This is a genomic window from Sporolactobacillus kofuensis, assembly GCF_024125425.1.
Lineage (GTDB): Bacteria > Bacillota > Bacilli > Bacillales > Sporolactobacillaceae > Sporolactobacillus > Sporolactobacillus kofuensis.
The window spans coordinates 57,672-115,342 of record NZ_JAMXWN010000009.1 but is presented as its reverse complement, the minus strand read 5'-3'; the positions used below and the strand labels follow the sequence as shown (position 1 = coordinate 115,342).

The following is a 57,671-nucleotide window of genomic DNA, read 5'->3' as shown; positions in this document are numbered from 1 at the left end:
AACTATTAGTTGCAACAGATGTCGCTGCTCGTGGTCTCGATATTAGCAATGTGACACATGTATACAACTTTGACTTGCCGCAAGACCCCGAAAGCTATGTCCACCGGATTGGTAGAACCGGACGGGCAGGAAAAACGGGTATGGCACTAACCTTTATTACGCCGAGCGAATTCCCACACCTTCGCTCCATCGAACGTTTGACGAAGCAGCCGATGAAACCAATTAGTGCACCAACCTATGAAGAAGCATTAGCTGGCCAACAAAAAGTTGCCGTTGACAATCTCATGGAATCGTTGGAATCGAGCAATTTCCATTCCTATGAAGCAAAGGCACAACAACTACTTGATAATCATGATGCAGTGAAGTTGGTTGCAGCCGCTCTTAAGGTGATCACTAAAGAGCCCGATACCACTCCTGTTCGTTTGACTCGTGAAGCTCCATTGATGGTAAAACGGTCAGGCGGCCGTCCGCAAAGAGGCGGAAGGGGTAAGAATTATAGCCATTCCCGTGAACGGGATCATCGTCAAAACAATAACTATCGTGGCAGAAGTAAACAAAAATCACAGCGTTATTAATTAAATGAATAGTTATCTCGTTGGTGTTAAGGAAAGAAGCCGTACTCGGCTTCTTTCCTTTTTTATTTTATTAATAAATGTAACTAATTAGACCAATTTTCTAGTTCTTATTTTTTTTATGTTACATAGTGCACGTGTTTCGGAGTAGTTGAGGGTATAGGCGTTCACCTCATCAAATTAAACGGAATTATTAGAAAAATGAAAAGAAAATGAATCTAAATGGTTGTAACTTTCAGAAAAGTAGTGTAGAATAATGAAAAGTGCAAAGGGGGCAATAAAGATGAACAATGATCACTCTTCTCAAGAGAATACAAAGGCGCTGGTTGTTTATAAAGAACAGCAAGCGACGGTCTCAGTTGTCGAAATGTATGCCCAAATGGTCCTTGATGAAATGGAATTCAATCAGAAAGTGAAGCAGTTGCAAACACAGATTGATGAGAGTTTGGATTCAAGGAATGAAGCACTTTTTATGAAATTGACTGAAGAATACAAGGCGCTTACCCGTTGAATAGCAAACGATTGAATCGAGTGCAAAGATACATCTTCTCGCCACATTCCGTCGATTTGCAGTTTGAACAACAAATACACAATAAAAACAGGAACCAATGATGGTTCCTGTTTTTTTATCAGTTCGTTTTTGTACGTTGATTAGAGCATCTGATTAATGAGATTCAACACTTTGGCCCCTTTTTTGTGGCCATTCAGCAAGGAGCATACCTGCGAGGATCAGAAGTGATCCGGTCAGTTCACCTGTTCCTAAATGGGCGTTTTGGAAAAGTACGGACGTCCATGCAGCAAATACAGGCTCCATAATATAAATGATCCCTACATGCGTAGCCGGTGTATCTTTTTGAAGTACAGTTTGAAGTAAAAATGCAAATGCGGTCGCAAATAAAGCCATAAATATGAGTACAAGACTCACATCCGGTTGAAGGAGCATTCGAACATCAACGAGTTTACCACCGTCGAAAAATAAACCAACAACGAACGCGAGCAAAGCAACAACGCTTAGTTGGACAATAGTTAGTGACATACTTTCGAATTTATCGGTTACTTTTGCAGTGAAAATAATATGTAATGCGAACGTTACTGCACTGACAAGCACAATCAGATCGCCCTTATTTAGAGAGAATTGACCTTTAGTCGTGAGCAGAAACAGTCCGAAAGCAGCGAAAACAACACCGATAATTGCGTTGCGATGTGGCGGTTTACGCAGGAGCAGTGCAGAAAAGATAGGAACAAGAACAACACTGAGCCCAGTGATAAACGCAGCATTCGAAGCGGATGTATAAAGCAGTCCAATCGTTTGACAAATATAACCGGCAAAAAGTAGAGTACCTAACAGAATCGCCGATCCGATGAGTTTCCAGTTGTATTTCTTTGAAGATCCATTACTTTTTCGCATAAAGAGAAACTGCCAAACAGCAAGAAATAGTGCTGCCAAACAAAAACGCCAGCCATTAAATGTTAGAGGCGTCAATTTATCGAGAATATTCTGGACGATAATAAATGTCGTGCCCCATATGAAAGTAATGCCAAGTAAAGCCAGATCAGCAATGAATATGCGCCGATTGATCATCAATGTTCCTCCTTGTTGTGCATGCGCAATTGTTTTTGTATTTCAAGTCGGGCAAGTGTATCTGCGTTTTTATTTTGCTTATCAGGAATCCACTTGCAGAAAAAGAGATCAAATTGATCAATGAGAACTAGAGCTTGATCAAGGTATTGAGCGAAGCATTCATTTTTTACATGACGCTTTTCCAGACTCTGATTGACAAGTTGCGAATCCGTTCGAAAAGAAACTGAACGATAACCCACTGATGCACAGTATTGCAAGGCAGCATTAAGCGCAGCAAATTCCGCCTCATGATTGCTGGACAGGATTCCGAGAGGAAAGGAACGTCGAACTTCCTTCCCATTTCCCTCATTAATGTAAACACCGCCACCTGCTAGCCCAGGGTTTCCATTTGCCGCACCATCAAAAAACACCTCAATCACTACCGTCACACCCTTGTACACAAACTGAGAAGATGATAAATGTAAAAGAATTTTCCTGCTACATTTTAGCAATACTCACATTATGTTATCATAATAACAGGAAACAAGCTGGATAATTTTAATAGTAAATGGGTGATTATGAGAAAATGTCAGAAGCATCAAATGTAGTAAAGTCAGATATTGAAATCGCTCAAAATGCAGAACTTGAACCTATTGGAAAGATTGCTTCAAAACTAGGTTTGGAGGACACGGATTGGGAACCTTATGGACGATATAAAGCCAAAGTATCGGTGGATACTTTGAATAAGTTGAAAAACAAACCCGACGGCAAAGTCATTTTGGTCACATCGATTAATCCAACACCAGCAGGAGAAGGAAAGTCAACCGTGACTGTCGGATTGGGCCAAGCATTAAACAAAATCGGAAAGAATGCGGTTATTGCACTTCGTGAACCATCTCTTGGCCCAACAATGGGGTTAAAAGGTGGGGCAGCGGGTGGCGGTTATGCTCAAGTTGTCCCAATGGAAGATATTAATCTCCATTTTACCGGTGACTTTCATGCCATTACAACCGCGCATAATGCACTAGCGGCTTTTCTGGATAACCATATTCAACAGGGCAATCCATTAGCGATCGATCCGCGGCGTATTGTCTGGAAACGCGTGCTTGATCTTAATGATCGAGCATTGCGGCATGTGATCATTGGCCTCGGTGGAAAAACAAATGGGGTTCCTCGTGAAGACGGATTTGATATCACAGTAGCTTCGGAAATCATGGCCATCCTTTGTTTATCAAAAGATTTGAATGATTTAAAAACAAGATTGAGCAATATGCTCATCGCTTATAATTATGAGGGCAGGCCTGTGTTTGTTCGAGATTTGAAAGTTGAAGGCGCCCTCACATTGCTATTAAAAGACGCGATCCATCCAAATCTTGTTCAAACACTAGAAAATACGCCGGCATTTGTTCATGGTGGACCTTTTGCCAATATTGCCCACGGATGCAACAGTGTTCTTGCGACAAAACTAGGCGCAAAGCTAGGAGATTATCTTGTAACTGAGGCTGGTTTCGGTGCGGATCTAGGAGCTGAAAAATTCTTAGATATTACCACGCGTGCAGGGCACTTTAAGCCAAGTGTTGTTGTTATTGTTGCGACGATTCGCGCATTAAAGATGCATGGTGGACTGACAAAGGAAGAATTAAAACATGAGGACATTGATGCACTTGCGAGAGGTATGGAAAATCTTTCCTGTCATATCGAGACGATTAAATCCTTTGGACTGCCCTATGTTGTCGCTATAAACCATTTCATTTTTGATACAGATCGAGAAGTCGCTTATCTCAAAGATTGGTGTGCAGCCAACGGACATCCGGTTGCATTGTCCAAAGTTTGGGAACAAGGAGGGGAAGGAGGCACGGAACTCGCGGCTTTAGTCGTTGATACCATTGCTCATAAAGAAAATCTTTTTAAACCAATATACGAACTTTCGGATTCTGTGGAAGATAAAATCCAGAAGGTTGTGACGAAGGTATATGGTGGCAATGGTATTGAATTCTCATCCAAAGCTCAAAAACAACTCAAGTCTATTCAGCAAAACGGGTGGGACAAGTTTCCGGTTTGCATCGCCAAGACTCAATATTCACTCTCGGATGATCCTAAATTAATTGGACGACCAAAGGATTTTACCATTCATATTCGTGAATTAAAGGTATCGGCGGGGGCAGGGTTTATTGTGGTCATGACAGGCAGTGTGCTGACGATGCCAGGCTTACCGAAACACCCGGCTGCTCTCAATATGGATGTTGACGATAGGGGTAAAGCAATCGGTTTATTCTGATTGATTGTTGTTACTTATATAAAAAGGCTAGCGCAGACATTTGCGCTAGCCTTTTTTGTACAGAAGAACACAAGAAAAATCGTGTTAAGCATGATGATTTCAATGGTGTGTTTCGGCTTAACAAGGACTCACTATTGATTCTGAAAAGCAAATTCAGAAGCTGCAATACCGGCAGCGTGACCGGTGACAAACGCCGATGTAATGTTATAGCCACCGGTATAACCATGAATATCAAGAATTTCACCGCAAAAGTAAAGTCCGGGCATCATCTTGGATTCCATACTTTTTGGATTAACTTCCTTCAGCGAAATTCCACCACCGGTAATAAATGCCTTTTCAATTGAAAGTGTACCGGTAATATGTACTGGAAACCCTTTGAGCGCCTTTGCCATGTTCCGTACATCTTCCTTAGAAAGTTCATGGAAATTAAGATCCGGAGAAAGTCCAATGTGTTCCAAGAGAAACAACAGATACCGCTCCGGCACAATGCCTTTCCACACGTTCTTCAGTGCTTTCTTTGGATCCGTTTCAACGAGATGAAGCAGTTGTTGAGTGAGTTGTTCTTCGTTCAGATCCGGTTTGACATCGATTAACACGACGACATCTTTTGTTTTAAACTTTTTCAGCGCTTTAACTACAAATTGACTCAATCTTAATATTGCTGGACCTGATAGTCCGAAATGAGTAAAAAGCATGTCCCATCGATGTGACTGGATCGCTTTCCCTTTTGGATTAACTAAGGTAACCGTTACATCAGATAAGGCGAGCCCTTGAAGGGTCTTGTCCTGGATAAATGGCTCTTTAGAAGTCAGTGGCACTTCTGTAGGGTAGAGTTCGGTGATTGTGTGGCCGGCCGCCTTTGCCCATGCATAGCCATCTCCGGTGCTTCCGGTTTGTGGCACTGATTTTCCCCCAACCGCGATAATCACCGTTGGGGCAGTAATTTTCTCGCCATTCTTAGTTTTCACACCAACGACGTGATCTGAATAAAGTACCGCTTGAACCGGTGTATTTGTCCGAATCGTAATTTTAAGGTTCTGCATTTTTGTTAAAAGCGCATGAACGACTGATTTTGCATTATTAGACACCGGAAACATTCGCCCATGGTCTTCTTCTTTCAAACCGACACCCAAATCTTCAAAGAATGCAATAATATCTTGGTTATTGAACGCTGATAACGCACTGTATAAAAATCGTCCGTTACCGGGAATATGCTTAATAAGCTCATCAATCGGCATCGCATTGGTTACATTGCACCGTCCACCGCCTGATATGGCCAGCTTCCTACCTAATTTATCGCCTTTATCAAGCAGAAGTACATGTGCACCTTGCTCTCCAGCCGCTATGGCAGCCATCAATCCAGCTGGGCCGCCACCGATAACAATGACATCAAAATCCATTTTTTCTTCCTCACTTCTGAAGTTTCATATCGTAACCATAACAGAACCATGATGATTTTACATCTTTTTAATGAAAGCAAAAAAGTGATATTTGTCACAGTGTGAGAAATTTGATAGGATAGACAAAGAAATGAAGCGAACGCACCCTAATCAGGTGTGTCCTGTGAATGAGGTGTATGAAGTGACAGAGACAGAAAAAAAGCCTTTTCGAGTCTTACTCTATTATCACTATGTGACTATTGATGACCCACAATTATTCGCGCAAGAGCATTTGCACTTTTGCAAGGAACTCGGCTTGAAAGGTCGAGTCCTCGTTGGAAAAGAAGGACTAAATGGAACGGTCTCCGGTCCGACAGAAGCAGCACAGGAATATATGGATACCATGCATCGTGATCCTCGCTTTGCTGATATGCCATTCAAAATCGATGAATCAGATGGACATGTCTTTAAAAAAATGCACGTGCGTCCTCGGAAGGAAATTGTTGCGCTTAAACTTGATGAGGACATCGATCCGCATCAAGTAACTGGTAAACATTTAAAACCGAAAGAATTTTATCAAGAAATGCAGAATGATGATGTTGTACTTATTGACGCACGCAATGATTATGAAACACAAATCGGTCATTTCCGCAACGCAATCATACCGGATATTCGCAATTTCCGTGATCTGCCAGAATGGATTGAAAAGAATCTATCTGAGTATAAGGATAAAAAGGTTCTGACTTATTGCACCGGTGGTATTCGTTGCGAAAAGTTCAGCGGTTACTTACTTCAATCTGGATTTCAAGATGTTAGTCAGCTTGAGGGCGGTATTGTAGAATACGGGAAGGATCCTGAGGTTCAAGGGAAGCTGTATGATGGCAAGTGTTACGTATTTGATCAGCGTATTTCAGTTCCGGTAAACCGCACAGATGAGGATGTTGTTGTTGGTCATTGCCACCATTGCGGCAAAACTTGTGATCGCATTGTAAATTGTGCAAATCCGGAATGCAATGTTCAATTTATTTGTTGCGAGGAGTGCGAGAAGACACATCATCGTTCATGCAGTGAAGCTTGCGAGCACCACCCGCGTAATCGATATGTTGAAGAAAACTCGGATCATCCTCAAGCAGCAAATGTGTAAAAAATATATGTACGAGCCGACCGGACAATTAATGTCCGGTTTTTTTTTACAAGAAAAGAAGGAATATGTTATTAAAGCTAGAGGTAATGAACCAAATGCCTAGGTGCGAGACCCCAGCGGACCGTTACAGATGATGCGAGCCCAGTGAGACCTCGCAGATCGATGCGCCTGCAGCAAGCGAGCAATCGAAGCATAATTTACAAGATCAAGGACTGGATGGTTATTGTCAGTTTTTCTAAAAAATGAACTCATAAAAACAATTATTAATACGTATAATATATGTGTACTACACGTGCTAAATACGTGCTATAATAGTTTTGAGGTGATGACATTGAGTAAAGATCAATACATTTATCCCGCTGTGATTACGAAGAATGATGAACAATTGATTGTCTCTTTTCCTGATCTTGAAGGCTGTTCGACGTCTGCAAGCACTATTGAAGAAGGATTCATCAATGCAAAAGAAACACTTGCCATGCATCTTTACGAACTTGAGGAGAAGCAAGAAATGATTCCAGAACCCTCTGATGTCACATCAATTAAAGTTGATGAAAATCAATTTGTGACATTAATAGAGACATGGATGCCGCCATACCGTAAGAAAATGGAAAATCAGGCAGTGAAAAAGACACTCACGATTCCGAAATGGTTGGATGATGCGGCCAAAGATGCGGATTTAAATTACTCTAGGATTCTCCAAGATGCATTGAAGGATGAACTCAATATGGATGAAAACGATCGATCATTTTCTGTTCAAGAAAAATTGAACAAACAGTTAAAAAAAGTGAAGAAAAGTATAAGAGACTTATCCAAGATTCGTGTTCATGTTAATATGGCTGATGATGAAGATACGGTGGACCATGAAGGAACTGTTTCGAACTCGGTAAAAAAAGAAATTGAAAATGTAAAAAAAGAGTTGCACGATGTTGCTGATCGGGTGAAAAATTCAGATGACTATCAGCGATTAAATTCAAAGATCAATCATTTACTTGATAAATTAAACAAAAAATAATAGCGAGTAATCATTGAATGAAGAGCCTGATTCAGGTTCTTTTTTTCGTTAACGCAGAATGAATCATTGACGGTCTTTAAATGCTCCCGTAAAATGAGTGGTCTGTGGGGCAGGATAAAATTGGTACGATAAGGAGGATGACAATGAAAAAGAATACAAATAAAACAATCGTGATTGCAGGTCTTATGATCGGTACGTTTCTAACAGCTATTGAGGGAACGGTCGTGAGCACAGCCATGCCAAAGATCATTGGAGACTTGCAAGGGATTCGAATCATGGATTGGGTATTTTCTATTTTCATGCTCACTTCTGCAGTAACCGCTCCCTTATTTGGGAAACTGGCAGATCTGTTTGGCAGAAAGGCAATCTTCTTAATCGGTATAATCCTGTTCCTCTTAGGATCTGTTCTTTGCGGACTGTCTTGGACAATGCAGGCAATGATTGTGTTTCGCGGTATTCAAGGTATTGGTGCTGGAGCCGTGATGACGTTGAGCACGACCATCATTGGTGACATTTATCCGGTTGAGGATCGTGCCCGGATGTTTGGTATGATCGGGCTAATCTGGGGGATTGCGGGAATCCTTGGTCCGCTTGTTGGCGGGTTCTTTGTTGATGTGCTTTCCTGGCATTGGATCTTTTTCATCAACTTGCCCTTCGGTATTGTCACAATATTGTTGGTGTTTCTTGGTCTTCACGAAGATTGGCATCAAGAGCGCAAAAAAATTGATGTTACCGGTGCCCTTGTTTTCGCTATGGCCATGATCTCTTTGTTATTGGCCTTGCAACGGATTGGGGAACACGGTTGGCATGATTCTTTGACAATGATGCTCATCATTGCATCATTCTTATTACTTGGACTTTTTTTGTTCATCGAGCAACGTGCTGAGGATCCGATGGTTCCGCTAACTCTATTGAAAATGCCGATCGTATTCCTGACAAATTTGTTTGCACTCGTTGCCAGTGCGCTATTAATTGGAAATGATATCTATATGCCAATGTGGCTCCAGGGATTGCTCGGCTACAGTGCGACTGCCTCAGGTTTTGTTCTGACTCCAATGTCCCTAGCATGGATGGCGGGATCTTTTCTATGTGGACATCTATTATCGAAACTAGGTCTAAGAAAGAGCGAGGTATTTGGTGCGATTCTCCTTATCATCGGAACATCATTGATGGCAATGCTGCGTGTTGATAGCAATCATGTCATCTTCTATTTGCTCGCGACCATTCTCGGTCTTGGATTTGGGATTACACTCACTTTGACAACGATTGCTGCTCAGTCTGCAACAGATCACCGAATGCGTGGAGTCATTACAGCATCAAATCAATTTTTTCGGAGTATTGGACAAACAATCGGTGCAGCATTCTTCGGCATGTATTTTAATACCCAGGCTACTCATTTGATCGCAGAGAAGAACGACGATTCGGTAACCGTTGATCAACTCAATGCTCTTGTCCATCCTCAAGGACACGATCAGCTTCATGCATCTCTGCTGAACGTGTTGCGTGAAGTTCTAAACGCTTGCATCCATAACTTATTCGTTGTCTTTTTTATTCTAGCTCTCATTACTGGATGCATTGCGATGCTACTCCCAAAGTACTTACCCAATCACTCGAATCAAAACGTATAAAAGGAAGTACCTGCTGCAATACGAATACCATCCATTTGCCCACCATCTTGCAATGCGTACAGTGAAAGATAATTAGGCCGAGTAGCATTGGTCATCAAATACGCAGAGGTCATAGCACCGGGTCTTCTAAATTTATTCAATTCTTCAATAATTTGATTCGCAGGTAATATTCCAATTCCATGGCCAAAATATAAACCGTTTGATAGGTCTACTGCATTCTCTCCTTGCCATTGCGGCGTCTGAGGACTAACATCAGGATTCTTAAAATATCGGACATCTCCTGGGACGCCTGAACCTACACGATTCACATTTCTTAAAGGGAAAAAAGGATGGTTCTGCCAATCCCAAAGATAAAGGTGCTGGAAGATCTCATTAAAGCGTTGGCTCGAAATCGTTTCGAGCAACGCTTTATAAAAGATGATCATCATTGCGGTGGCACATTCAAAGGCGTAGGCTTCTCCGTTTACAAAAATATCGCGAATGGCATCACTTGCTTGCACACCCAGTTTTAATTCAAAACCCCCGTCACCGGTCAATGTCCAATAATAGTCATTACACTCGGAGTAGTAGAAAGTAGCGAATGAAGCGCCTCCATCGAGAAGGGCATGGGATGCTTCGATTGTCTCATTTCTCATTTTTATTTCAAAATTGAATTCTTGTTTGGATGGGTATGCGAAAAGCTCAGGAGATTCACTCATCGCTTTAACAATTACCGGGGCATAGCGACCGTTCATAGCAAAGCTTCCGACGTCACCTGAAGATACCTGTTGATTTCCAATAATGATCATAGTCTATCCCCCCCATGTGCCGGGCGCTTCATGACTTCAAGTTGTTCGTTAATCGGCTGATTGATCCATGAACGCCATATCTTCGGCTGTTGTTTTCGTAGCAAACTGGAGAATGTCGATAGACTGATCTGTACACGAATAGGTAATTTAATAAAATCATCATATCTCTTTCTCTCTGTTTGCATGAGCGTTTGAATGGGCTCACCACTACTCGGGGAAACAGTCTTTCCTAAATATTTTGCACTGTAATGGATACGAAATGGACGGCCGCCGGGAACCGCATCATTCGTTTCTCCTGTATATACAAGATAATGCGCATTATCCTCAAACCAGCTCTCAAACGCCAGTAGTGCAGCATGATTATCTGTGGCGTGCCTAACTTCCGGGATAAATGTCAACATTCGTCGTGCATAGCTACTTTCAACCGATTGATCAGAAAGTAAGTAGTTTGAAATATAGATAAGACAGATTGGATCTGCAGTTTCCCATAATGCGCTTATCAGATAGTGCCGTTGACTTTTATTCTTATAACGGTAAAAGATGAGGTCGACCATTTCTTTAATCCAATTTTCATGAAAGGTGTGTAGAAGATTAATTGCTGTTTGATCGATGACTTGCGTGTAATCGGTCGAAACAATCGTTTTCCATCCTGTTTGAAGAATCCAAAACATGGATCCGACAACTTGATCATGCTGATGTGCAAAGGACATTGTATTATCCATGCCAAGATCAGCGCCGTGGAGCACGTTTCGGATGTGCGCTAATGCAATTTGTGTGCGCTTATTCAAATCTTCGCTCCGTGTATCGAATTGATCACGCAATAGGAAAAGTACTGGAAAATCAAGCTGTGGATCATTGATCAACGAACGCGCATATTGAGAATCATCACGGTTTATTCTTTGCCATTCATCAACCAACGTTTCCGGTTGCTCGTGCCTTAATTGATTTAAAGGATTGCCCCGATTTCGGTCACTGCTCATCACGTTTCCTCCTATCTGTATCTCTGTATCTCCTACCATATTTATGATTGGGCGTTTTATTTATGTGTTTTCGTCTTTGAAATAGATCATAAGTACATTAAACTTGAGTCGAACTGAATGTCGGATTTATGTTAAACTAAAGAACAGCATGAAAAGAGTGGAGTGATACATCATGAAGCCTTACTTAGATCTTTGTCGAAGAGTGCTTAATGAAGGACATGAAAAAGCAGATCGCACCGGAACCGGCACAATTAGTGTGTTTGGCCATCAAATGCGTTTTAATCTTCAAGATGGTTTTCCGTTGATGACAACAAAAAAACTGCATTATAAATCGATTATTTATGAACTGCTTTGGTTTCTTAAAGGAGATACAAATATTAAATATTTGCAAGATCATGGCGTTCGGATCTGGAATGAGTGGGCGGACGAAGAGGGGAACCTTGGCCCGGTTTACGGTCATCAATGGCGCTCCTGGCCAGGCAAGAATGGTCAGACTATTGATCAAATCGCGAATGTGGTACAAGAGATTAAGACAAATCCGCATTCAAGACGTTTAATTGTAACCGCGTGGAATCCATCGGATATTCCGAACATGGCATTGCCCCCTTGTCATTGTCTCTTTCAATTTTATGTGAATGATGGTCGCTTGAGCTGTCAGCTCTACCAGAGGAGTGCAGATATCTTTTTAGGTGTGCCTTTTAATATTGCGTCCTATGCGCTTCTTACACACATGATTGCACATGTTACCGGGCTCAAAGTTGGTGAATTCATACATACATTGGGTGATGCGCATATCTATCTGAATCATCTCGATCAAGTAAAAAAACAGCTGGAGAGAGAACCAAGGAAACTTCCGACGCTCAAGATCAAAAGGCAAGTAGCCTCTTTGTTTGATTTTGAGTATGAGGATTTTGAGTTCATGGACTATCATCCATATCCGGCAATTAAGGGCGAGGTGTCTGTATGATCTCATGTCTTCTCGCAATGGATGAAAATCAATTGATCGGGAGAAATAATACGCTTCCATGGCATTTGCCTGATGACTTACGGTATTTTAAGAAAATAACCCTCGGTCATCCGGTGATTATGGGAAAAAACACTTTTATTTCCATTGGCAAACCGCTTCCTGAACGTCAGAATATTGTACTGACCCATCACCCTGAGCAATTTACGGATGAGGTGAGCTGCTTTGGGTCAGTTGATGAATTTTTGGAGAGTCGATTGTCATTCGGCAAAGAGTGCTTTGTCATTGGGGGGGCGAAAGTCTTTCAAGCGTTTTTGCCTTACACCGATCGCCTTTATATTACACACATTAGGGCTTCTTTCGAAGGGGATACTTATTTTTCGGGCTTTCATTCGGAAGAATGGCGTCTGGTCAGCAGTATACCTGGAAAGTTAGACCAGAAGAATCATTATCCCCATTCTTTTTGTATCTATGAGCGCGTATAAATTATTCTTTAGTTGATCGATCACCATCTTTCTCACATCTTGAAGGATCCTGCATAAACTGTTAAAAAGGTGACGGAGATGATCAAGATGGTCGAGTCATTTCTGCAACTCTTCGTGTGTTATGGAATTATTGGTTTAATTATGGGTTCAATGTTGGGGATTTTTCCATTTTGGCACGCTTGGAAAACGAAACATTTCGCTGCGTTTGTCCTATTAATTATTGCATGGCTGCCTATCTCAATGCTAACTTTGCTTTGTGCACCGATTGCAAATTGGTTTCATGTTACCCAAGACGGCGACTTTTAGAAGGAGGCTCCGAATTCACGGAGCCTCCTTAAATACACTTAATTGTAAAAATAGGAACATAAGATGAATTGCTTTCTCTTGTTGATTTTTTGGGTTGGCCAAGCCTATATAATTGCATAATCATAGATTTAATAGTATTGATCGTATAAGCATTGATGCAAGAAATGAAAGACTAATGCCACGGAAATATGATCTGAAAATTTAAATTTCTTGACAAATATATGAAATTGCTTTAAAACCTTATATTAAACGGATAAAATTATTTTATTATCTGCTATTTTATTTTTGAAAAATTCACACACGTCAGTGAGCAGAAGATTGGATATTTAATTCTTTTCGTGCGAAAATAATCTTGTGATAATGAGATCTCATTGAAAATCTTATTGTTTTGCTGTATTGGGTGAACGAAAATAATTGTCATGGAGTTAGTTCTTGAATGATCTATTAGATCTCCGAACCACTCCGAAAAATGTAGAATTGGCAAAAGAAGGAGAATGAACAGGTATGGCATCTAACGTATCAGAATTGACCACTTACATGGCTTACCTCGAAGGTGAATGGAAGAAAAGTTCATCTGGTGAGACCATCGCGATTCAATCCCCGTACCTTCGTAAAACGATTGGATATGTACAAGCAGTCACTCAGGATGAAGTGGACGAAGCAATTTCTGCAGCACACAAGGCGCAGAAGGAATGGGCAACGCTCTCAGTAAGTGCTCGAGGCGACTATTTGGACCGCTGGGCTGATGAACTCGTAAACAATAGTGAGGAAATTGCAAAGGCGATTATGCATGAAGTCGGAAAAGGCTTTAAGGATGCCCAAAAAGAGGTTGTCCGCACTGCTGATTTAATCCGATACACAGTTCAAGAAGCACTTCATATGCATGGAGAAGCATTGAAGGGTGATGGATTCCCTGGTGGGGATCAAAAGAAAATTGGTATTGTTGAACGTGCACCACTAGGTGTTGTGCTCGCAATCGCACCGTTTAACTATCCTGTTAACTTGGCTGCTTCAAAAATTGCTCCAGCATTGATGTCTGGTAATGCAGTTATTTTCAAACCGGCAACACAAGGTTCAATTAGTGGGATTAAGATGATTGAAGCATTGGATAAAGCGGGCTTACCAAAGGGATTGCTTAGCCTCACAACCGGCCGTGGCTCAGTAATTGGTGATTATCTTGTTGAACACAAAGGGATTAACATGATCAGCTTTACCGGTGGATCAAGTACCGGCCGTCATTTATCAAAACAAGCGACGATGATTCCTCTTGTCCTTGAACTTGGTGGAAAAGACCCTGCCATCGTTTGTGAAGATGCAAACATGGATGTAGCAGTTAAGAGTATTATGAATGGTGCATTCTCTTATTCAGGTCAACGTTGTACCGCGATCAAACGTGTACTGGTGAACGAAAATGTTGCCGATGAATTGGTTACACGATTGAAAGCAGAAATTGAAAAATTGTCGGTTGGTTCTCCAGAAGTAGACAGTACGATTGTTCCTTTGATCGATGACAAGTCCGCTGACTTTGTCCAGAACTTAATTGACGATGCCCTTACTAAAGGTGCAACATTAGTTACCGGCAACAAACGTGAAAATAACTTGATCTATCCAACTTTGATTGACAATGTGACCGAAGATATGGATCTTGCTTGGATTGAACCATTCGGACCTGTTCTTCCTATCATTCGCGTCAAAGCAGACGACGAAGCCATTGAGATTGCGAACAAGTCTGAATATGGGCTACAAGCTAGCGTATTCTCACAAGATATTGATCGTGCTCTTGCTGTTGCAAGACAGGTTGAAGCCGGTACTGTTCAAATCAATGGTCGTACGGAGCGTGGACCGGATCACTTCCCATTCTTAGGTATTAAATCTTCCGGTATGGGTGTTCAAGGTATTCATCACAGTCTTCTGTCTATGAGTCGTGAGCGCGTGACCGTATTGAATTTAAAATAACCACGAAAGAGAGAAACAGCATAGGACTGTTTCTCTCTTTTTTTAGCTCTTTTTTTAGATTTCCGTTATATTCATGATGATTCGACTGAATATCGAAAGCGCTTTATCATACGACTAGGATGCATGCTGGGGAATATTAAAGGAAAACACACCTGTATGAGGTGTGCCATTCGTCGTTACATCAGTAGTAAAATGGCCCTGGCCCTGGTCCATACCATCCTCCATATGGTGGTCGATGTCCGGGTCCATAATATGGGCCTGGGGGGCAATACGGGCAAGGACGTACACCAATTATTGAACTGAGACCTACACCAAGCAAACTTCCTGCAAAACCGCCTGCAAATCCACCTAAAAATGATTGAGGACCGAAACCAATGCCAAAGAATCGTTGATCTTCATTTCTCGTTTCATTCATTTGTTGGCTTTGATCAAATGGCATTAAGTAGATGTTGTCTTGATCGAAAGAATCAATGACACCATAGTGAATCGAGCCATCTTTACATTGGATTTCAACCGGCTGATTGATCAGATTTTCCCAAAATTGTTGAAGAGACATTTATATACCTCCTGTATTGCGTTCTTAAAGTACATGGCTGAGTATTTAGTAGCCTGGGTGAGCAAAAGCCTAATTTACATTATGCGAAATATTAAAAATGGGTTGGGCGAATACCCCATTTACGGTCAGTTAAAGTGAGTATGGAAAGATAATCGAGATTTGTGCAATCGAAAAACGCATACCAAAGCGAAGTCGGGAAGCAACTCTACGTTCACAAAGAATTGATTGATGTCCTCAAATGGCTCGGTTTGCGTTCCTATTGCGAAGAATAGCAAATATTGCTTTTATGATTCAGATCGACTACAATTACTTATAAATAAGAAGAGGAGTGGAAACATCAATGATATTTTCTGATTGTCTGCAACTTAAAATGGCCTGAGACAGGTGAAGTCTGTCTTTATCACAATTTATATTAGGCCAGATTGTTGCGGCAATAGATGTGAGCTGTTTCTGTTTCTAACGGTTGAATGAATTGCTAGTAGGAGCGAAGCGTTTTTGTTTCGCTCCTTTTCACATGGATGCGGATAATTTCTTATATCTGTTCCCTTTTCGATCGGCCACACAAGGGGCGTGAACACATGTTACTAATAGAAGCCAAAAATATTGCTTTCTCATATGGAGATAAGCTGATTTATAAAGATATGAATTTTCGACTGATGGAAGGTGAACACATTGCCTTAGTCGGTCATAATGGTGCAGGAAAGTCAACTTTTCTGAAACTGATCTTGGGTGAATTGTTGCCTGATGGTGGAGTCATAAACAAAAAAAGTGCTTTGAAGACAGGTGTTATTGAACAGCATCTGCATTTTGGTAAGGGGAAGAGTGTTTATGCCAGCCTCCAGGATGCTTTTAAAAAATTATTTGATGCAGAACGCACAATGAATGAATTAGCGTTGAAGATGCAGGATCCGGATGCAGATCCTGCGTATATTGATCAATATGGACAGTTACAGGAATTACTCATTGCTCATGATTTCTATACTGTTGATGCGCAAATTCATGAAATGGCTGACGGACTTGGCTTGACTGCTATTGGACTCGATAAAGATGTGGATCAGTTGAGCGGTGGTCAGTTAACCAAATTGTGCTTAGCAAAGCTTCTACTTGAAAAGCCAGAGGTTCTACTTCTCGATGAACCGACCAATTATTTGGATGTTGTGCACATTAATTGGTTAACAAACTATTTGAATACGTATCCTCATGCCTTTATTGTCATCTCGCACGATACGGAGTTTCTAAATACTATTGCTCAGTTTGTCTATCATTTGGAAAATCAGCAATTAACGCGCTATGTCGGTAATTATGAATCTTATCTTAAGCAGCATGAAGCACGAATGGAGCAGCAAGAAATTGCTTTTCGTCAGCAGCAACGAGAAATCAAAAAATTGGAAACCTATATACAGAAGAATAAAGTACGTACAGCAACCGCAAAACAAGCAAAAAGCAGAGAGAAGCAGTTAAATCGAATCGAACGATTGGATCCTCCGTCTCAAATGCATAAACCGACCTTCCACTTTACAGTGGACAGTCAGCCGGTGCGTATAATTTTCGATGCGGAGAATCTTCAAGTGGGTTATCACCATCCGCTTCTTCCACCAATATCGATGAACATTCTTCGTGGAGAAAAAATCGCCATCATCGGGCACAACGGTATTGGGAAAACAACATTGCTTAGAACATTACTTGGTCAGCTGAATCCTCTTTCAGGACGCGTAGAACAAGGAGATCGCGTAAAAATCGGCTATTTCACGCAACTTTCAGCGCCACCGCATGTTACGCCACTTGAATGGATGATGGATCAGTTTCCAACTATTGCTGAGAAAGTCTTAAGACAGCATCTGGCACAATGTGGTGTCTTTGCTGAACACATGCGTCAGCCGATGGACACCTTAAGCGGCGGTGAAGAAACTAAGGTGCGAATAGCAAGGTTAATGCTTCAAAAAAGCAATGTATTGATCCTTGATGAACCAACCAATCATTTAGATGTTGATGCAAAAGAAGCGTTAAGTCAATCACTAGGCAACTATGAAGGTACGGTCATTGTTGTAAGTCATGAACCGGTGTTCTATGAAGATTGGGTGACAAGGGTTTGGGACGTGGAGAAATGGTCGAAGACCGAGTCCTAAGAGAAAGCATAATCGTGTAGGTACCGACCTTATTATTTCTATAATGTAACTGAACGATGTTAAGCGATTAGGATGGTGACTATGACTGAACAAACACCAATGGATTTAGATGAAAGATCTTTGACAGCAGTCGTTCAAATCTTCAAAGCAGTATCTGAGCCGACGCGTGTACGGATTTTGTTTTTACTTTCGCAATGTGAATGTTCGGTTTCTGAGATTGCCGAACATTTAGATTTGCAGCAGTCAACGGTATCGCATCAACTGAGTTTCTTAAAACAATTACATCTTGTAAGGTCAAGACGTGAAGGAAAAGTCATCTATTATTCAGAGGAAGACGAACACGTGATGAATTTGCTTGCACAAACGATTGATCATACGCGGCATCGTACAGTCAACTAATATACAGCGCCCCATTTGAGAACCCAATTGGCAGACGCCGTGTCAATGAGCACAGCCTCTCGTATTCTAATAGAGAGTAATCTGTGAATGGAGCGTGATTCCTTGCCAAATCAATCAATTTATTCCCAGTGTTGTGATCTCATTAATCAACCGGTTGAAATTCGTTGTCGTGATGGTTCAGTGCACCGTGGCGTTTTGACTCGTGTTGATGAACACCATGCCTACTTACAACCAGCTGGTATGGATTCAGACAATAACCCTGGCCTATTCATGTGGGGCAGCTGGGGATGGGGCGTTCCGATCGCCCTCGCTTCAATTGTTACCCTATTGGCACTTGGATTTTTCTGGTAACAATCCCGATAAATGAACGAGAAGTTTCTCAAATTGAGGGGCTTCTTTTTTTACGAAAAGGTTCATTAGGTATTTTAGTAGAAAGATGGTATGCTTTAAATTAGAAATAAAAAATGTGTGGACTGGAATAAAGAGGTGATTCTCATTGAATAAACGAGAAGCCATGGTTTTGCTGAAAAAGAAAGGGTATAAGCACACAGATAAACGTGAAGATATTCTTGATCTTTTTGAACAACAAGATGGGTATTTATCAGCAAAAGACATTCAAAGTGCATTAAAAGATAACTATCCGGGCATTAGTTTTGATACCATATATCGTAATCTCTCTCTTTTCCAAGATCTGATGATTCTTGAAGAAACAGAACTAGATGGTGAGAAAATATACCAATTTCATTGCACAGAGCATCATCATCATCATCTCATTTGTCTTCGCTGTGGAAAAACAAAAACCATTGATGTCTGCCCAATGCAGGATTTATCGCAAATTGACCCGGAATTTCAAGTTACCGGCCATAAGTTCGAAATTTATGGCTACTGTAAGCACTGTCAAGACAAGCTGCAAGATCGTGATCAGATGAACAAGACCCATCAATCGATGACTGTGATTCCGAGTGCTTGATAATCGGTGAGTATTTTCTTAACAAATCGTACTTGATCTTGTGAGCAGTGAATGATGATCATGACATAGGATTGCGGTTTCTCTTTGTAATGAATCTTAAAGAAATTGTCCATCGCATAGCCGATGGCAAACCCGATAAAGCTAGAGGTCACACCCCAGATGATTGGACCTAAAGGCAAACGGAAGCCAAGACTTGCAAAAATGACTCCGAAGATTGTTGCAAAAATAAAGCCAAGATCAACTTTATTGGAGGTTTCAAAGGGCGTTAGATCATAGTTTCTTCTATTCGATACATTTGGCGGATCAAAGAAATAACATGATATACTCCTTTGCTGCACACCGATCTTTTGAAGCTGGGTGATTATAAGTTCAACTGTTAGTGAAGATGGATATAAGCTCATGATCTCATGCAATGATCAAAGACCTCCATTTCTATGAGAAAGGCCAATTTTTTTTGCTGGCCAATTGCTCTCAAGATATGTACGTTGTTCTTCTTCGAAGAGTCTGTTATTATCAATTGTTTTTGAGTAGGCATCATAAGAAGAGCCAAAGATAAGCGAAGGCATGAAAAGAAGCCATTCGGGTTTAAGAACCTGAAGAGCATCTTGGTAGCTTGATACGCCATCCAAAAGCATAAGCACACTCTGGAATTCATTGCAGTTAATGTAGATGGTGAGCGCCCATGACATCAGTGCTAAAGATGTGATCAGCCTTCGAGCATAAAGTTGCCCAAGACCTGGTATAAGCATGGACCATACTGCTGCGATCCATGGTTGACGTTTATCAAGAAAGCAGATTTCAAATGAGCGTAATTCCAGAACTTTCAAGTGAATTGGTTGATTCTTGGTCATAATGGTGAGTTGATTTATTTTGATTGCCGAACGATAGCTGTCCCAAATACAGAAGAAGTAAAATGGGATGTAAATCAATACCCACCTAGTGTTCAACACTGCTGCAGATTGCTGAAAATCACCGGTAAAACTATAGACCATCGCAAGATTAAGCTTAGCATGAACATTAATAATAATTTCAAACAGGAATAAGACGTTACCCTTAATGTGCATATCAAGGAGCATATGACCCAGTCCTGGAAATGCAGCGGACCACCAGGCAACAACTGCTGGGTTTTGGTATCTAAGATTTGCCGTACCAAGGGGATCGATAACTGCTCTATTTCTTCTTACCATTTTGGACTCCCATCTGATTGACTTATTTTTAGTTTTCCAATGCAGTGCTGTTTGATACATTACGAGCAATCATGGATCAAAGAATTGTAAATGAGGGCACAGATTGTCTATTCAGACTTTTGCAGCCTGTAAAAATTGACAATATTTGGTGACCCAAATATACTGAATAGAGCGTAACCGATCTGTGGTTGATGGTTTTTCCGGCTGTCTGACATGCACAACGATTTAAATGAAACAATATAATAGAGGTAATTTCACTGTGAAATAAGACTCCACAAGATCCAGTTCAAAAATTGATGAGCTGGATTTTGTCGTTTAAGATTGTGATTAGGGAGGAGCGGGTAACTTTTGATCTATCCGAACAGGTTATATGAAGGCGATACAATAGGTGTAATTAGTCCGGCAGGTCCGCCTGATATGGAACGGTTGGATATCGCCATTGATTGGCTCGAACAACTTGGATTTAACGTGCGATTGGGGCAGCATGTTGGTGATAAATATGGCTATCTTGCTGGATCCGATCAAGGTCGGCTCGATGATTTGCATCAAATGTTTCTTGATGATACTGTCAAAGCCATTATTTGTTCACGTGGCGGTTACGGAACGGCGCGTATTACTGATCGGATTGACTTTGATCTCATTCGTGCGCATCCGAAAGTATTCTGGGGCTATAGCGATATTACTTACTTACATACAGCCATCAGACAACAAACCGGATTGATTACTTTTCATGGGCCAATGCTTGCTTCTGATTTAGGAGATCCCGATGTTGCATTACTGTCAAAGCAGCTTTTCTCTCAATTATTTCAACCCATGTCACTACGCTATGATGAACATTTATCCTCTCTAGAATCGCTTTCCGGAGGCACAGCCGAAGGCATGTTGGTTGGTGGAAATTTATCTTTACTCGTGAGTACAATCGGAACGCCATTCGAAATTGATACAAAATATAAGTTGTTACTAATTGAAGATATTGGCGAAGCTCCCTATCGGGTTGATCATATGCTTAATCAATTAAGACTATCAGGAAAATTATCGGAAGCCGCTGGGTTTGTCATTGGAGATTTTCACCAAGACAAATTTATAGATGAAAATAAATCATTGACATACACTGAGGTTTTTGAAACGTATTTAGGTGGGCTGGGGAAGCCGGCGGTTAAAGGGTTTTTCATTGGTCACTGTACACCACATTTCTCAGTTCCGTTAGGGGCGGATGCCATGCTTGACGCAGACCGAAAACAACTTTGGATCCAGCCGGGTGTGATGTAACCATTCCTAAAGTCGTACACCCTTGGAGTCGGAGAGGAGATCAGAAATGAAAATTGTTGATGTTCGAACAAAACGTTTGTCAATTCCTCTTGTCAAGCCGTTTAAGACTGCTCTTCGAACGGTGAATACTGCAGAAAGTATCATCGTCATCATCACTTGTGACGATGGAACAATGGGGTTTGGGGAAGCACCACCGACACATGTTATTACAGGAGATAGTTTGGCAAGTATCGAGTATACGATTATGAACGTGCTTCGACCGTTAATCATTGGTCTGAAAATTGAACAGAAAGAACGAATTAATCATGTTGTTGATCACTCAATCCTACATAATTCCAGTGCCAAGGCAGCCATTGATGTGGCTGTTTTTGACTGCTTAGGGAAGTTGGCAAATTTACCCATTTATCAACTTTTAGGCGGTAATAATAATCAAGTAGAAACAGATTTTACCGTCAGTGTCAATCATCCAAATGAGATGATCCAAGATGCGCTCAGTCTAGTTAATCAAGGCTTTACAACGCTGAAGATTAAAGTTGGAAATTCCACAATCAAAGAGGATATGGAGCGTATAAAGCATTTGCGCAGTGCAGTAGGTCGCGAAATTAAATTAAGATTGGATGCGAATCAAGGCTGGAGCCCTAAAGAAGCAGTTTCATTAATTCATCGATTAGAAGACTCAGACATGGAGATCGAGTTGATTGAGCAACCGGTTCCTGCGTGGGATTTTGATGGGATGAAATTCGTTACCGAACATGTCGATACGCCGATTATGGCTGATGAGAGTGTATTCAGTCCGAAAGACGCCGCTCGTTTGCTCGCAATGCATGGCTGCGATTTAATGAACATAAAATTGATGAAAGCAGGAGGAATTCATAATGCAGAGAAGATCAACGCTCTTGCTGAAGCCTATGGAGTTGAATGTATGGTCGGTTGCATGATTGAATCAAAAGTTGCGGTAACCGCCGCTTGCCATTTTGCTGCGGCGAAAGCCAATGTGACGCGCTGTGACTTGGATGCACCACTTATGTTTGCATCCGATCCAGTCACTGGTGGCGCGGTTTTTCAACAAAGTAAAATAGCCCTGACTGATGAACCCGGTTTAGGTATACAAGGTGTCCACTTCATTTAGAGGAGGGATGAACGTGAGAAACCGAAGAATCGCTGTGCCTGTCGCAACTGTATGGACTAGTCCGGAATCTGTTCATTTTATTGACACTGCAATAGTGAATGATCGGCCGAATCTAGCCGTTTGGCTAAGATCAATGAATCGTGAACAAAACCTCGATCTGTGTAAAAAGGATCGATTGCAAACACAAGTCTTATTTGGGGATGAATTGATTGTTGATGAACGAAGGGGCCCATGGGCCAAGGTGATTATCCCAAGTCAATACACTTCGAAAGACGCGCGCGGTTATCCCGGTTGGATGCCGATTGCCCATTCACTAGAAACAGACATGGGTATTGGGAAAAATTGTGCTACGATTCGAAGCCCCTTTGCTACGTTTTATGATGATGGTAAAAATCAGCCCATTGATCTAAGTTTTGGAACGATTCTCCCAATCCTTGGGGATTCAGCCACATTGGTAAAAGTAGATAGTCCAATTGGTCAAGGCTTTTTGCAAAAATCAGATGTACTGCTCCCGGATCAGCCGCATGAACATGGCGGCGATGAAATTGTGAATTACGCAAAGAAGTTCCTTGACTTACCTTATTTATGGTCAGGAATTAGTGCCTATGGCTTCGATTGCTCGGGATTCACTTTTACCATGTTGCGTACTTCTGGTTATCTGATTCCACGTGATGCAGCGGATCAAGCGCGTCATGGAGAGAAGATTAATCTGAAAGAAGTACTTCCAGGCGATTTACTTTTCTTTGCCTATGATAAAGGGAAAGGTATCGTGCATCATGTCGGTATTTATTATGGCGAAGGGAAAATGATCCATTCACCAACCCCAGGAATGCGAATTTGTGTCACGAAGCTCAGTGGCTCAAAATATGAAGAAGAATTATGTACTATTCGCCGGTACTGGAACTGTTGAATACTGCATTTATTTTTTGACTATAAAATAGATCCTGTATGAGGACTTCCAGTCGTTGACAATTGATCAGGGCGGCATTAAAATGAATCTAATTCATGCATTTGAATGGATCGTTTAAGAGAGATGCACGTAAAATAGATGATGATGCTTATTGGCCTCTCTGTAGTTGGGAGGCTTTTTCACAATATTTGAAGGTGCAGGCTTATTTTGACTGAATAGTTCATCAGGTAAAGCCTGATCGGAGGGTAAGTAATGACAGCATTGAATTTTATTCGTGTTGCTGCAGCATGTCCGGTGACACGTGTCGCAGATGTCCGCGCAAATGTGGACAATATTAAGAAGTGTATCGATGAAGCAGTCGATCAAAAGGTGAAGCTTATTGTTTTCCCAGAGCTCAGCATTACATCCTATACTTGTGCAGATTTATTCTTGCAAAAAGTGTTGTTGGATGAGTCAGAAGCCGGGGTTAAGACGATTTGCGAGTACAGCAAAGGTAAAGATCTATTGATTGCAGTCGGTGCTCCGCTCTACGCACAAACAAATGTCTATAATTGTGCGTACCTCATTTTTGAAGGGAAAGTCCTTGGCATCGTTCCAAAACAATACATACCGAACTATGAAGAATTTTATGAACGCCGCTGGTTTACTTCCGGACAAGGTGTTCTTAATCAACTGGTGACTTTGTCATTCCAAAAAGATGTGCCTTTTGGTACCGATTTGCTCTTTCAGAGTGGGGTTTGCCAGTTTGGATTTGAAATCTGTGAAGATTTGTGGAGTGTGGTTCCGCCAAGCAGTTACCTAAGTCTTCATGGGGCTCAAGTCATTGGTAATCTCTCAGCATCAAATGAAGTCGTAAGCAAATCTGATTATCGACGTTCACTTGTTGAATCGCAAAGTGCGAAATGCATGGGTTCTTATATTTATGCAGGAGCCGGAACCGGAGAGTCATCGACCGATGTCGTCTTTGGTGGTGAGATGCTCATTGCAGAGAATGGCAACTTAGTGAAGCAGAATACGCGATTCCAGAGAACGAATGAAATTGTCACATCGATCATTGATCTTGATCGTCTGAATTTGCAGCGGATTAAGAACATCAGTTTCCGAGAAGCAACTTCTATCGCCCCATACGCGATTCGTCATGTGACTTTCAGATTTAACGATATGGCATACGGAAAATTTGATCGTACAGTAGATAAGCATCCGTTTGTTCCTTCTGATCTTAAGCAGAGGGAATTGAGGTGCAGTGAGATCTTTAATATTCAGTCTGCTGCGCTTGCGAAGCGTATGGAGCATACCGGAATGAAAAAAGCAGTTATTGGAATTTCAGGTGGATTGGATTCAACCCTAGCTTTACTTGTCATTGTAAAAACCTTTGATATGCTTGGCTACGATCATAAAGACATTGTTACCGTGACGTTACCAGGATTCGGTACTACGGACAGAACTTATCAAAATGCTGTTTCTCTTTGTAAAAAGCTTGAAACAGATTTTCGTGAAGTGTCTATAGTCGCGGCATGCCTCCAGCACTTTAAGGATATTGGTCATGACCCTGCCATTCATGATGTTACGTATGAGAATGTACAGGCGCGTGAACGCACCCAAATCTTGATGGATATAGCCAACAAGGAAGGCGGGTTAGTGATCGGTACCGGTGACCTTTCCGAAATGGCTCTCGGATGGAGCACCTATAACGGTGATCATATGTCCATGTATGCGGTAAATTGCTCCGTACCAAAAACTCTTGTACGCTATTTGGTTCGTTATGTAGCTGAAGAAGAAACAAATGCAGAAATTGCTGCCATTCTCATAGATGTGCTTGACACACCGGTGACACCTGAACTCCTTCCGAAAAGTAGTGAAGGAAAAATTTCACAGAAGACTGAGGATATTGTCGGGCCTTATGAACTTCACGATTTCTTCCTTTACTATTTCGTACGCAATGCATTCGCACCTGCAAAAATTCTATTTCTTGCAAAACAAGCATTTTCCGATACCTATGATGAAGCAACGATCCGGAAGTGGCTTCAGATGTTCATCAAACGTTTCTTTGCAATGCAATTTAAACGCTCGGCGATTCCAGATGGACCAAAAGTCGGAACGGTCAGCTTGTCACCACGAGGGGATTGGCGCATGCCTTCAGACGCAAGTCGGCAGCTGTGGATGGATGAACTTTAAAAGAGCGAAAGAGAGGGAAGCCGGTGATTTGGCGCTTTTTATCCTACTATAAACCATACAAGAAATTGTTTTTTCTTGATTTTACTTGTGCAGTTTTCCTTGCTTTACTCGAACTTTTGTTTCCAATCGCTGTAAATCAGGTGATTGATCGATTGCTTCCTGGAAAGGATTGGTCGATCATTCTCTTAGCAACTGCAGGACTTCTGTTTTTCTACATTGTGAATACGCTGATGCATTACGTTGTCACGTATTGGGGGCATATGCTGGGCATCAATATTGAAACGGATATTCGACAAGAATTATTTGAACACATCCAGAGACAATCTTTTCATTTCTTTGATAACAACAAAACCGGTCATATGATGTCACGACTAACAACTGATCTTTTTGATATTGGTGAAACGGCGCATCATGGTCCCGAGGATATCTTTATCGCACTCATGTCGTTATTCGGAGCCTTTTTTTTAATGCTATCCATCAATTGGAAACTAGCTTGTATTACGTTTGTTCTGGTGCCAATACTTGGCGCATTCATCACGCTTTTTAACATGAAAATGACGCATGCAACCGATCAAATCTATCAAGATATTGCTCTATTTAACGCAAATGTTGAGAATGCGGTTGGTGGCGTACGTGTCGTGCAGGCATTCTCGAATGAGGGCTATGAAAAGAATCAATTCAAAGAAAATAATAAAATCTACAGGAAAGCAAAATTATTTTCTTATAAAATTATGGCAACGAGTGTCACAACAAACTATTTCTTTATGCGCTTAATCACTTTATTCACATTAGTAAGCGGTTCTTGGTTTGTTATTCACGGCCAGCTCAGCAGTGGTCAATTTGTTGCTTTTTTGCTTCTTTCTAATGTATTTGTTCAACCGATTGAAAAGTTTAACGCGATTATTGAACTCTATCCAAAAGGAATTGCCGGTTTCAAGCGATTTATGAAATTGAAGAATCAAGCACCGGAGATTGTGGATAGGCAGGATGCGATCACAATAGACGCCATTTATGGAGCGATTGATTATTGTGATGTAACGTTTGGCTATGAAGGGAAAAAACCAGTGCTAACTCACATCAATTTACATATTCATCCAGGTGAGACGGTTGCATTTGTTGGCCCAACAGGTGCAGGAAAGACAACATTATGTAGTCTGTTACCCCGATTTTATGATGTGTCCACTGGGCGAATAATGATAGACGGTATCGATATTCGTGATTTAAAATTGGCGTCATTAAGAAAGCATATCGGGCTCGTTCAACAAGATGTCTTTCTCTTTTCGGGAACGCTTCGCGAAAATGTTGCGTACGGAAAATTGGATGCAACAGATGAGGAAATTTGGCGTGTGATCAAATTAGCGAATTTAGAGGAAACGGTCGCTCGTATGCCGAATGGACTGGAGACTGTTGTCGGAGAGCGTGGCGTCAAACTGTCAGGTGGACAGAAACAGCGACTTTCGATTGCGCGCATGTTCTTGAAAGATCCTTCTATTCTGATTTTGGACGAGGCGACCTCCGCACTTGATACTGCGACAGAACTCGTTATTCAACAATCCCTTGAAACACTTTCTGAAGGGCGGACAACACTGATTATTGCGCATCGCCTCGCGACGATCAAAAATGCTGATCGTATTGTTGTGGTTACGGAAAATGGAATAGATGAGCAAGGTACACATGACCAGTTGTTGAAAAAAGGCGGCGTGTACAGCCGATTGTATGAATCACAATTTAGTAGGACTATGTAATCCCTTAGATATGGAAACAAAAGGAGCGGGTTCTGATGATGGCAGGTTTTGGCTTTGGCTTTTTTTCTATTCTCATTATCATTGCGTTCTGGGTATTTGTGATCTATATGATCATTCACGTTGTAAATTTAATGAAAGAACACAATCGATATCTTCGCGAGATTCGCGATGAACTTCGAAAAGATAATCAATCTCAAAATGAATCGACGGGCGAACCCAAATGAGCAGTATTCGTGAATTAAAGACTGTGGAGGAATGGAAGGCTGCCTTTCCTGTAATAAGACAGTTAAGAAGAACGGTGAATGAAGACACATACCTTGAACTCGTTAATCAAGCTTCCCAAAATGAAGGGTATCATTTAATGGCATTGATTGAGCAGGAACAAATTGTAGCGGTTACGGGTTTTATGCCGATGACTACTTTATATAATGGTCCCTCGGTGTGGGTCTGTGATTTGGTTACAGATGAAGCTTGTCGATCTAAAGGTTATGGGAAGCAATTACTAGATGCTGTAGAACAATGGGCGGGGGCACATGGCTATTCAGTTATTTCTTTATCCACCGGTTTGCAACGACAAGATGCCCATCGTTTTTATCAAGAAAAAATGGGCTATGACAAGACAAGTTATGTATTTAGGAAAGAGCTGGCGGAGTGAATGTGTGTGCAAGCATGGGAGATCCTCGATACGATCAAAAATAAGTATATTGATCTTTTAGGTGACCAATTCGTCGGTCTCTATGTTCATGGATCATTAGCTTTTGGTTGTTATCATCCACTTAAAAGTGATCTTGATTTCATCGTGGTAGTCAAAACCAAGCTAACCATTACGGAAAAATTGGCCTTACTTACTGTACTTGAAAAAAATTACGAAAGAGCTCCGTTAAAAGGATTCGAGATGAGTGTTGTGCTGGCAATGCATTGCCGGCATTTTTGTTATCCTACGCCTTATGAACTTCATTATTCAATGATGTGGCGGGATACTTATCTTAAAGAGCCTAGTCGCTTATGTGCAACGGATGGCAAGACAGATCCTGATCTTGCCGGTCACTTCACAGTGATCAAACAATGCGGTATCGTTCTCTATGGGAAGCCAATTGCAGAAGTATTTGGCGAAGTACCTGAACACTATTATTTTAAAAGCATTTTTAATGATATTAAGGACGCGCCAGAAATGATCATCAACCAGCCCACGTACACGATCCTCAATCTATGTCGCGTTCTTGGTTATTTAAGAAGCGGAAAAGTGATGTCAAAAGTTCAAGGTGCAGAGTGGGCATTAAAAGCATTGGATCTTCGTTGGCATAAGGTGATTCAATGTTCATTGGACAACTATCGATCATTCGTTTTGGACACAAATGTTCCGATTAACGTTCGAATCCCATTTAGTGCTTTTATGCTCAATGAGATAAATCAATGTGTTGAATCTAGAAAGAAGTGAGTGTATGTATTTTTTGGAAAAGGGGGATAAGATCGGGATTTATTCTCCATCATCTCCGATTACGGCAACATCGCCAAAGCGTTTTGCAAGGGCGAAACAATTTCTTGAATCAAAGGGATTTCAAATCATTGAAGGACGTTTAACGGGCAAATCGGATTATTATCGGTCAGGTTCAATTGAGGAACGTGCGGATGAGTTAAATCAGTTGATCCAAACTAAGGACATAAAAATGATTATGTCAACTATTGGGGGTACAAATTCAAACGCGCTACTTCCTTATATTGACTATGATGCATTTAAGAAAAATCCGAAAATCATGATCGGCTACTCAGATGTTACGGCAATTCTTCTTGCCATATACGCTCAGACGGGTTTTCAAGTCTATTACGGTCCTGCCCTAGTGCCATCTTTTGGTGAATTTCCACCCTATGTTGATGAAACCTATAGATATTTTGATAAAATGTTTTGTCAAACGATACAATTTCCTTTTGAAGTGCCAAAGCCCCAATATTGGACGGACGAAGGAATCAATTGGGAAAGAATGGAACGGGAGAAAGCACGCCGACAAAATCATTGGATAGGTGTTAATGGTGGAAACGCAACAGGAAGACTCATAGGCGGAAATCTAAACACGATCAATGGTTTTTGGGGAAGTCCATATATGCCTGAAATAAAAGAAGGGGACATTTTACTTATCGAAGATTCTCAGAAGAATGCATCACAGGTAGAAAAAAATTTTTCTTTGTTGAAAGTTAATGGAGTCTTTGATCGGATCCGTGGCATCCTTCTTGGGAAGCATGAACGGTTTGATGATGAGGGTACCGGACGAACACCATTGGATCTATTGCTTGAAGTTTTGCATGGTACAAGAGTACCTATTATTGCTAATTTTGACTGTTGTCACACCCAACCGATGCTAACGATGCCAATCGGTGCGGAAGTTTCAATTGATGCAAATGAAAGTCATCCATCAGTATGGATTAACAAATTGGGTACGTAAGGGGACGAATCACGTGAATCAAGCATCGGAAACATATTGGAAACAATTTTGGCAAGGTAACGAGCCAGCGACGGTAACTGCATGGAAATTCGGGGCTGATCCGGACCATTTGGCAGATCTTGTGCTGAAGGGAATTAAGACAGCAACGTGTTCCGCGTATCTCTTCTATGAGCTCGAACATGAAACGTTGCCAAAAGTTGGCGAATTCAATATTATTCTTAATAGCCAGGATGAACCAGCGTGTATCACAAGAACGATAGATGTAACGGTGATGCCGATGAACGAGGTACCTGCTTCTCACGCATATGCAGAAGGGGAAGGGGATCGCAGTTATCGGTACTGGTATGCAGTGCATGAAGAATTTTTCAAAAAAGAACTTGCTGAAATCGGTCGCACGTTTCGTAACGACATGCTTGTTGTTTGTGAACGATTTAAAGTGGTGGATTGTTATGCATCAAGAATCTAAAGGAGTAAATGAATAATCATCTTTTTTAGATAAAAATAGTCATGGCCGATTGAGAGTAGCGGGACACCGCTTGGAAGAAAATATAAAATGCTCGATTTACATGGATAAACGTTTATAAACTCTTGCTCAAAAATGAGCAAAGATGCGAGAAGCCTGGATCAAGGTGCCAGATAACCCATGCAAACAATTGCCTGTTGTACGAAATGTCTCGTGGCAATCAAGCAATCGAAGCATAATTGTTGCAAGATCAAGGACTTGTCATCCAGTTTTTCTTGCAAAAAAATCCCCCTGTAGATTAGCAGGGGGTCAGTTATTATTAAGAGCCACAGAATGACAATTTAAAAGACTTAAACGTACCAATGATTCAATCAAACTTTTGCTGTTCCGAGCAAATCCTTTGCGCACTTGTATTCCAAACCATGTGCGTCTGCCACAGCTTTGAATGTAACAAACCCATCCAATGTGTTCAAACCTCTAAGTAATGCTTCATCTTCTAGACATGCTTTTATAAAGCCCTTGCTCGCGATCTTTGCAGCGTAAGGAATAGTAACATTCGTCAGAGCAAGCGTAGACGTGTTAGGTACTGCACCAGGCATATTCGCAACAGCATAATGAATGACGCCATGCTTCGTATACGTAGGATCATCATGCGTTGTGCTGTGATCAGACGTTTCAACCACACCGCCTTGGTCTATAGCAACGTCGACAATGACCGAGTTTTCTTTCATCGAAGCAACCATTTCTTCAGTGACAAGCTTTGGAGCTTTTGCACCTGGAATTAAGACAGCTCCGATTACAAGGTCAGCTTCTTTAACGGATTCAGCAATATTATATGGATTGGACATTACTGTATTCAATGAGTTCCCAAAAATATCATCAAGATCACGAAGTCGATCAGCACTAATGTCAAGAATCGTAACATCAGCACCAAGCCCAACAGCTATTTTTGCAGCGTTTGTTCCAACAATACCGCCACCAATGATCGTCACTTTTCCGCGTGATACACCAGGAACACCACCAAGCAGAATACCTTTTCCGGCTTCATCACTGAATTTTTCAAGATATTGAGCACCGATTTGAACAGCCATTCTTCCTGCAACTTCGCTCATTGGTTGAAGGAGCGGCAATACACGGTCCGCACGTTGTACGGTTTCATACGCAATAGAGACAACCTTGTTATCAACGAGCGCTTTTGTCAGACCGGCAGCGACTGCAGGAGCAAGATGGAGATAGGTGAACAGAATTAATCCTTCATGGAAGAAATGGAATTCTTCAGCTTCAGGTTCTTTCACTTTAATAACCATTTCAGCGGACCATGCTTTTTCAGCTGAGGTGATCACTGCTCCGGCTTCTTCGTATTGCTGATCTGAAAATCCGGCACCCGCTCCAGCGAGTGTCTCAACGTAAACGATATTACCTTCTTGTACTAAATGATAAGTACCTGCTGGAGTGATTGCGACACGACGTTCGTTGTTCTTCAATTCTTTCGGAATACCGATAATCATGAGTGTTTGCCCCCTATTTTTAGTACTACCAATGATTGAATAGCCAGATAACTTGATCTATGCCGATGAATTGTTTCTTTACTCGTACCAGAAATGTAACTCATCCCTTTAGATCACTTCCGTGTTATCCCTTAGTTAGAATAGTACAAACAAAATCAGTTCGTTTCATCATACGTTTTGTCTAGTGATTTGGTAAATTACTTGACATTTTCGTTCCGTGTTAGATAACATGACAAATAAAGGCAGTTAATACGACATTGGGAGGGGCTTATTCATGGATGAACGTCCTTTTTGTGTAATCGATGTACTGAAACGGCCGCTTTTTCAGCGTGCTGCCCTGATTGCTGGCGATCGTGGTGTGTTTCGTGAAGTTCGATGGGTTCATATTCTCGAGATTACACATGCTGCTCCATATGTCAGCAAACATGATCTCATTCTAACTACTGGACTATGGTTGAAACGATCGGTTAAAGAGGGACTTGATTATACGCGACAGATTATTGATCACGAGACTTCAGGTCTTTGCATTGAATTCGGCACAACCGTAGACGACATTCCGGAAGAAATTATTGATCTCTGTGATCAGTATGATTTTCCACTCATACTGTTCCGACAGCCGATTCGCTTCGAAGAAATTACTCAAGATATTCATTCATTCTTGATTAACCAGCATTTCGGACTTTTGAAAAACCTTGAACAATTTTCACAGCAGCAGCAACAGCTCATTTTACAGAGTACAGATATTCCGGCTATTCTTCGCCTCTTACAAAATTATTCTGATCGACAGATTGTCTATCTTTCAACAATTGAATCAAATAAATTTTATCCGTCGGTCACTTCAGAAACTGCTGAAACGATCAACGCATTTTGCAACCAGAGGATAAAAGACTTTGATCAGATCCAAGAGACGGAGATTTGGAAGATGGATGATCATCATTATCTTTTGATTCAGCCTGTGATTTGCTTTGGTCAAGTTTTTTCATTTATTGGGATGGTGCTCCATCAGACGCATCCTAGTGAATATATGAAACTGTTAATTGACTATACGTCAAAAGCAGTAGCAACGGTCCTACTTCGAACACAGTTTCTTGAAGAAAAAATACTACGTAACCAAAATGAATTAATTCAGGACATTTTAAGTCGACAGATTGAGAGTGAAGAACAAGCGCAGATGAGAATGGGTTTGCCGTCGCCAAATGGGGAAAAATATAGTTTCATCGGCGGAGTTATTGAGTTTGAACACAATGTCATCGAAGCAGGACCGGAACGTATGGAAGCACGTAATCAAGATATTCTTGTCTTAATCCGTTCCCTTCTGAAGCGGTACCAAATGCACCATTTATTGATGATGAAGAATAATCAAATCTATTTACTCTGTGCGAAAGAGAAAGTGAATCACGAGTCCCAGCAGGCATTGTATGGTAATATTCTAGGATTGACTGGTGGTTTGCAAAAATATATTGAGCAGGCATTAACCGGGTTACAGTTTCATATCGGTTTTGGAAAAACAAAAACTAAGCTGCTTGATGTATGGATTAGTTTTAATGAAGCTTATCAAGTCATTGAAGTTTCACAGTCTGTACCAACAATGCAGCGTTGCATTTTCTATGCAAAAATGGGGGTCTATCAATTGTTAAAATCGGTACCTCAGCCAATACTCATAGATTTCGTCAAGGACCAGCTTGGAAAATTAATTGATTATGACCATAAACATCATCTTAACCTTATCGAAACACTTGATATGTATTTTAAATGTATGGGCTCAAAAGGAGAGACGGCAAAGAAGCTGTTCATTCATCGACAGACCTTATATAACCGGTTAGAGAAAATTCGTGATATTCTGGGTGAAGACTTTTTTGAACCCCAGCGCCGTCATTGCCTAGAAATGGCTTTACTGGGTAATCCGCTGAGTAACGCTGCACCAGAAGTCAAGCAATAAATGAAACTGCCGAAGAAATTGGCTTGCGGAGCAGCACAATATTTTTGTAATGATTCTTATTGTTTTACAAGGACTACGGATCGTTTTACTTGAGAAAGAAGGTATTCCATGAATTATCTTCATATTTATTGGAAAAAATACCGGATTCGATTTTTTATGGCCCTATTTTTTCTTTCACTTGAAGCTTTAGTAGATTTGATGCAGCCAGCACTTATGTCACGGATTATTGATCAAGGTGTTGCTCATTCCAATCTCTCAATAATTGAGAAATATGGACTAGTTATGCTACTCATTACTTTATTTGGTGCGTTTTGTGCCTGCACCCGAAATATCCTTTCCGTATTTGTTTCTCAGAAATTTGCTCAGGATTTGAGAAAGGATCTCTACATAAAAATACAAAACTTGACGCAGCCACAAATCGATCGTTTTGGTCATGCAACGTTGATTACCCGACTAACAAATGATGTCACTCGGGTACAAACCTTTGCGAACGGAATGATGAGGATCATGATGAAAGCGCCACTTGTTGGTATTGGGAGTCTAATTATGGCTATTTCTCTGAATCCTAAGCTCTCATTAATCTTACTCGGTATTGCGCCAATCATTGCATTGCTCATTTATCTAAATATGAAGGTTAGCTACCCTTACTTTCGAAAAGTGCAACGAGCTTTAGATCATGTCAACCGTTCAATGCAGGAATACTTATCAGGCATTCGCGTAGTAAAAGTGTTTAATCGGTCAAGTTATGAACAAGGACGATTTGATAAAAATAATGAACAACTTGGACATTTGTCCGCAACTGCCTCAAAAATCGGTAGCATCTTTGGCCCACTGATTAATTTATCCGTAAACATAGGAATTATTGCATTGCTCTGGTTTGGCGGATTAGGCGTGAACAATGGGTCCATGCATGTCGGTTCAATAATTGCTTTTACAAATTATATGATGCAGCTGCTCTTCGCAATCATGATGGTGAACAATGCCTTTAACATGCTTGTTCGTGCAAGAGCATCAGCGGAACGAATTGGAGAAGTGATGGTTACCAAGCCGGACATGTATTTTCCGAACGAGATGAAAGCTGAGCCTGGTTATAATGAACGAGAGGCACTTCAGTTTAATCATGTGAGCTTCTCCTTTGCTGAAAAAGCATCGCATAAGCCTGTTTTAAGTGATGTTCATTTTAAAATCTATCGCAGAGAAACAATCGGTATTATAGGACCTATCGCTTCTGGAAAATCGACCTTGGCAAATCTAATTCTGCGTTTCTATGATCCTGATCAAGGATCAATAGTACTTGGAGGTAAAAATCTCAAACGTTACAATGAAGAAGTTCTCCATCGAAAAGTGTCAATCGTACCACAACGATCCCTATTATTCAGTGGGACAATTATTGAGAATATCCGCTGGGGAAATGAAAAGGCAACAGACGAAGAAGTTATTGAAGCCGCAAGAATTGCAGACGCAGATAAATTTATACAAGCCCTTCCTGATGGTTATTATTCGATGATCGGACAAGGTGGAGTCAATCTATCCGGTGGACAAAAGCAGAGAATTTCGATCGCTCGGGCCATTATCAGAAAGCCGGAGCTTTTAATCTTAGATGATGCCACGAGTGCTGTTGATGCACAAACAGATAAGCGTATTCGTACACATTTAAAGAAAACCGTTCAACAATTGACTTGCGTGATCATTTCACAAAAAGTCTCCTCAATCATGGATGCTGATCGAATTTTGGTGTTAAATCATGGGAAAATTGAGGCAATTGGTACACATGCTGAACTGATCAAAAAGTCACCATTCTACCAAAATGTGTGCGCGCTTCAATTGATGAAAGGGGCAAAAAGCCATGGCTGAAAAGAAATCCTCACAGAGTTTTAATGGTCGTATGATGCCTGGTAGGCCCAACAGAAGAAGGGGCGCAGCCCGATTTGCACCAGTTGAAAAGCCAAAACGGATGGTCGCAACAGTCAAACGATTAGCGGGTTATTTTGTACATGAAAAAAGAGCACTCTATTTTATCTTTGCCTTGATCCTATTGGATGCGGTTGTGTCTTTACTCATTCCTTATTTTATTGGCCTTTCGGTTAATCAAATTGGTGTTCGGGTGCATGCTATGAATTTTTCTATGCTCATAGAACTGTTGATCCTATTAGGTCTGTGCTATGTGACCGATAGTCTGCTCACTTTTCTACAAGGATGGCTGATGGCTTCTGCTGGACAGCGAATGGTTGTACGGTTACGATCTAGCTTGTTTCAAAAGCTGCATAAACTGCCCATTGCTTTTTTCGATCGACATCATCACGGTGAGATTATGAGCCGCTTTTCAAATGATATCGAAAATATCGATGTCACCATTTCCCAATCCACTGTTCAGTTGATAAATGATGTAATCATGATTACAGGTTCACTCGTTATGATGATTTGGATTAGCCCGGTTCTGACACTTGCTACGCTAATGATTGTACCGCTTGTTTTCCTCGTTACGAAGACTATTGCGGGACGAACCTCCAAACTCTTTGTTGCCCAACAGAATGAGTTGGGCACGCTTAATGGTCAAATCGAGGAATCCATTTCGGGACTCAGTATCATCAAAGCGTTCAGTCATGAACATCAAGAGATCAATAAATTCACAGCCATCAATCAACGGTTGACTGATGTTGGCATGAAGGCTCAAGTATGGTCTGGGTATATGATGCCATTAATGAATGTCATTAATAATTTAGGATTTGCTGCGGTTGCCTCTGTGGGGGGCTATTTAGCTGTATACAATATGATATCGGTTGGTATGATTGCTAGTTTTCTCACCTATTCAAGATTTTTTTCCCGCCCACTTAATGATGTTGCCAGTATCTTTAATACGTTGCTTTCTGCCGTTGCCGGTGCGGAGCGCGTGTTTGAAGTGCTTTATCAAAAGGAAGAGTTACCGGACAAAGATGAGGCTATTGCGATTAATCGAAACAATTGCAAAGGAGAAATTGAGTTTCACGACGTTTCGTTTGGTTATGATCCCAATCATCTGATTTTGACTCATATACAATTTCATGTCAGTCCTGGTGAAATGGTCGCCTTGGTCGGTCCGACCGGGGCAGGTAAGACGACAATAATTAATCTCCTCACAAGATTTTACGACCCCACCAGCGGAAAAGTTTTGCTTGATGGTATTCCCATTCATGAGTTTCGCAGGTCGGATTATCGTAGCTTGTTCGGTATGGTGCTTCAAGATACCTATCTCTTTCATGGGAGTTTCAAAGATAATTTGAGCTATGGACGGCTAGATGCTACAGATGAAGAAATCCGACGTGCAGCGATTGCCGCAAATGCTGATGATTTTATTCGCACTTCTGAAAATGGTTATCACACGTTGCTCCAAGGGAATGGTGAAAATCTAAGTGAGGGGCAAAGGCAGTTATTAACGATAGCCCGGGCCTTGCTTTCTGACCCAGCTATACTGGTCATGGATGAAGCGACGAGTCATGTGGACACAGAGACGGAACGGATAATTCAGGAAGGTATGGCACGATTAACAAAAGGAAGAACCAGTTTTGTAATTGCTCACCGTTTATCAACAATCAGAGATGCAGATCAGATACTCGTTGTAAGGGACGGAATGATTGCCGAAAAAGGTACACATCAACAGCTCATACAAAAGAAGGGCATTTACTTCAAAATGTATCAAGATCAGTTTGTATTTGCTAATGATCCTGAAAAGTGAATGGAAGATTTTTTAACATTTTTTATTCCTTCCTTTTTAGGAACTCTTTTACCCAGTTCACATATTCCGTGCGGTCATAGTCACGGTATAGTCCGGAGGCAAGTCGAACAGGATCCCCGAAAAAGAAACGTTCGTATAATGTTTGTCTCCCGGCAAAGGCACTCATCGATAAATCCCATGCAAGCCGAAACAGCTTTACTTTTTCATACCCGTCACGATCTGCAGATTGTAAATAATGCTTTAACTCTTTGCCTATGTGAGATTGGAAATCCTTGTCAGAAGGAATGGATACCAACCCACTCGCACCGATCAGTTGCATGATTTCAATGAAGCGAGGATAAATTCGGGGAAACAAATTCATTGCGGCGAATAGTGGTTTTCGGTCAGGGGTCATCGTTCCCCATTGATCCAATGAGGCGTGTACCTCGGAGGCAATCAGTAGTGCTTTGAGTGTTTCGAGCGTGACAATCACCTCAGAGATTTTTTCTTGAATATGCTGGTATTCACCGATATTAATGGCATCGATCATTGATTGAAGGACGCCAAGAATAAATTCGGTTTTAATCACATTCCTTGATGTCACTTGATGAATTTGATGAGGCATGAACCCACTATCTGTATAAAGACGACTTGCAACATCGGTATTGTTGTGGAGAAAGACCCTGTCCCAAGGAACAGTGACATGATCAAAAAATACTACGGTATCCACTTCTTCAAATCTGGAGCTGAGTGGATGATCATATCCACTCTCATCAACATGAAAGGATTCACGGCATGAAAATTTTAAACCGGTGGTATTTGAAGGTATAGAGAATGCGTATGCATACGCACTGTCAAAGTGGAAAGCACCTGTTGGAAATACAAGCAGTTCATCAGTCATCCCACCTTGCGTTGCAAGCAAACGGGCACCGTGAATGACAAGACCATCTTTATTCTCCTCGATCACGCGCGCAGCTATTGCGTCCGATTCGTTCTCGAAATAGAGAGCGGAACGATTCACTTGAGGTTGAATAAATGTATGGGTCAGAGAAATATCATGTTGCGTGCAATAGGTATAAAAGTTTCGCATATTCTCTGTACATTGCTTATCACCGAATAGCTCGGCACAAGCGGCAAAGGTCATCACAACTGTATTCATGTAATCGGGTGATCGTCCCATCATTCCTACACTTTGACGTGCCCAAACTTGAAATGCTTTCCTTCGCTTCACAAGATCTTCTTTCGTTTTCGGTTCCAAATAGGACATGCCTATTCGATAACTCCTGTTCAGTGATTGATAAGTTAGGATCTCTTGATAGTCAGGATCATGCTGCATGTCATACAGCTTTGCCTGGCTTTTCATTACGCCGTTGAAAGCGGGGTGTTCAGAGAGATGACCAGTGATCTTTGCTCCATTTATCCATACATCATTATTTAGCTGATTTATTCTTTCTACATACGTTTTACCATCGATGCAAGACATCCTGATCACTCCAATTTTTCTCAGTTACTTATTTTTATGAGAAGATATGAAGGTCATGACATGATTAGAGTTCACCACCTACCGAACTTTTGCTTTGAACCTGTCCCACTCAAAAATATAAAGGAACAAAAACTATAAATAAGACAGATATACAATGCAAAAAGTAATGAAAAACCGACGGAGAATACTGAAATACTCTTAGATATTTTCTCAAAGAAGGCGAACGGCTGAAAAAGATCCCATGAATTCAATCTCAGAAAACGACCAAGATAGATAGCAAATCCACTGACGATGTAGACAATGAACAGTAGGGTATTCACAAGAAAACGATGCAGTCGCCGGATCATCCATTGATGCAGAATCATCAAGGAAAGCATTCCTGACCATGTACCGATAAAGATACCAACTCCGAGATGAACGAGACTCATCCAATCTAGGAGGTTTGACGAATAAATCACTGCATGGTCTTCGCTAATGCTGTAAAAAGAGATCCCTTGAAGATGAATGACATCGGTCAAAAGATAGGGTGCATTTGGGAAGAACAGTAACCACAAGAAACTACAGAAAAGGCATTTGTGCCAAACGCGTTGCTCAGAATAAATTACGAATAATCGTGCAAAGAGAAGTGGAAGAGCTGCCAAGAAAAGATTCCATAGAATCATAAGATGAATAAAACGCTTCGTCAAAATGAATGTGATTATGCTGAAAAGTATGTATAGCAAACAACTGATGATCATCGGTTTCGCAACAGTCACTTTCTGGTTGAACATATGATCAAAACCTTTCAGCTTAGGTTAGACTTCTGCTTTAAAACATTATATTAAGTCGGTTGCGGCAATAATCATCTCAATGATAAAACAGAATCTTTCTGGACTCTTAAATTGACAGCCATTATTGTGAAGGTTATCTTTAAAAAGACATCTTATGTTCACAATTGAAATGATAATAGGTGATAGTTTTGGCCGTGTTAAATGGAAATGACTCTATCGATACCATTCAACGTGCGATTTCAAAGGCGCGTGAAACGAAGCAAAAGTATATTGCATGCATCACCCAAAAAATTGAAAAGATTGATCCACTTGCTTTCTATCGAGTCGCTCAAAAACGATATAACGGACAACGATTCTATTGGGAAAATAAGGATCACGATGTTGTATTAGCAGGGATCGGTGCGGCCTTGTCGATCAATGCCGGCCGTACGTTAAAATATGAACAACTGAAAGATGAGTGGGCGTATATTCAAAATCATGCCGTTATATCAGGAATTAAAGGCAAACAGGCAACAGGTTTGCTTCTTTTTGGTGGATTCTCATTCGACGACAAAACAACCCCATCTGATCACTGGCAGTCTTTTGGTTTTGGACTTTTTTATCTTCCAACTTTTTTACTAACAACGGATAAGGAACAGTCCTATTTAACCTGTTCTGTTGTGTGTACTGCTGATGATAAACCGGAACTGTTAAGCAACCATCTAGCGGAGCAGGTAGAGCAATTATTTGGTGCCAAAACGGATTTCACGACGGATCAGAATCCGCTCATCACGACACAGGATCAGAACGCTGAAGAATGGAAACGGTTGGTTGGTGAAGCGGTCAAGGTCATGGAGACAACAGATCTACAAAAAGTTGTCCTAGCACGAACGCGGAAACTGACATTTCAAAAGCCAATGCATAGCGAAGATTTGCTAAGCAATTTACGCGAGCAGCAGCCTGAGACTTGTGTATTCAGTATGGAAGCAGGGACATCTTGTTTTCTTGGCGCGACACCGGAACGGCTTGTGAAAAAAAGCGGGAATCATCTCTATTCTGCTTGTCTCGCGGGTTCGATAGCGCGTGGTAAAGATGACGATGAAGATGCACGATTTGGTGAAATTTTGTTGAATGACAGGAAGAATAGGTTGGAGCACCACTATGTTGTGGACACTGTTCGCTCCGCATTAGCGGGTCTATGTGAGCAGCTGAATATCCCGGAGCAGCCCATTTTAATGAAGAATAGAAATATCCAACACCTGTATACCCCTGTTGATGGCGTTTGTGATCCTAATCGATCACTATTCGACTTGATCGAGCGGCTACATCCTACTCCTGCGTTAGGAGGGCTTCCGCGCACGAGCGCAATGGATTGGATCGCGAAGCATGAAAAGTTGGATCGAGGACTTTACGCTTCACCAATTGGCTGGTGCGACGGATATGGCAACGGTGAATTTCATGTTGGCATTCGTTCTGCTCTGATCAATAGTGAACGCGTGACGTTATTTGCAGGGTGTGGGGTGGTACGGGATTCCGTTCCTGCTCAAGAATACGAAGAGACGTCGATAAAATTTCAACCAATGATGAATGTGTTCGCAGGGAGGAAATCATGAACCATCAAGAACTTATGACCCATTATTTGTCTTCATTTATTCATACATTACATCAGCATCATGTCCGAGAAGTCGTGATTAGTCCGGGCTCGCGTTCGACGCCCTTAGCAATTCTTCTGGAAGAATGTGCTGAGATAAAGACTTATCTTGATATTGATGAACGTTCTGCCGGATTTTTTGCACTTGGATTAGCTAAGGGTTCCGGACAGCCGGTGGGGCTCCTCTGCACGTCAGGAACAGCTACAGCGAACTACTATCCCGCAGTTATTGAGGCTTATTTTTCAAGAGTTCCACTCATTGTGCTCACGTCGGACAGGCCTTATGAATTGCAACATGTCGGTGCACCTCAAACGATTAATCAGGCGAATATGTATGGCGAACATGTCAAACACTTCTTTCAATTTGAAATGTCTGAACATGATCTCAGTTTACTTAAATATAATCAGGCGATGACAACACGGTCAATTGCGGAATCGACCAGTGCTCCTCAAGGACCGGTACAGATCAATGTGCCAATCAGGGAACCACTCATTCCAGGAAAGCTGCTCGAGTTTGGAAATCAAAATGTCGAAAATACCATGATTACCGTCGAACAAGGCAAACGCGCGCTTTCAAATACTCAATTAGTCACGATTGCGGCACAGATTGGACAAGCGAAAAAGGGTGTTCTGATTTGTGGCAAGATGGAATCTATTGGGATTGAATCAAGTGTGGCTGCTCTTGCTGCGAAAGCAGGTTTTCCTATACTTGCTGATCCGCTCTCTCAGCTCAGGCGCGGAGGACATGACCTGAACAACGTCATTGAAAGCTATGATACATTTCTACGGATTGAATCGGCCGCGCTAAAACTTAATCCGGATCTGATTATTCGTTTAGGTGCACCACCGGTATCAAAAGCACTAAAGCTTTGGATGCAAAATCAAACCTGTATGAACATTGTCGTTGACGGAGGAATGAGCTGGAGGGATCCGGCAGGAAGTGCCACAGAGATGATCTATTGTGATGAACAAATCTTCTGCGATGATTTGACTCCATTGATCTCTATTCAACCTGAATTGCACTGGCTGAATTCATGGAAACGTTTAAATCAGCTCACAAAGTCAGTACTGTCGGGCATTGAAGAAGAGCAAGAATTAAGTGAAGTAAAAGTATTCAGGGAGCTTGCAGAATGGCTTCCTGAAGATGCGAACTTATTCGTTGGTAACAGCATGGCCATCAGAGAACTTGATACATTTCTCTTTGTAAAACAGCGTTCTGCAACCATTTTTGGAAATCGTGGAGCGAATGGCATTGATGGTGTTGTATCAACAGCGGTTGGCGTTGCGTTGTCGAGGAAAAATACAATTCTTGCTCTCGGTGATTTGAGTTTCTTTCATGATATGAATGGGTTGCTTGCAGCACGGCAAAATCTTGCCGATCTGACCATTATCTTGGTAAATAATGATGGTGGAGGAATTTTTTCCTTTCTCCCACAAGCTTCTGAGAAGGCACATTTTGAATCACTTTTCGGTACTCCACATGGATTAGATTTTGTCCATACCGCTCGTCTGTATGGGGCCGACTATACCAAAGTTAAGAACTGGGTTGAATTTCAACAGGCACTTGAGTTTTCAAAGACCAAAAGAGGGCTCAAGATCATTGAAGTACCAACAGATCGAGAGACGAATGTTGCGAACCATCGAGCCCTACAGTCACTTCTCGAAAGCCGAATAGAAGAGGAATGGCTATCATGAAAGCTCAAATTCGTGGCGTTTCCTATCATTATGAGCTGAAGGGTTCTGGTGAACCGCTGCTTCTTCTGCACGGATTTACGGGAAGTATGGACACTTGGCGTTTCATGGAGCATGTTTTCGCTAATGAATATCAACTAATCTTAGTAGATATCATCGGTCATGGAAAAACGGAAAGCCCGGGTGATCCAAAACGCTATGCGATGAACGAAGCAGCGCGCGATCTTTGCAATTTGTTAGATTTATTAACTATTGAAAAGGTTCATGTACTTGGCTATTCTATGGGCGGCAGACTGGCACTCAGCTTTTCCTGCCTGTTTCCTAATCGAGTGATGAGCCTAACACTTGAGAGCTCATCTCCAGGATTAAGAACCGAGAAAGAACGTCATGAGCGCCGATTAAATGATCAGAGGCTTGCGATTTCTATTCGTGAAAATGGCATGCAAAAATTTGTTAATCATTGGGAGTCAATTGCCCTGTTTGAATCGCAGAAGCAACTTCCGGAAGAGAAACGCATGGCCCTTAGAAATCAAAGACTTGCAAACAAAGAACAAGCGCTGGCATGCAGTTTGTTAGGCATGGGTACGGGTGCACAGCCATCATGGTGGGAACATCTTCCATTACTTACGATGCCGGTTTTACTGATTACCGGAGAGTGGGATCATAAGTTCTGCTCTATTGCTTCTGAAATGACTAGGCTTCTGCCTGATTCCGAATGGGAAATCATCCCCCACTCAGGACATGCCGTTCACCTTGAACGTGCAGATGAGTATCAAGAAATCATTCGCTCATTTATCAAGGAACAGAAGGAGAAGCACACATGGAACTGAAATCGCTGACTGTTCGACTCATTTCGTCTCCTCTGAATAGACCGTTTACAACACATCTGCAGCAGGTAAATCAACGAGTCGCAATAATCATTGAGGCGATGGATCGAGAAGGCCGCATCGGTTATGGAGAAGCTGATCCTTTTTCAAGCCCATGGTACTCTGAAGAAACGGTCGAAACTTGTCACCATATGCTTAAAGATTTCCTTATTCCGATCCTGCTCGAGCAGCCGACTTTTCAACCAGAGGAGCTTGATATGATTTGGTCCGGTGTTCGAGGGAATCGCATGGCCAAATCAGGATTAAGTCAAGCGATTTGGGATCTGTATGCAAAGCAAAAAGGGGTTTATATAGGTACTATTTTCGGTTCTAAAAGGAAAAAGATTGAAGCGGGAGCAGTAATTACTGCGCATGAACCAGAGCGAGCAGTAGAACAAATCGATCGCTTATCTGAAGCAGGGTATAAACGGTTCAAAATAAAGATTTCCCATCTTAACGACCACTACCTTTTGTCAGGCATTCGGAAACTAGTTCCCAATATAAAATTGATGGCTGATGCGAATTCCGATTATTCCTTAAAAGACATTGATCACTTACAATCTCTGGATCAATACCATTTAATGATGTTGGAGCAGCCACTTGCTTATAATGATTTCACAGATCATGCTTTGTTACAAAAACAAATAAAGACACCAATATGCCTCGATGAGAGCATTTGTTCGTATAAAGATGCGGTAACGGCCACACAACTTGGGAGCTGTAAAATCATTACAATGAAAATGGCAAGACTTGGTGGCTGGTCGGAAGCATTGAAAATCCATCAATTATGCGAACAAATCCATGTACCGCTCTGGTGTGGTGGAATGATCGAGTTTGGTATTGCTAAAGCACATAATATTGCTTTAGCTTCATTAGCAGGGTTCACGCTCCCTGGAGACCTTTTCGCATCCAACCATTATTGGGCACATGATATTATTGAACCTGAAATTCAGGTCAACAAAGGGGTAATCAAAGTACCGATTAACAAACCCGGTATCGGATTTAGAATCAATCAGCATGTGCTTGAATCATTGACAAGATCAGTTCAAGTATTTTCATAAACAAAAAGATAAATGATCCTAGTAATTTACTTTAAATAAATTATGTAAACAAAAGAATTATTAAATTATCTTTGACAATTTTATGAGACGGATAGGATACTGATTTTAGATAAGAAGTAAGCCAACCAGGGTTTGGAGGAAAATAAATGAAATTTAGAAATGTGCTTTTTGACTTCGATGGAACACTTGCCAACACATTGCCACTGACGATTCATGCGATGCAAATCGTTTTTGAAAAATATGAAGGCCGCATTCTTAACCATGAAGAAATAGTCGCAATGTTTGGTCCGACTGAAGAGGGGATGATCGCCAACAATTTCATGAATAAAGCGAAGGTGCCCGAAGCAATCGAACTTTACTTTGAATTATATGAGAAAGATCATGCGGAGTTCGTTGAACAAAATGATGAAATCGTTGCGTTATTGAAGTTCCTTAAAGAACAGGGAAAGAAAATTGGTCTTATTACCGGAAAAGCACACAGAGCTTATCTGATATCAGAAGAAAAGCTTGGTTTTAAAGGGGTATTTGACAGCATCATTACTGGTGATGACGTTTCTAATCCGAAACCTGATCCCGAAGGCATTAATCGAACACTAACGAAATTTGAAGCGGATCTCGACAGTTCAATCTATATTGGCGATGCAAACGGTGATATTATAGCAGGAAAAGCTGCGGGTATTCATACTGCCGCTGTTCAGTGGCTTCCTGTATCACAGTCCAATTCATTCCCTGCACATCCGGATTTCTACTGGACAAAAATCAGCCAGTTTACTGATCTTCTAAAAGATGAGCACTAACACCTGCGGAGCGTTCCTGTTGTTCGCGAGCCAAGCTTGACCCCGCAGAAAACGAGCTAACCGAGACGCTCACGGATCGCCCGTGGGTAGCAAGTTAATCCGAAGGTGATGAATACAACATAAGGATCGGGCGTTATTTGTTCGGTCTTTCTTAATGGCCAAACAAAGTGGAACTTTTTTATATCTAGGGTGACACGTTCTATTGTGTATGATCTAAATAGCGAACATTCATTCGATATGCTATAATAATAGCAGTAAACGATTCGAAGAACGGAGTAAATTGATGAATTTGAGGTGTATCCATGATTGGACGACAAACAATTGATGACTTGCTAAATAATTTGCGCTCAGATCCGAACATCGTCCATTGGCATACGATTCCAAAGAGAGAAGCACATTATGCACCTTTTCCTGATTCGCTTGACCTCCACGTACGTGAAGCACTCGTCCATCGTGGGGTTACCTCATTATATACTCATCAGGCAGAAGCATATCAGGCAGTGATGGAGGGAAAAGACGTTGTTCTGGTCACGCCGACTGCTTCCGGAAAGACTTTGTGCTATAATCTGCCTGTGTTGCAGACGATTATTAATCAGCCGGAAAGCCGTGCACTTTACTTTTTTCCAACCAAGGCACTCGCTCAAGATCAAAAGAATGAAATGGTTGAACTTATTGATGAGATTGGGCTCCCCATTAAGAGCCACACGTACGATGGAGATACTTCAGGATCGATTCGCCAGAAAATCCGTCAAGCCGGTCAAATTGTGATGACGAATCCGGATATGCTCCATGCTTCTATTTTACCCCACCATACGAAATGGGTTTCACTATTCGAAAACTTGCAATTTGTTGTTATTGATGAGTTGCATACATATCGTGGTGTCTTTGGTAGCCATGTTGCAAATGTAATCAGACGATTAAAGAGGATTTGTAGTTATTATGGAAGCCACCCACAATTCATATGTACCTCAGCGACGATTGCTAATCCGCAAGAACATGCGGAGGCGCTAACAGGAAGAGCGATGTATTTGATTGATCGCAACGGAGCTCCAAGTGTGCGCAAGCATTTTCTCATTTATAACCCACCGGTGACGAATAAACAACTGAATGTCCGTGAAGATGAAAGTTATGCTGTGACAAGACTTGCTACCGACTTTTTGAAAAATAAAATTCAAACGATCGTCTTTGCAAAGAGCAGATTAAAGGTAGAGCTTCTAGTCAGTCATTTGCAGAAATTAAATAGCGGTCGCCAAGATCGAGCAAAAATTTGTGCTTATCGTGGCGGCTATCTGCCCTTGGAGCGTAGGAGAATTGAAAGAGGGCTCCGTAGTGGGGAGATCATAGGTGTTGTCAGTACGAACGCACTTGAGTTAGGGGTCGATATCGGACAGCTCCAGGTGTGTATCTTGACCGGATACCCCGGGAACATGGCCAGTGTCTGGCAGCAAGCTGGAAGAGCAGGTAGAAGACAAGAAGATGCGGTCATTATTATGGTGACTTCGTCCAATCCACTTGACCAGTATATGGCTGGCCATGCGGAATATTTCTTTTCAAGACAGCCTGAAGCTATTCGCATCAATCCCGACAACATCATGATTCTCATGGACCACATCAAATGTTCGGCATACGAACTGCCTTTTAAGAAAGGTGAACATTTTGGTGGGCAAGAGGTCGATGAATTATGTGAATACCTTACAGGAGAAGATGTCCTCCATTTTCAACGAGAAAAATGGTACTGGATGAGTGATGGTTTTCCGGCAAACACTATTAGTCTAAGATCGGCTGCTCAGGATTCATTTGCCATCGTTGACGTAACCGATCGGGGGCACGCTAAGGTGATTGGTGAGATGGATCGATTTGGCGCAATGACGATGCTTTATGAGGATGCCATCTATATTCATCAGGGCACTCAATATCATGTCGATGAGCTGGATTTAGAGGAACGGAAAGCTTATGTTCGAAAAGTGAATGTCAATTACTATACGGATTCCGACCTCGCTGTGCAGCTTGATGTGCTTGCAATGGATCAGCATGCAAATTTTGATCATGAACAGATTGAAAAAGGTTATGGCGATGTCTCTGTACGCGCATTACCTACTGTTTTTAAGAAGATTCGTTTTGAAACCTATGAGAATATCGGATGGGGAAAGATTCATCTTCCTGAGATGGAGATGCATACAAATGCAGCGTGGATCAGTTTTTCACCTGACTATTTGAATGTGTTCGGCAAGGACGTGTTCCAGGGAGCACTTGTTGGTCTTAGCCATTTACTACGTCATGCTGCGCCGTTATATGTCATGTGTGACCAATCCGACCTTTCTGTTGTGCCGAAAATTAAAGCACCGCATAATGAAAAACCTACGGTGTTTATGTATGATAAGTATCCAGGAGGTATTGGATTGAGTGAAAAACTTTATCAAGTCATGCCAAGTCTCCTTAATAAAGCGATCGAAATGCTGGAAAATTGCGGGTGCGAAGCAGGTTGTCCCTCTTGTATCGGCTTTGTGAATGAAGGCCGTTCAGCGAAACTTGCACTGCTCCGATTACTAAAGGACCGATAAAAGTGTCGTTATCGAAAAAACTGCAAATGTACAAGAAACAACTGCATGAACAGAATCGATTATCGCATCCAAAAAAAGTGCAAGCAGAGAATCCTCATTCATCCTTGGAATCGGAACAAATTTCAGAGATCTCTCAGGCAGCAAAAGATTTAGGGGCAACGATCAAGCGTTTTGAAGATCAGATGGTACTTGTCCACTCAGAACGCCTTTCGCTTGATACGAAGATTGGCCCTTATGCGCTGCGTGATCTTGAGCCACTTCTAGAGTGTTGGCAATCCGGATACACGCAGCACCCATTATCTGGTTATGGATTACATGCAGATGACTTGCTTTTTTTTGACACAGAGACCACAGGATTGGGTTCAGGTGCTGGACAAATGATTTTCTTAATTGGGCTTGCGCGATGGTCATCTGAGGGGCTTATGCTGAACCAGTATTTTTTGCCTGGTCCTGGCCACGAAGCAGCATTCTACAATGCATTTTTAAATGATTGCCATTCACTTAAAAATCTTGTGACGTTCAATGGTAAGGCTTTTGATTGGCCACGTGTGAAAACCCGTCATCAATTTGTACGTGATCAAGTGCCTAAACTTCCATCCTTCGGTCACTTTGATTTGCTCCATGCATCTCGGAGACTTTGGAAGAATAGGTTAGATCGGGTAGGTCTCCAAACAGTTGAATCAGCAATTTTGTCAATGGGAAGAAAGCAAGATGTACCTGGAAAGATGGCACCTTTTCTCTATTTTCAATTCTTGAAACATCCTGATGCACAACTGGTTAAAGGGATCATTGAACACAATCGTGAGGATGTGCTCTCATTGATCAGCTTGTATATTCATCTTTCAAATAAGATTTTAGGCAGGATTGACTCTGATTCTGAAGAAAGTTACGAAATTGCTAGATGGGACAAGCAGATTGGTAATACGGAACATGCAAAAGAGATCTGGAAATCCCTTGCAAATGGTGATTCTTCTTTTGGTTTGCAAGCAAAAAGACAACTTGCAATACTGTACAAACGAGAAGGGGCATACCGTACCTCGTTGGATCTGTTTGAGTCCATAATCCATGACCATGGAAATGAAGATCGGTCGCTCTATATTGAGGCAGCAAAACTTTTGGAACATCAATTTAAGAATTACGACCAGGCGATTGTCTATACGAAACAAGCACTTCGTTTATTGGACTCGATCAAAACCGAAGATGAGCAAGAAAGAATTTTTGAGATTAAGTCATCTTACCTCAAAAGACTTAATCGACTTGATCAAAAACGTTTGGGGAAATATTCATAAGATGTTCAAGAATATTACCCGGGCAAGCGCAAATAGTGCCTCGAATCGGCAATTATCGCCTGTTTTTCTTTGTTGATATGCATCTATTCGACAAAACATGTGCGTAGTTTCGTTACCATGTCGTTTGTACAGGAGCATTCGGAGGTGGCATCTTGGATCAAGAAGAATCAGTTATTCTTGTAACTGGATATAAAGCCCATGAACTTGGTATATTTTCAAGTGATCATCCTGGCGTTCAAGTGATTTGTTATGCGCTGAAACAGAAGATGAAGGCGTGTATTAATAATGGAGCAAAATGGTTTGTCATCAGCGGACAGACCGGGGTGGAACTTTGGGCAGGTCAAGTTTGCCTTGACTTGCGCGATAAGGAGAAAATGGATGTAAAACTTGCGGTATTAATGCCATTTCTAAATCAAGAAGAGCATTATAAAGAATGGCAGCAAGAATTATATAATCAGGTGCTTGATCAGGCAGATTATTGCGGAGCGATCAGTGATCGACCCTATGAAAGCCCCGTCCAATTAAGACAAAAGAACACATTTCTTATCGCTAAGACGGATGCTATGCTGATTGTCTATGATGAGGAAACACCGGGTTCTCCGAATTATTATTTAAGTGAAGCACGAAAAAAAGCACGCAATCAACCTTATCCGATATGGACACTAAATCGCTTTGATTTAGATTATGCTTCAGAAGATATGGTGCAGCAAAATCCTGAGTATTGGTCTCAAGGGGAATAATGATGAAGAATCATTTGGGGCACTTTTCTATTTGCTTCAAAAGATTGAGCATGAAGCATAAAGGTAAGATTGACACAATAGATTAAATTTGGAAAAATAAGATGAGATACTTAGATGAGGTGATCGGTATGGCGGATCAAAAAACGATTCGATTGACAAAAAATGATATTCTTCATAAAGAATTCAACACTGGATTTCATGGGTACCAACAAAGTGAAGTCGATCAGTTCCTTGATATAGTAATTAGTGATTACGATGTTTTTAATGCGGAAATTCTACGTTTGAGGGATGAAAATAAAAAGCTTAAGAATCAGTTAGTTGAAGGGGAAGGGGTGCGAACTGCTGCTCCTGCAGAAAATCAAGGGATAACAAATTATGATATTTTGAAAAGATTATCCAATCTCGAAAAACATGTATTCGGCAGTAAATTAGGCGAATAATGTTAAAATATTTATATAAGGGTTGACTCTTTAATTAAAATCGATTATAATCTCTACTTGTGACATTGTTCGTGTTCGGGCGATCGCTGTATTCCATGCGAATATAGAGGAAAGTCCATGCTCGCACGGTCTGTAATGACCGTAGTGTTCGTGCCTGGCGAAGTCATAAGCCAGGGTAGCTCGGAGCAATCTGAGTTAACGGCGGGAGAAATGCCTGTGTTCCCTTTGGGAATATGGCTGACTATCCCATAACGTGCCATAGAGACGAGTTCTTTTGGAAACGAAAGAAGTGGAACGTGGTAAACCCCTCGAGCGGGAAACTCAAACTTGGTAGAGGAACCCTTTGGAAGGAACCAAACGGAAAAAGGGACAGATGATTCTGTAGATAGATGATTGCCGCTTTTGTACGAGGAGCATATTGCTCCATTTGAGTGCGAAGGTACAGAACATGGCTTACAGAACATGGATAATGCATTTTAATTTAAAGATGAAAAAGCCCTTAATGGGCTTTTTTTGCTATAATGAACAGAAATTCCTGAGAAGGGAACAACATAGATGAGTGAAAGCTGGTCGCTAATTGCAACAACAGCAATGGGTCTCGAGGCTGTTGCAGCACGCGAATTGAAAAATTTAGGATACGAGGACTTACACGTTGAAAACGGCAGAATACTCTTTCAAGGTGGGCCACTTGATATTTGCCGTTGCAACCTTTGGCTCAGGACTGTAGATCGTTTGAGACTTCGAGTTGGTACTTTTAAAGCTACGACTTTTGACAGCCTTTTCGAACAAACAAAAGCATTGCCATGGGCAGAATTTTTACCCGAAAATGCAACTTTTCCTGTAACGGGAAAATCACATAAATCAATGTTGCATAGTGTACCGGACTGTCAGGCTATTGTGAAAAAGGCTATCGTTGAATCCATGAAAGCGAATTATCACAAGGAATGGTTTCAAGAAGATGGCCCGATGTTCAAAATACAAGTGGCGCTTGAGAAGGATTGCGCAACCATTTCGATCGATACGTCAGGTGATGGATTACATAAAAGAGGCTATCGACAATTACATAATATAGCCCCATTAAAAGAAACCTTAGCAAGTGCGATGATCTTGCTTAGCCGTTGGACGCCTGATCGACCTTTTGTTGATCCATTTTGTGGATCGGGAACGTTACCAATTGAAGCAGCAATGATTGGTCAGAACATCGCTCCTGGATTTAATCGATCATTTGTTTCTGAGTCCTGGCCAATAATAGGGCAGGCCAATTGGGAACGCGCCCGGGATGAGGCAGAAAACATGGCAAATTATGAGCAACCGCTCTCAATCATGGGCAGTGACATTGACCATAATATGATTGAATTATCCGAGCATAACGCGCGTGAAGCTGGATTCAGCGGTTTGATCACGTTTAAACAGATGCAAGTGGCGGATTTCACAACAAAGGAAACGAACGGATGTATGATTGGCAATCCCCCATATGGTGAACGAATGGGTGAGAAAGAGCAAATTATAAAGATTTGCCAAGATCTGGGTGAATTGTATAAGAAATACAAGTCATGGTCTTTTTATTTCATTACGTCTTTTGAGCAATTTGAAGCAAGTTTTGGTCGACCGGCAAGTAAGAAAAGAAAACTGTACAATGGTCGAATCCGTACCGATTATTTTCAGTACTTTGGGAAAAAGCATGTCGAGTAATGGTTCCGTATAAAGAAAGTAAATTGTTACATGTTCGTGAACTTGATTCCATGAGCATAATTTGTTTTCAAAAATGAAAGCAGGACTTTACAAGCGGTTAAGAGAAAGTAGAATGTTAAAAGGATATCGACGTTGGTCAATATAACAAAGGGGCGTTTCCATTGGCTATTGCAGAAATTGTGGAATCATACAATCACTACGTCAAGAAGATCATGGACTTTAATGAAGCCATCGCACTTGCTGAATGGGATATGAGAACTGGGGCACCCAAAAAAGGGATAAGTCAACGTTCTGAGGTCGTTGGGACTTTGTCTGACGAAGTGTTTCAACGTTCAACTTCTGATGAAATGAAAGCATACATAGATGCACTGAGCGATCCATCCGTCCAGGATCAATTGAGTATCGTTACGAAGAAAATGATTGAAAAATCAAAGAAGACCTATGATCGCTTCGTCAATATCCCGGCGGAAGAGAACAAAGCCTATGTTATTTTACAATCGGAAGCCCAAAGTGTATGGCAAGAAGCAAAAGTTAAGAGTGACTTTGCATTGCTCAGACCCTATCTCGAAAAGATGGTCGATTTCAAACGAAGATTTATCGGGTATTGGGGTGTTAAGGAAAATAAGTATGATGCCTTACTTGACCTATATGAACCAGGCTTAACTACTGAAATGATTGACAAGGTTTTTGGTAAATTGCGTAAGGGATTAATTCCCCTTGTCGAAGCAGTTTCCACGTCAAAAGCACAACCTGAGAAGACCTTTCTTACTGAACCTTTTCCTGTCGATAAACAAAAAGAATTTTGTCTCCATTTATTAAAAGAAATCGGATATGATTTCGAAGCAGGTAGACTCGATGAGACGGAGCACCCTTTTGAAACGACGCTCAATCCGGGGGATGTACGTGTCACAACAAATTATCAAGAGAATGATTTTATTTCTACAGTACTTGGGACAGTCCATGAAGGTGGACACGCACTCTATGAACAGCACATTTCTCGTGAACTTGTCGGGACGCCGCTTTGTGAAGGAACGTCGATGGGTATCCACGAATCACAATCGCTCTTCTTCGAAAACTTCATTGGTCGAAGCAAAGCATTTTGGGACTGCCATTTTGACGAACTGAAGCGGTATGGTCATGGTCAGTTTGATCGTGTATCACTCGATGACTTCTATAGGGCAATCAATAGCGCACACCCATCGTTTATTCGTATTTTAGCAGACGAATTAACTTATCCGCTCCATATTATGGTACGGTATGATATTGAGAAAGCATTATTCAATGATGATCTGCAGGTTAAAGATCTTCCTGGTGTGTGGAATAAAAAAATGAATGAATATCTGGGCATTACACCGACTAATGATCGTGAAGGCGTGCTACAAGATATTCACTGGCCAAGCGGGGACTTCGGTTATTTCCCGTCTTATGCGCTTGGCTACGTTTATGCAGCACAATTTAGGTACACGATGAGTCAGGATATTCCGGACTTTGATGACCATGTACGAACAGGTAATCTTCAAGTGGTGACTGAATGGCTCAGCAAACATATACATCAGTTCGGAAGTCTGAAGAAACCGCTTGAAATACTTCATGATACAACGGGAGAAGGACCAAATCCCCAATATCTACTGGATTATTTGGCTGATAAATATAGTGACATTTATAGATTATAAATAAGTAAATTCGGCAAACAAACCGAGTGGCCATCCAATTGGAGATTCCGAACTGGGTGTATCCTGTTGCTAAGATGAACAGGATGAAGAAAGGGGTTTTTTCTTTGGCGAGACAAGTATCGTCATATGATGATGACACAATTCAGATACTGGAAGGTTTGGAAGCAGTTCGCAAACGTCCGGGTATGTATATTGGCTCTACTGATACACGAGGATTACATCACCTTGTCTATGAAATTGTAGACAATGCTGTGGATGAGGCTTTAGCTGGCTACGGCAATGAGATATTGGTGCGTATTCATAAAGACGGGAGTATCAGTGTCCGAGACTTTGGACGCGGCATGCCTACTGGGATGCATCGAACCGGAAAACCGACGGTCGAAGTCATTTTTACTGTTCTTCATGCAGGCGGAAAATTTGGACAGAGCGGCGGCTATAAAACCAGCGGTGGGTTGCATGGCGTCGGTTCGTCCGTCGTAAATGCACTTTCTGAGTGGCTAGAAGTAACGATTTGGCGTGACGGCGCTATTTTTAAACAACGTTTTGAACATGGTGGCAATCCGGTTACAACTCTTGAACAGATCGGAACAACGCGTGAGACGGGTTCCTTGATTCACTTCAAACCAGATGCAACCATCTTCAGCACAACCACTTATCAATTCGATGTGCTTAGTGAACGGTTACGTGAATCAGCTTTTCTCCAAAAAGGGATGAAAATTATCCTGACTGACGAGCGGAGTGGTCGAGAAGAAGTCTTCCACTATGAGGAAGGGATCAAAGAGTTTGTCGCTTACTTAAATGAGGATAAGGATGTACTCCATCCGGTTGTTTCATTTGAAGGCACTGCAAATGAGATGGAAGTAGAAGTTGCTTTTCAGTTTAATGATGGGTACTCAGAAAGTTTGATTTCCTTTGTTAACAATGTACGTACAAAAGACGGTGGTACACATGAATCCGGGTTCCGTACCGCTTTGACTCGCATTTTTAATGACTACGCACGAAAAGCAGGTATTCTTAAGGAAAAAGAAAAAAATCTGGATGGCAATGATATTCGTGAAGGGTTCATGGGCATCGTATCCATACGTGTTCCGGAACACTTACTACAGTTCGAAGGTCAAACGAAAGAGAAATTAGGCACAAATGAAGCGCGTTCTGCAGTTGATACCGTCGTGTCGGAACAACTCGCCTATTATCTTGAGGAGAATCCACAGACAAGTGAATTACTGATACGCAAGGCGATGCGTGCTCGTCAAGCGCGGCTTGCCGCACGTAAAGCAAGAGAAGAAGCACGAAATGGGAAGAAATCAAAACGCAAAGAATCTGTTTTAAGCGGGAAATTAACCCCCGCTTCTTCGAAAAATGCGGATCGAAATGAGCTTTACTTAGTCGAGGGTGACTCTGCGGGTGGTTCTGCAAAACAGGGACGTGACCGTAAGTTTCAAGCAGTACTACCGCTACGGGGTAAAGTTATCAATACACAAAAAGCTCGCCTCGAAGAAATCATGAAGAACGAAGAAATTAATACGATTATCTATGCGATTGGTGCCGGTGTCGGTGCAGATTTTTCAATCAAAGACAGCAATTACGATAAAATTATCATCATGACCGATGCCGATAATGACGGTGCGCACATTCAAGTGTTGTTGCTCACCTTCTTCTATCGGTATATGCGCCCATTGATTGATGCCGGAAAGGTATACATAGCGCTCCCGCCACTTTATAAAGTGAGTAGGGGTATCGGAAAGAAGGAAACCGTTGAGTATGCCTGGGATGATAACGGCTTAAAAGAAGCAATTAAAAAAATCGGCAAGGGCTATACGATTCAACGGTATAAAGGTCTTGGTGAAATGAACGCCGATCAACTCTGGGAAACAACGATGAATCCTGAAACACGAACCTTAATTCAAGTGCATATTGAGGACCAAGCATATGCTGAGCGCCGAGTCACTACATTAATGGGTGATAAAGTGGAACCAAGACGTAAGTGGATTGAATCGCATGTCGCTTTCGGTCTTGAAGAAGATGCAAGCGAAGGATTTACCGCTGTGAAAGGTGCTGAATAATTTTGGCAGAACGTGAGAAATTACTGAATCGGACCCTTGAAGAAGTGATGGGTGACCGATTTGGTATTTATAGTAAATATATAATTCAAGAACGTGCGCTTCCCGATGTCCGCGATGGTTTAAAGCCGGTGCAGCGCCGTATTCTCTATGCGATGCTTCGAGACGGCAATACCAATGACAAACCGTTTCGAAAATCGGCAAAGACCGTCGGAAACGTGATTGGTAACTATCACCCGCATGGGGATTCCTCTGTCTATGAAGCTATGGTGCGTATGAGTCAGGACTGGAAAGTTCGGATGCCACTCATTGAAATGCACGGAAATAATGGTAGTCTTGATGGCGATCCGCCTGCTGCTATGCGTTATACAGAAGCGAGATTATCCAAAATATCTGCTGAGCTGCTTCGTGATATTGATGCGAAAACAGTAGACTTTGTGTTGAACTTTGATGACACGACTGAAGAACCTACGGTATTTCCCTCCAAATTTCCAAACTTACTGGTTAACGGTTCAACAGGAATTTCTGCCGGATACGCAACTGAAATTCCCCCGCATTGTCTGTCGGAAATAGTTGATGCAACCATTTTATTAATGGAACATCCTGATGCTACGGTTGACGATTTAATGACTTATGTTAAGGGACCGGATTTTCCTACTGGTGGTATTGTGCAAGGATTGGATGGAATCAAAAAAGCGTATAAAACCGGAAAAGGGAAAATTGTACTTCGTGCACGTACTGAGATTGAAACGCTACGAACAGGGCGTCAGCAAATTATTATTAATGAGCTTCCTTACGAAGTGAATAAGGCATTGCTCGTTAAGAAAATGGATGAGCTGCGTCTTGATCATAAAGTTGAGGGCGTGGCAGAGGTACGCGATGAAACGGACCGTAGCGGGATGCGTGTCATTATCGAATTAAAGAAAGATGCCGATCCTAAAGGAATTCTAAATTATTACTTCAAGAATACCGATTTGCAGATTTCCTATAACTTCAATATGGTCGCTATTGATCATAAGGCACCGCGTCAACTTGGACTTAAAGAAATACTCGAAGCGTACATTGAGCATCAAAAGGACGTTGTTACACGCAGATCACGCTTTGAACTCCAGAAGAGTATTGATCGCCAGCACATCGTTCGTGGATTAATTAAGGCGATTTCAATACTTGATGAAGTAATTCGTGTCATCCGGAGTTCAAAAGATAAGAAGAATGCAAAACAGAATCTATCGGATTCATTTGGTTTCACCGAAGCACAAGCTGAAGCCATTGTTAATTTGCAATTGTATCGCTTAACCAACACAGATATTGTGACCCTACAAGAAGAAGAACATCAGCTTGACCATACGATTGCAATGC

Annotated in this window: 51 protein-coding genes and 1 other RNA gene (2 of these 52 cut by a window edge); 41 read left to right on the top strand and 11 right to left on the bottom strand. The window is 41.5% G+C overall.

Annotated elements, in window-relative coordinates:
* Together cshA and NIE32_RS09040 are read left to right on the top strand one after the other, a co-directional pair.
* Positions 1-575 carry the 3' portion of a degradosome RNA helicase CshA gene (gene cshA, locus NIE32_RS09045; RefSeq protein ID WP_253076561.1) on the top strand. The gene continues 871 nt to the left of window position 1, outside the view, so 575 of the gene's 1,446 nt are visible here — the last part of the coding sequence; the start codon falls outside the window, past its left edge; its stop codon occupies positions 573-575.
* A 280-nt stretch (positions 576-855) separates the two neighbouring features.
* On the top strand, positions 856-1,083 hold the full coding sequence (locus NIE32_RS09040) for an IDEAL domain-containing protein (RefSeq protein ID WP_253076560.1): 228 nt from the start codon (positions 856-858) through the stop codon (positions 1,081-1,083).
* Between the two features lie 153 nt (positions 1,084-1,236).
* On the opposite strand, the gene NIE32_RS09035 is transcribed toward NIE32_RS09040, so the two are convergent.
* Positions 1,237-2,154 (bottom strand): DMT family transporter, encoded by a 918-nt coding sequence (locus NIE32_RS09035; protein WP_253076559.1) that lies wholly within the window; start codon positions 2,152-2,154, stop codon positions 1,237-1,239.
* Complete coding sequence (locus NIE32_RS09030) at positions 2,154-2,573, bottom strand: reverse transcriptase-like protein (protein WP_253076558.1); 420 nt, start codon at positions 2,571-2,573, stop codon at positions 2,154-2,156. Before NIE32_RS09030 ends, NIE32_RS09035 begins: the two co-directional genes overlap by 1 nt.
* A 146-nt stretch (positions 2,574-2,719) precedes the next feature.
* Here NIE32_RS09030 and NIE32_RS09025 point away from each other — a divergent pair, with 146 nt between their 5' ends.
* A complete protein-coding gene (locus NIE32_RS09025) occupies positions 2,720-4,411 on the top strand; it encodes a formate--tetrahydrofolate ligase (protein ID WP_253076557.1) in 1,692 nt (563 codons plus the stop codon).
* A 131-nt stretch (positions 4,412-4,542) separates the two neighbouring features.
* On the opposite strand, the gene NIE32_RS09020 is transcribed toward NIE32_RS09025, so the two are convergent.
* A complete protein-coding gene (locus tag NIE32_RS09020; protein ID WP_253076556.1) occupies positions 4,543-5,811 on the bottom strand; it encodes a BaiN/RdsA family NAD(P)/FAD-dependent oxidoreductase in 1,269 nt (422 codons plus the stop codon).
* Positions 5,812-5,992: 181 nt separating this feature from the next.
* On the opposite strand from NIE32_RS09020, the gene trhO reads away from it, so the two are divergent.
* The 3 genes from trhO (at position 5,993) to NIE32_RS09005 (ending at position 9,574) form a co-directional block, all read left to right on the top strand.
* The gene (gene trhO / locus NIE32_RS09015) at positions 5,993-6,934 is read left to right on the top strand and encodes an oxygen-dependent tRNA uridine(34) hydroxylase TrhO (protein ID WP_253076555.1); all 942 of its coding nucleotides are present in this window, start codon (positions 5,993-5,995) and stop codon (positions 6,932-6,934) included.
* A 325-nt stretch (positions 6,935-7,259) separates the two neighbouring features.
* On the top strand, positions 7,260-7,946 hold the full coding sequence (locus NIE32_RS09010) for a type II toxin-antitoxin system HicB family antitoxin (RefSeq protein ID WP_253076554.1): 687 nt from the start codon (positions 7,260-7,262) through the stop codon (positions 7,944-7,946).
* 143 nt (positions 7,947-8,089) lie between these two features.
* On the top strand, positions 8,090-9,574 hold the full coding sequence (locus NIE32_RS09005; RefSeq protein ID WP_253076553.1) for an MDR family MFS transporter: 1,485 nt from the start codon (positions 8,090-8,092) through the stop codon (positions 9,572-9,574).
* Here the strand turns inward: NIE32_RS09005 and tgl are convergent.
* Both tgl and NIE32_RS08995 read right to left on the bottom strand, forming a co-directional pair.
* Positions 9,562-10,362, bottom strand: a complete 801-nt coding sequence (gene tgl, locus NIE32_RS09000; RefSeq protein WP_253076552.1) for a spore coat transglutaminase TGL — start codon at positions 10,360-10,362, stop codon at positions 9,562-9,564. The genes NIE32_RS09005 and tgl overlap by 13 nt on opposite strands.
* Positions 10,359-11,342 carry a hypothetical protein gene (locus tag NIE32_RS08995; protein ID WP_253076551.1) on the bottom strand — a complete coding sequence of 328 codons (984 nt, stop codon included), beginning with the start codon at positions 11,340-11,342 and terminating at the stop codon, positions 10,359-10,361. The genes tgl and NIE32_RS08995 overlap by 4 nt, the downstream gene beginning before the upstream one ends.
* A gap of 172 nt (positions 11,343-11,514) precedes the next feature.
* On the opposite strand from NIE32_RS08995, the gene NIE32_RS08990 reads away from it, so the two are divergent.
* From NIE32_RS08990 to NIE32_RS08975, 4 genes are all read left to right on the top strand, one after another.
* Entirely contained in the window at positions 11,515-12,309 is a 795-nt protein-coding gene (locus tag NIE32_RS08990) for a thymidylate synthase (RefSeq protein ID WP_253076550.1), read from the top strand.
* Positions 12,306-12,791 carry a dihydrofolate reductase gene (locus tag NIE32_RS08985; RefSeq protein WP_253076549.1) on the top strand — a complete coding sequence of 162 codons (486 nt, stop codon included), beginning with the start codon at positions 12,306-12,308 and terminating at the stop codon, positions 12,789-12,791. Before NIE32_RS08990 ends, NIE32_RS08985 begins: the two co-directional genes overlap by 4 nt.
* 87 nt (positions 12,792-12,878) lie before the next feature.
* The gene (locus NIE32_RS08980; protein WP_253076548.1) at positions 12,879-13,097 is read left to right on the top strand and encodes a hypothetical protein; all 219 of its coding nucleotides are present in this window, start codon (positions 12,879-12,881) and stop codon (positions 13,095-13,097) included.
* A 504-nt stretch (positions 13,098-13,601) separates the two neighbouring features.
* The gene (locus tag NIE32_RS08975; RefSeq protein ID WP_253076547.1) at positions 13,602-15,053 is read left to right on the top strand and encodes an NADP-dependent glyceraldehyde-3-phosphate dehydrogenase; all 1,452 of its coding nucleotides are present in this window, start codon (positions 13,602-13,604) and stop codon (positions 15,051-15,053) included.
* Between the two features lie 181 nt (positions 15,054-15,234).
* On the opposite strand, the gene NIE32_RS08970 is transcribed toward NIE32_RS08975, so the two are convergent.
* The gene (locus NIE32_RS08970) at positions 15,235-15,609 is read right to left on the bottom strand and encodes a hypothetical protein (RefSeq protein ID WP_253076546.1); all 375 of its coding nucleotides are present in this window, start codon (positions 15,607-15,609) and stop codon (positions 15,235-15,237) included.
* Between the two features lie 578 nt (positions 15,610-16,187).
* Between NIE32_RS08970 and NIE32_RS08965 the strand changes: the two genes are divergently transcribed.
* The 4 genes from NIE32_RS08965 to NIE32_RS08950 all read left to right on the top strand — a co-directional run bounded on the left by NIE32_RS08965 (position 16,188) and on the right by NIE32_RS08950 (position 19,104).
* Positions 16,188-17,735: an ABC-F family ATP-binding cassette domain-containing protein gene (locus NIE32_RS08965; RefSeq protein ID WP_253076545.1), complete on the top strand. Its 1,548-nt coding sequence runs from the start codon at positions 16,188-16,190 to the stop codon at positions 17,733-17,735.
* Between the two features lie 72 nt (positions 17,736-17,807).
* Complete coding sequence (locus NIE32_RS08960; protein ID WP_253076544.1) at positions 17,808-18,134, top strand: ArsR/SmtB family transcription factor; 327 nt, start codon at positions 17,808-17,810, stop codon at positions 18,132-18,134.
* 102 nt (positions 18,135-18,236) lie between these two features.
* Positions 18,237-18,485 carry a hypothetical protein gene (locus NIE32_RS08955; RefSeq protein WP_253076543.1) on the top strand — a complete coding sequence of 83 codons (249 nt, stop codon included), beginning with the start codon at positions 18,237-18,239 and terminating at the stop codon, positions 18,483-18,485.
* Between the two features lie 145 nt (positions 18,486-18,630).
* Entirely contained in the window at positions 18,631-19,104 is a 474-nt protein-coding gene (locus NIE32_RS08950; RefSeq protein ID WP_253076542.1) for a Fur family transcriptional regulator, read from the top strand.
* Here the strand turns inward: NIE32_RS08950 and NIE32_RS08945 are convergent.
* A complete protein-coding gene (locus NIE32_RS08945) occupies positions 19,074-19,517 on the bottom strand; it encodes a hypothetical protein (protein WP_253076541.1) in 444 nt (147 codons plus the stop codon). The genes NIE32_RS08950 and NIE32_RS08945 overlap by 31 nt on opposite strands.
* 3 nt (positions 19,518-19,520) lie before the next feature.
* The gene (locus tag NIE32_RS08940) at positions 19,521-20,291 is read right to left on the bottom strand and encodes a hypothetical protein (protein ID WP_253076540.1); all 771 of its coding nucleotides are present in this window, start codon (positions 20,289-20,291) and stop codon (positions 19,521-19,523) included.
* A 348-nt stretch (positions 20,292-20,639) separates the two neighbouring features.
* Between NIE32_RS08940 and NIE32_RS08935 the strand changes: the two genes are divergently transcribed.
* The 10 genes from NIE32_RS08935 to NIE32_RS08890 all read left to right on the top strand — a co-directional run bounded on the left by NIE32_RS08935 (position 20,640) and on the right by NIE32_RS08890 (position 30,423).
* Positions 20,640-21,560: a S66 peptidase family protein gene (locus NIE32_RS08935; protein ID WP_253076539.1), complete on the top strand. Its 921-nt coding sequence runs from the start codon at positions 20,640-20,642 to the stop codon at positions 21,558-21,560.
* Between the two features lie 46 nt (positions 21,561-21,606).
* Positions 21,607-22,689, top strand: coding sequence for a mandelate racemase/muconate lactonizing enzyme family protein (locus tag NIE32_RS08930; RefSeq protein ID WP_253076538.1), 1,083 nt, complete (start codon positions 21,607-21,609; stop codon positions 22,687-22,689).
* A 7-nt stretch (positions 22,690-22,696) separates the two neighbouring features.
* Positions 22,697-23,599, top strand: coding sequence for a C40 family peptidase (locus NIE32_RS08925; protein ID WP_253076537.1), 903 nt, complete (start codon positions 22,697-22,699; stop codon positions 23,597-23,599).
* Between the two features lie 252 nt (positions 23,600-23,851).
* Positions 23,852-25,774: an NAD(+) synthase gene (locus tag NIE32_RS08920; protein ID WP_253076536.1), complete on the top strand. Its 1,923-nt coding sequence runs from the start codon at positions 23,852-23,854 to the stop codon at positions 25,772-25,774.
* A gap of 23 nt (positions 25,775-25,797) precedes the next feature.
* Positions 25,798-27,519: an ABC transporter ATP-binding protein gene (locus tag NIE32_RS08915; protein WP_253076535.1), complete on the top strand. Its 1,722-nt coding sequence runs from the start codon at positions 25,798-25,800 to the stop codon at positions 27,517-27,519.
* Positions 27,520-27,554: 35 nt separating this feature from the next.
* The gene (locus tag NIE32_RS08910) at positions 27,555-27,743 is read left to right on the top strand and encodes an autophagy-related protein 27 (RefSeq protein ID WP_253076534.1); all 189 of its coding nucleotides are present in this window, start codon (positions 27,555-27,557) and stop codon (positions 27,741-27,743) included.
* Entirely contained in the window at positions 27,740-28,174 is a 435-nt protein-coding gene (locus NIE32_RS08905) for a GNAT family N-acetyltransferase (RefSeq protein WP_253054955.1), read from the top strand. Before NIE32_RS08910 ends, NIE32_RS08905 begins: the two co-directional genes overlap by 4 nt.
* A 6-nt stretch (positions 28,175-28,180) precedes the next feature.
* Positions 28,181-28,957, top strand: coding sequence for an aminoglycoside adenylyltransferase domain-containing protein (locus NIE32_RS14375; RefSeq protein ID WP_253054953.1), 777 nt, complete (start codon positions 28,181-28,183; stop codon positions 28,955-28,957).
* A 4-nt stretch (positions 28,958-28,961) separates the two neighbouring features.
* Positions 28,962-29,957, top strand: coding sequence for a S66 family peptidase (locus NIE32_RS08895; RefSeq protein ID WP_253054951.1), 996 nt, complete (start codon positions 28,962-28,964; stop codon positions 29,955-29,957).
* A gap of 13 nt (positions 29,958-29,970) precedes the next feature.
* Positions 29,971-30,423, top strand: a complete 453-nt coding sequence (locus NIE32_RS08890; RefSeq protein WP_253054949.1) for an ASCH domain-containing protein — start codon at positions 29,971-29,973, stop codon at positions 30,421-30,423.
* Between the two features lie 368 nt (positions 30,424-30,791).
* On the opposite strand, the gene ald is transcribed toward NIE32_RS08890, so the two are convergent.
* Complete coding sequence (gene ald / locus NIE32_RS08885; protein WP_253054947.1) at positions 30,792-31,928, bottom strand: alanine dehydrogenase; 1,137 nt, start codon at positions 31,926-31,928, stop codon at positions 30,792-30,794.
* Between the two features lie 274 nt (positions 31,929-32,202).
* Here ald and NIE32_RS08880 point away from each other — a divergent pair, with 274 nt between their 5' ends.
* From NIE32_RS08880 to NIE32_RS08870, 3 genes are all read left to right on the top strand, one after another.
* On the top strand, positions 32,203-33,867 hold the full coding sequence (locus NIE32_RS08880; protein WP_253054945.1) for a PucR family transcriptional regulator: 1,665 nt from the start codon (positions 32,203-32,205) through the stop codon (positions 33,865-33,867).
* 108 nt (positions 33,868-33,975) lie between these two features.
* On the top strand, positions 33,976-35,721 hold the full coding sequence (locus NIE32_RS08875; RefSeq protein ID WP_253054943.1) for an ABC transporter ATP-binding protein: 1,746 nt from the start codon (positions 33,976-33,978) through the stop codon (positions 35,719-35,721).
* Positions 35,714-37,579, top strand: a complete 1,866-nt coding sequence (locus NIE32_RS08870; protein ID WP_253054941.1) for an ABC transporter ATP-binding protein — start codon at positions 35,714-35,716, stop codon at positions 37,577-37,579. The genes NIE32_RS08875 and NIE32_RS08870 overlap by 8 nt, the downstream gene beginning before the upstream one ends.
* Before the next feature lie 22 nt (positions 37,580-37,601).
* On the opposite strand, the gene hpaB is transcribed toward NIE32_RS08870, so the two are convergent.
* Together hpaB and NIE32_RS08860 are read right to left on the bottom strand one after the other, a co-directional pair.
* Positions 37,602-39,041 carry a 4-hydroxyphenylacetate 3-monooxygenase, oxygenase component gene (hpaB, locus tag NIE32_RS08865; RefSeq protein ID WP_253054939.1) on the bottom strand — a complete coding sequence of 480 codons (1,440 nt, stop codon included), beginning with the start codon at positions 39,039-39,041 and terminating at the stop codon, positions 37,602-37,604.
* Between the two features lie 71 nt (positions 39,042-39,112).
* Positions 39,113-39,811 carry a DUF1361 domain-containing protein gene (locus NIE32_RS08860; RefSeq protein ID WP_253054937.1) on the bottom strand — a complete coding sequence of 233 codons (699 nt, stop codon included), beginning with the start codon at positions 39,809-39,811 and terminating at the stop codon, positions 39,113-39,115.
* Positions 39,812-40,005: 194 nt separating this feature from the next.
* On the opposite strand from NIE32_RS08860, the gene NIE32_RS08855 reads away from it, so the two are divergent.
* The 14 genes from NIE32_RS08855 to parC form a co-directional block, all read left to right on the top strand.
* The gene (locus tag NIE32_RS08855; protein ID WP_253076594.1) at positions 40,006-41,403 is read left to right on the top strand and encodes an isochorismate synthase; all 1,398 of its coding nucleotides are present in this window, start codon (positions 40,006-40,008) and stop codon (positions 41,401-41,403) included.
* The gene (gene menD / locus NIE32_RS08850) at positions 41,400-43,136 is read left to right on the top strand and encodes a 2-succinyl-5-enolpyruvyl-6-hydroxy-3-cyclohexene-1-carboxylic-acid synthase (protein WP_253054935.1); all 1,737 of its coding nucleotides are present in this window, start codon (positions 41,400-41,402) and stop codon (positions 43,134-43,136) included. The genes NIE32_RS08855 and menD overlap by 4 nt, the downstream gene beginning before the upstream one ends.
* Positions 43,133-43,963, top strand: coding sequence for a 2-succinyl-6-hydroxy-2,4-cyclohexadiene-1-carboxylate synthase (gene menH, locus NIE32_RS08845; protein ID WP_253054933.1), 831 nt, complete (start codon positions 43,133-43,135; stop codon positions 43,961-43,963). Before menD ends, menH begins: the two co-directional genes overlap by 4 nt.
* Entirely contained in the window at positions 43,954-45,060 is a 1,107-nt protein-coding gene (menC, locus tag NIE32_RS08840; RefSeq protein ID WP_253054931.1) for an o-succinylbenzoate synthase, read from the top strand. Before menH ends, menC begins: the two co-directional genes overlap by 10 nt.
* A gap of 146 nt (positions 45,061-45,206) precedes the next feature.
* The gene (locus NIE32_RS08835) at positions 45,207-45,857 is read left to right on the top strand and encodes an HAD family hydrolase (RefSeq protein ID WP_253054930.1); all 651 of its coding nucleotides are present in this window, start codon (positions 45,207-45,209) and stop codon (positions 45,855-45,857) included.
* A 302-nt stretch (positions 45,858-46,159) separates the two neighbouring features.
* Positions 46,160-48,418 (top strand): DEAD/DEAH box helicase, encoded by a 2,259-nt coding sequence (locus NIE32_RS08830; RefSeq protein WP_290443542.1) that lies wholly within the window; start codon positions 46,160-46,162, stop codon positions 48,416-48,418.
* A gap of 2 nt (positions 48,419-48,420) precedes the next feature.
* Entirely contained in the window at positions 48,421-49,707 is a 1,287-nt protein-coding gene (locus NIE32_RS08825; RefSeq protein WP_253054928.1) for a ribonuclease H-like domain-containing protein, read from the top strand.
* Positions 49,708-49,859: 152 nt separating this feature from the next.
* Positions 49,860-50,447, top strand: coding sequence for an SLOG family protein (locus NIE32_RS08820; protein WP_253054926.1), 588 nt, complete (start codon positions 49,860-49,862; stop codon positions 50,445-50,447).
* A 128-nt stretch (positions 50,448-50,575) separates the two neighbouring features.
* The gene (gene gpsB, locus NIE32_RS08815; RefSeq protein ID WP_253054924.1) at positions 50,576-50,887 is read left to right on the top strand and encodes a cell division regulator GpsB; all 312 of its coding nucleotides are present in this window, start codon (positions 50,576-50,578) and stop codon (positions 50,885-50,887) included.
* A gap of 71 nt (positions 50,888-50,958) precedes the next feature.
* Positions 50,959-51,348: RNase P RNA component class B (gene rnpB, locus NIE32_RS08810), an RNA gene on the top strand.
* Positions 51,349-51,442: 94 nt separating this feature from the next.
* Positions 51,443-52,579, top strand: coding sequence for a THUMP domain-containing class I SAM-dependent RNA methyltransferase (locus NIE32_RS08805; protein WP_253054922.1), 1,137 nt, complete (start codon positions 51,443-51,445; stop codon positions 52,577-52,579).
* A gap of 161 nt (positions 52,580-52,740) precedes the next feature.
* On the top strand, positions 52,741-54,252 hold the full coding sequence (locus NIE32_RS08800; protein ID WP_290443541.1) for a carboxypeptidase M32: 1,512 nt from the start codon (positions 52,741-52,743) through the stop codon (positions 54,250-54,252).
* 104 nt (positions 54,253-54,356) lie between these two features.
* On the top strand, positions 54,357-56,315 hold the full coding sequence (parE, locus tag NIE32_RS08795; RefSeq protein WP_253054921.1) for a DNA topoisomerase IV subunit B: 1,959 nt from the start codon (positions 54,357-54,359) through the stop codon (positions 56,313-56,315).
* A 2-nt stretch (positions 56,316-56,317) separates the two neighbouring features.
* Positions 56,318-57,671: the 5' portion of a DNA topoisomerase IV subunit A gene (gene parC / locus NIE32_RS08790; protein WP_290443540.1), read on the top strand. The gene runs 1,094 nt beyond the window's last position; 1,354 of the gene's 2,448 nt are visible here — the first part of the coding sequence; its start codon is at positions 56,318-56,320; its stop codon lies beyond the right edge, outside the window.

Bases quoted from the DNA above. Each gene is read 5' to 3' on its own strand.
- NIE32_RS08875 (WP_253054943.1), top strand. From the start codon at position 33,976: ATGAATTATCTTCATATTTATTGGAAAAAATACCGGATTCGATTTTTT.
- NIE32_RS08985 (WP_253076549.1), top strand. From the start codon at position 12,306: ATGATCTCATGTCTTCTCGCAATGGATGAAAATCAATTGATCGGGAGA.
- hpaB (WP_253054939.1), bottom strand. From the start codon at position 39,041: ATGTCTTGCATCGATGGTAAAACGTATGTAGAAAGAATAAATCAGCTA.
- NIE32_RS08965 (WP_253076545.1), top strand. From the start codon at position 16,188: ATGTTACTAATAGAAGCCAAAAATATTGCTTTCTCATATGGAGATAAG.
- NIE32_RS08990 (WP_253076550.1), top strand. From the start codon at position 11,515: ATGAAGCCTTACTTAGATCTTTGTCGAAGAGTGCTTAATGAAGGACAT.
- NIE32_RS09005 (WP_253076553.1), top strand. From the start codon at position 8,090: ATGAAAAAGAATACAAATAAAACAATCGTGATTGCAGGTCTTATGATC.
- gpsB (WP_253054924.1), top strand. From the start codon at position 50,576: ATGGCGGATCAAAAAACGATTCGATTGACAAAAAATGATATTCTTCAT.
- NIE32_RS08975 (WP_253076547.1), top strand. From the start codon at position 13,602: ATGGCATCTAACGTATCAGAATTGACCACTTACATGGCTTACCTCGAA.
- NIE32_RS08870 (WP_253054941.1), top strand. From the start codon at position 35,714: ATGGCTGAAAAGAAATCCTCACAGAGTTTTAATGGTCGTATGATGCCT.
- NIE32_RS08995 (WP_253076551.1), bottom strand. From the start codon at position 11,342: ATGAGCAGTGACCGAAATCGGGGCAATCCTTTAAATCAATTAAGGCAC.
- NIE32_RS08980 (WP_253076548.1), top strand. From the start codon at position 12,879: ATGGTCGAGTCATTTCTGCAACTCTTCGTGTGTTATGGAATTATTGGT.
- NIE32_RS08925 (WP_253076537.1), top strand. From the start codon at position 22,697: ATGAACGTGAGAAACCGAAGAATCGCTGTGCCTGTCGCAACTGTATGG.
- NIE32_RS08830 (WP_290443542.1), top strand. From the start codon at position 46,160: ATGATTGGACGACAAACAATTGATGACTTGCTAAATAATTTGCGCTCA.
- NIE32_RS09010 (WP_253076554.1), top strand. From the start codon at position 7,260: ATGACATTGAGTAAAGATCAATACATTTATCCCGCTGTGATTACGAAG.
- NIE32_RS08960 (WP_253076544.1), top strand. From the start codon at position 17,808: ATGGTGACTATGACTGAACAAACACCAATGGATTTAGATGAAAGATCT.
- NIE32_RS08910 (WP_253076534.1), top strand. From the start codon at position 27,555: ATGATGGCAGGTTTTGGCTTTGGCTTTTTTTCTATTCTCATTATCATT.
- NIE32_RS08970 (WP_253076546.1), bottom strand. From the start codon at position 15,609: ATGTCTCTTCAACAATTTTGGGAAAATCTGATCAATCAGCCGGTTGAA.
- NIE32_RS08860 (WP_253054937.1), bottom strand. From the start codon at position 39,811: ATGTTCAACCAGAAAGTGACTGTTGCGAAACCGATGATCATCAGTTGT.
- NIE32_RS09040 (WP_253076560.1), top strand. From the start codon at position 856: ATGAACAATGATCACTCTTCTCAAGAGAATACAAAGGCGCTGGTTGTT.
- menD (WP_253054935.1), top strand. From the start codon at position 41,400: ATGAACCATCAAGAACTTATGACCCATTATTTGTCTTCATTTATTCAT.
- NIE32_RS08930 (WP_253076538.1), top strand. From the start codon at position 21,607: ATGAAAATTGTTGATGTTCGAACAAAACGTTTGTCAATTCCTCTTGTC.
- NIE32_RS08880 (WP_253054945.1), top strand. From the start codon at position 32,203: ATGGATGAACGTCCTTTTTGTGTAATCGATGTACTGAAACGGCCGCTT.
- NIE32_RS08805 (WP_253054922.1), top strand. From the start codon at position 51,443: ATGAGTGAAAGCTGGTCGCTAATTGCAACAACAGCAATGGGTCTCGAG.
- ald (WP_253054947.1), bottom strand. From the start codon at position 31,928: ATGATTATCGGTATTCCGAAAGAATTGAAGAACAACGAACGTCGTGTC.
- NIE32_RS09025 (WP_253076557.1), top strand. From the start codon at position 2,720: ATGTCAGAAGCATCAAATGTAGTAAAGTCAGATATTGAAATCGCTCAA.
- NIE32_RS08895 (WP_253054951.1), top strand. From the start codon at position 28,962: ATGTATTTTTTGGAAAAGGGGGATAAGATCGGGATTTATTCTCCATCA.
- menC (WP_253054931.1), top strand. From the start codon at position 43,954: ATGGAACTGAAATCGCTGACTGTTCGACTCATTTCGTCTCCTCTGAAT.
- NIE32_RS08940 (WP_253076540.1), bottom strand. From the start codon at position 20,291: ATGGTAAGAAGAAATAGAGCAGTTATCGATCCCCTTGGTACGGCAAAT.
- NIE32_RS08835 (WP_253054930.1), top strand. From the start codon at position 45,207: ATGAAATTTAGAAATGTGCTTTTTGACTTCGATGGAACACTTGCCAAC.
- NIE32_RS09020 (WP_253076556.1), bottom strand. From the start codon at position 5,811: ATGGATTTTGATGTCATTGTTATCGGTGGCGGCCCAGCTGGATTGATG.
- tgl (WP_253076552.1), bottom strand. From the start codon at position 10,362: ATGATCATTATTGGAAATCAACAGGTATCTTCAGGTGACGTCGGAAGC.
- NIE32_RS08920 (WP_253076536.1), top strand. From the start codon at position 23,852: ATGACAGCATTGAATTTTATTCGTGTTGCTGCAGCATGTCCGGTGACA.
- menH (WP_253054933.1), top strand. From the start codon at position 43,133: ATGAAAGCTCAAATTCGTGGCGTTTCCTATCATTATGAGCTGAAGGGT.
- NIE32_RS08905 (WP_253054955.1), top strand. From the start codon at position 27,740: ATGAGCAGTATTCGTGAATTAAAGACTGTGGAGGAATGGAAGGCTGCC.
- NIE32_RS09035 (WP_253076559.1), bottom strand. From the start codon at position 2,154: ATGATCAATCGGCGCATATTCATTGCTGATCTGGCTTTACTTGGCATT.